Here is a 57234-nt window from a genome sequence, read left to right as displayed (position 1 = left end):
GGTTCCGGCAATCCCTCCTCCACCTTGCGGCCGGCATACATGACCATCACCCGGTCTGCCCATTGCGCCACGATGCCGAGATCGTGGGTGATGAGGATGACCGCCATGTTGAGATCGCGGCGCAGATTGTCGAGCAGTTGCAGGATCTGCGCCTGTATCGTCACGTCAAGAGCCGTCGTCGCCTCGTCGGCGATCAGGAGTTTCGGATTGCAGGCAACGCCGATGGCGATCATCACACGCTGGCGCATGCCGCCGGAAAGCTGGTGCGGATAATCATCCACCCGGCGGCCGGCATCGGGAATGTTGACGAGGTCCAGCAGTTCGATGGCGCGTTTGCGCGCCTGATGCCGGTCGATCTTCTCATGGATGCGCAGCACCTCGATGATCTGTTCGCCGACCGTCAGCACGGGGTTGAGCGAGGTCATCGGCTCCTGAAAGATCATGCCGATATCCCGGCCGCGAATGCCGCGCCATTGCCGCTCGGAAAGCGGCAGCAGATCGCGGCCCTCGAGCAGAACCCGGCCGCCGGTCTTGGCGTGGGAGGGCAGGAGGCCGATCAGGCCAAGCGCCGTCAGGGATTTGCCGGAGCCGCTTTCGCCGACGATCGCCAGCATTTCGCCGGGGCTGACATCGAAACTGACGCCTTTGACCGGCTGGGTTGAACCGAAGCTGACGGAGAGATCATGGACTTCGATCAGTTTGCTCATCGGCGTTCCTCCGAAAAACGGGGGTTGAGCGCATCGTTGAGGCCATCGCTGATGAGGTTCAGCGAAATGACGGTGAAGACGATGGCAAGGCCGGGAAGGGCGGTCAGATACCACGCCGTGCGGATGACATCACGGCCGGAACCGATCATCGAACCCCAGGAGACACGGTTGGGATCGCCAAGCCCCATGAAGGACAGCGCTGCCTCCATGAGGATCGCCCCCGCCACCATGACGGATGAGGTGACGATGATCGGTGGCAGCGCATTGGGCAGGATTTCCTGAAACACGATGCGGGCATGACCATAACCCAGGCTGCGGGCGGCGAGCACATAATCCTTTTCGCGGATGGCGCGGAATTCCGCACGGGTAAGACGCGCAACGAGCGGCCAGGTGATGATGCCGATGGCTGACGTGACCGTGGTGACAGACGGCTGGGCGATGGCGACCAGCACCACCAAGAGCACGAAATTCGGCAAGGTCTGGAAGATTTCGATCAGCTTGACGAGGATATCATCAATGACGCCACCAAAATAACCGGCGAAGGCGCCAACCGCGATGCCGATGGTGAGGCCGATCAGCGTTGCCACGACACCGACGGTGAGCGAAATGCGCGCGCCATGCACGATGCCGGCCAGAACATCCCGGCCCATGGAGTCAGTGCCGAGCGGATAGGCCGCGTTCTGGCCCGGCCACAGGAACGGGCGGGCCACCATTTCCAGGGGATCGCCGGGATAGATCAACGGGGCGATCAGTGCGGTGACGATGACGGTGGCGAGAAACAGCAACCCGACGATGGCATTGGGATTGGTGAGGAAGATTTTCAGTTCGCGCCGCAGTCCACGTCGCGGCACGGAGACGGAGCGGGCCGAAAGCGCATCCGGCGCATGAATATAGGGCCAGGCCTTTTCTTCCGGCTTTTTCGGTTTGGGATTGGTCTCTTCAGCGCCAAGTTCGGCCGTGTTGAGAACCGCTGTCGTGTGGGAGGAATTCATCGGCTTTCTCCGATGCGGGGGTCAAGCCATGCCTGCAACAGGTCTACGGCTGCATTGACGATGATGACGACGAGGGAGGAGAGAAGCAGAATGCCGAGCAGCACGCTGAAGTCCCGCGCCATGACGGCTTCGAAGGCGAGGCGGCCAAGGCCCGGCCAGCTGAAGACGGTTTCAACCACGACGGCGCCGCCGAGCAGGCCACCAATATGCATGCCGGCCATGGTGGTGATGGGGATGAGCGCGTTGCGCAGGATGTGGCGTGTGGTGAGCCTGATCGGCGAAACGCCTTTGGCACGCGCCGTGCGCACATAGTCCTGGGATTTCACCTCCAGCATCGCCGCGCGGGTGAGGCGGGCATATATGGCCAGAAAATAGAGAGCCAGCGACAGGGCAGGGAGCACGATGTAGCGCAGCCTGTCGAGAAAGGCTGAAAAGCCGGTAAGGCTGCTGCCGATAGTGCTGTCACCGCCGGACGGAAGCCAGCCGAGCTTGACCGAAAAGGTCAGGATCAGCATCAGGCCGATCCAGAAACCCGGTACGGAATAAAAGATCAGTGAGCCAATCGAAATGATCCGGTCCGGCAGCTTGCCGGAGAAAAGCGCCATGATGGAGCCGAGGAACACGCCGACGAAGATCGCGATACCAAGGGCTGCGCCCATCAGCGCAAGCGTGCCGGGCAGGCGCTGGCCGATAAGGTCTGCCACCGGCATGCCGTATCGCGGCGAAAAACCAAGGCTGAACTGGGCCAGATTGCCGAGATAGTTCATCAGCTGATGCAGAACCGGCAAATCCAGTCCAAAGCGGGAGCGGATTTCCGCCATGGTCTCGACGGTTGCCGAACCCGCTTCCGCTGCCAGGACATCGGCGGCATCGCCGGGCGCCAGCTGCAGCAGGAAGAAGTTCAGGATGACGATACCGAGAACCGTCGGAATGGCCTGAATGGCCACCCGTCTTGCCTGCGATAAAATCCGTTTCGAATTCGACATCGGCTCCAGTCCGTAAGCGTGGGAAACATAAAATCAGCCTCGAATGGCGTGAGCATTAGTTGACTAATTTTATGGAATTTGTCAAAGAGTAATAGAATTATTTTCTGAAATTTACGGAAATATGCGCAATAAAGAAAAGATAATTCCTAATTATGAGAATGGTTGGTTCTTCATGCCAAACTCACTCTCCTCTGCGGAACAAACTTCTTCCTAAGCGCGACCGTTCAGTTTGCCGGTTTTTTGCCGGTTCAATCAAGGAGAGGGTATCGCATGACTATTTTCAACCAGACGACGCGGCGAAGTTTCCTGCTGGCCTCGGTGGCGCTTGGCGTGGTGTCTTTGCCGGGGCTGAAGCTCCGCGCGGCGGAGCCGGCAAGTGGCGGCACGGCCACCCTGCTCATCTCATCGGAACCGCCGGTGCTGACGACGATCGCGCATACGGCCTATAATTCCGTCTATATATCGCCAAAGGTGACCGAAGGTCTGCTGACCTATGATTTCGATCTCAATCCCAAGCCGCTGTTGGCCAAATCATGGGATGTGAGCGCAGATGGCCTGCGCTACACCTTCAAGCTGAGGCCTGGCGTAAAGTGGCATGACGGCAAGCCGTTTACATCAGCCGATGTGGCTTTCTCCATCAATACCATCAAGGAAGTGCATCCGCGCGGCCGTAATACATTCCTGAACCTCACAAGCGTCGAGACGCCTGATGAGTTGACGGCGGTTCTGGTTCTTTCCAAACCAGCGCCATACCTGATAACGGCGCTCGCCGCCGCCGAAACACCCATCGTGCCGAAACATCTCTATGAAGGCACGAAAGTCACCGAAAACCCGGTCAATCTCGCCCCCATCGGAACCGGCCCGTTCAAGTTCAAGGAGTGGGTGCGCGGCAGCCATATCGTTTTCGAGCGCAATGCCGATTATTGGGATGCGCCGCGCCCCTATCTCGACAAGCTGATCGTCCGCTTCATTCCTGACGCTTCCGCCCGCGCGATTGCCATCGAAACCGGCGAGATCGATCTCGCCCCCAGCACGCCGGTCGCCTATAGCGATCTCGACCGGCTGAAAGAGCTTCCGAGCCTCGGTTTTGAGACAAACGGCTATCAATATTCGAATTCCGTCAGCCGCGTGGAGTTCAATCTCGAAAAGGATGTGTTCAAGGATGTGCGCGTCCGTCGCGCCTTTGCGCATGTGATCGACCGCAACGTCATCTTCAACACCGTTAATTACGGTTACGGCGCAACCATCACCGGGCCGATCAATCCCAAGCTGACGAAATGGTTCGTGGATGATCTGAAGACCTACCCGATCGATCTGAAGGCCGCCGAAGCGCTTCTCGATGAGGCCGGATACAAGCGCGGTGCGGATGGCATCCGTTTCAAGCTCAATCTGGATTATGTGCCGAGCACCGAAGCCTATCCGCGCGGTGCGGATTATATTCGCCAGGCGCTGGCGAAAGTCGGCGTCGATGTGACAGTGCGCACGCAGGATTTCGCCACCTATACCAAGCGCATCTACACGGATCGCGATTTCGATTTTGCCTATGAGGGCATGAGCAATCTCTTCGATCCGACCGTCGGCGTGCAGCGGCTTTATTGGTCGAAGAACTTCAAGAAGGGCGTGCCTTTCTCCAATGGCGCGGCCTACAGCAATCCGAAGGTGGATGCGCTTCTCGAAGCCGCCGCCGTCGAGATCGATCCGGACAAGCGCGTCGCGCAATGGAAGGAAATCCAGCAGATTCTCGTTGAAGACGTGCCTGCAATCGACATCGTCGCAGCACCAGAAATTACCATCTTCAACAAGCGTATCGCCGATCACACCATCGGCGCCGAAGGTGTGGCGGGAAGCCTCGCCTTCGCGCATATCGCCGCATCCTGATCGTTTCACCAGACCCGGCCCCCTTTGCTGCGGGCCGGGACTTTTCCCTTTCATCGAGGACAAAGCCATGAGCACGTCACTTTCTGAAATCTGGTACACACGCTGCCCGGTGCCCACGCCCGTGGGACTGGCGGCCCAGCTCGGTTATCTCGGGCAGACCTTCGAGGAGGTCGGCATATCGCTGAAATCCATCATCGATTCGCCTGACCGTTCCGTGCGTCAGAGTCATTTCAACCACACGCTGGAATGGTCCTTCCGTCACGGCGGCAATGTGCCGCCCATCCGCGCCCGTTCGGAAGGGCGCAATACACGCCTTGTCGGCATTACCTGGACGGATGAGTTTCAGGCAATCATCACCCTGCCGGAGACCGGTATCCGCTCTGTTGCCGATCTTGCCGGTCGCCGTTTCGGCGTGCCGCGCAGGCCGGAAGGCATTGTCGATTTCATGCGGGCGACGGCGCTGAAGGGGATCGTCTCGGCGCTTTCGCTGGAAGGGCTGACGGTAGAGGATGTCGAACTGACGGATATCGTCATCACGGATTCGGTGCTGGCCTCGCAGGAAGGACCGTCGCTTTTCGGGCTGAAGCGCCGGCAGTCTTTCGGTGGGGAGATCATCGCGCTGCTGCGGGGTGAGGTCGACGCGATCTTCGTCAAGGGAACGGCGGGTATTGCTGCCGCCAATCTGATCGGTGCGGTGCAGGTGGTGGAATTCGGTTTTCACGCCGATCCGAAGATACGCATCAATTCCGGTTCGCCCCGGGTGCTAACGGTTGATGGGCGGCTTGCCGATGAGCGCCCCGATCTGGTGGAGCGGCTGGTTGCCGCCATCGGCAAAGCCTCGCTCTGGGCGGAGCAGCATCCGGAAGAAACGCGTCGTTTTATTGCCCGTGAGGCCGGCGCGACGGAAGAACAGGTTCTGGTCGCCAACGGGCCGGAGGTCCACCGCCATCTCGGCCTTGGCCTTGATGCGGACCTTGTCGCCGCTGTCGGTCACTACAAGGATTTCCTGCATCAATGGGGTTTTCTTGAAAACGACTTCGATCTCGGCGAATGGATTGACGATCGTTTCGTGACGGCAAGTGAAAGGGCGGTGGCATGAGTGGTGCGTTATCCGCCGTTCCGCGCCCGCCGGAACAGCAATCCAGCCCCGTTGCCGTCGCAACTGCGCTGGCCGACGATTTCAGCCTGACGGCGGCGGACCATGACAAAAGCGGCGAATTCGCCGCCGGCAATTTCGAGGCGCTTTTCAAGTCCGGCCTGCTGGGTCTCGTCACGGCTGAAAAGGATGGCGGCTGGGGCGAGGGCATGGAGACGGCCCATGCCGTCATTGCGACCATTGCCAGGGGCGATCCGTCCACCGCCCTCATTCTCGCCATGCATTACAGCGTTCATGCCGCGATACGGCGCGGCAAGTGGCCGCTAGCACTTGCTTCAAGGGTGCTGGCCGCCAATAGCAGGGAACCGGCGCTTTTGAACAATGCGCAGGCGGAGCCGGGGGTCGGTTCGCCGGCCCATGGCGGCCTGCCGGAAACGACGGCGCGGATCGAGGGCGATGTCTGGATTGTCAATGGTCGCAAGAGTTTCGTCACCGGCCTGCCGGGTCTGAAATGGGCGATCGTGCTTGCGGTAACGACGGAAGAGGCGCCGCGCCTGATCCAGCTTCTGGTACCACTGGATGCGCCGGGCATCACCCAGGAAAAGGCATGGGAAGCGACCGGCATGTATGCCACCGCAAGCCATGACCTGGTGCTGAAGGAGGTAAGGGTGACGCTTGCCGATATCGTTGCCGAACAGCCGGCGGATGAGCCCTTGCGGCGCGATGAGGCAGACGGCTATAATTTCTTCGCGCTGCTGGCTTCCGTCTATCACGGTGTTGCGCTTTCGGCGCGTGACGATCTCCTGCGCCATCTGAATGGCCATGTCCCGGCAAGCCTTGGTGCGCCGCTCTCCTCCATTCCCCGTATTCAGGAAGGTCTCGGCCAGATCGAAGTGCTTCTTGCTGCAAACCGGCGTCTACTTCTCTCCGTCGCCCGCGATATCGACGCTGGCGAAAGGGTAGGAACCGATGCGCTCGCCGTTCGCCATGTGGTGATCGACAATGCGGTGGCGGTGACGGATCTGGCGCTGGAACTTGGCGGTAATCGCGGCCTGCGCCGGGATTATAATCTCGAACGCCATCATCGCGATGCCATCACGGCAAGGGCGCATGCGCCACAAAGCCACATGATCCGCACAATTCTCGGCCGTCAGAGCATCAAGGCGGCGGGCGGCTGATCGATGAAAACGCCGGGCGGCCTTGCCTTTGCAGGATCGCCCGGCATCGTCTCGGCATCAATCCCGCAACAGCGGCAACAGCCTGTCGCCCTGCCGCTCGATCTCCTGCAGATAGGGCGTGTCGGAAAGCACGAAATGGGTGATGCCAAGCGCGCGGTATTTACGCAGTGACGCCGCGACATCTTCCGCCGAACCCACCAGCCATGTGGTTGCCGCACCGCCGCCGCCGAACTTGCCCGGTGCGGTGTAAAGATTATCGTCCAGAACATCGCCCTGACGGTGCAGATCCAGCAGCCTGCGTTGGCCGATTGCCACGCCTTGCAGATGATCGTTCCAGCGCGCTCCGTTGTTCGCCGCCATCTCGGCAACCTTCGCTTCCGCGTCGCGCCATGCTTCTGCCGTCGTTTCACGTACCAGCGTGGTGATCCGCAGGCCGAATTGCAGCGGTGGTAAGTCACGGCCAAGCGTTTCACTGAAATGCCTGAGCCTTTCTATCCGTTCGCCCACACCGGCGAGTGGCTCGCCCCAGAACAATTGTACATCGGCCTCGGTTGCGGCGACCTGCTCGGCCGCTTCGGATGCGCCGCCGAAATAAAGTTTGGGATGCGGCCGGCCGTCGCGTGCGGCGATACGCGGCAGGACAGTCGAATTCTTGACGCGGAAATGATCCCCGTCGAAGGTGACATTTTCTTCCGTCCAGAGCCGCCGCACCAGCCGCATGAACTCTTTCGTGCGCGCATAACGCTGCGCCTGATCACCTTCTTCATCGCCATAGGCGGCAAGCTCGTCGCGACCCGAGACGACATTGATCCGTACCCGGCCACCCGAGAGTTGATCGAGCGTGGCGGCGGCGGATGCGAGATTGGCCGGTTTCCAGTAGCCGGGGCGGATGGCGATCAGCGGCTCGAAGGTGGTGGTGCGCGCCGCAAGGGCGGCCGCCACCGTGAATGTGTCGGGCCGGCCCCAGCCGGTGCCGATCAGCGCGCCTTTCCAGCCATGATTTTCCAGCGCCTTTGCGTGGCTGCTCAACGTATCGAGGCTGTTATGGTTGTCGCTGACGGCATCGCCCCTGTGGCCGGGTTTGACGTCATTGGGGATGTACCAGAGAAATTCGCTCGTGCTGCTCACATTATCCGCCTGAATTTTCGATTCATGTCGCGGTGCGAGAATGACAAAGCGACGGCGGATGGGCCAAGCAGCGGTGTCTCATTTGATGTGCGTCGGAGGAAAAGCTTTCCGCAGGAAGGGAATATATTGCACATATTTTCTATGTAAAAAATGTGAGTAAATGATTCCGCCCGAACAGGGATTTATCGGCGGTTGAGAACGCATTTTCTTCTGTATCGAATTTCTTCAGATCGATTTTTTCTTTGATCCAGAAAGGTGAGCAAGCGAGCATTCGACTGGAATCGTAAAAATCATCATGCTTTGCACGGACCACCCGCAACCACGGAGCAGGCATGTGTACCACCTTGATTGTTCCCGGACTGAACGGTTCGGATGAGGGGCATTGGCAGCGGCACTGGCTGCTGGATGATCCCGCAGCGCAACTGGTAGATCAGGATGACTGGCAATGCCCGGTTCTCGAGGACTGGCTCGGCCGTCTTGAAGCAGCGCTTGCCTCTGTCGACAGCGCCTATATCGTCGCGCACAGCCTCGGTTGCGTGCTAGTCGCGAATATGGCCTCCCGGCCGGCGGCGGCAAAAATCAGAGGTGCGCTTCTTGTCGCACCGGCTCATCTGGACAGGGTGGAAGCGATGCATCCCTGTATCGTTCGGTTCGGAGCCTTTCCTCTGGCGCCGCTTGCTTTCCCCAGTCTCGTCGTCGGCAGTATGAACGACCCCTATATGAGCCCGGAAGACCTGGCATATACGGCTGCCAGCTGGGGAAGCGATCTCGTCAATCTTGGCCCGGCAGGGCATATCAATATCGCTGCCGGTTTTGGAAGGTGGGCGGAGGGATATGACCTGCTGGCACGCCTGAAAACGGGTGCGGGCTCCCAATCGCCTGCGGCCAGATCGAGAATACGGGGATTGCCCGTGGTTCGCGGCGGGCATCTTCAGGGGGACGCCAGCGCACCATAATCTGTCGGCTCATGAAGGGATGTGTTCCAGTTCAGTCCTGCTTTCAGCGGTATACAACTTTTGAGAGTTTTATGGCGGTTTTATCCGAAGAAAATTTCGAATCTCATCTTTTGATTGTTTTGAGTGACTGCATTTATTTTCTACAGAAAATATGAAAAACAGTTTCTTCGCTCCGGACGATTTTGTTGCGACCTTTCAATGGTCATCAAATCAGGAAGGGGTAAGGGAATGTCCAGGATCAAGTCTGTAGCGTCGGCTCTCGGCGGATTGTTGTTGTCGACGGTATCGCTGTCTGCTGCCGGCGCATCGGACGCGCTGGTGACGGCCGATTGGCTGAAGGAAAATCTCGACAATCCGAAGGTTCGGGTTTTCGAAGTCAGCGTCGATACGGGCGTCTACGAGCGCGGGCATATTCCCGGCGCGGTGAACCTCAACTGGCATACGGATCTCGTTGACAAGGAACGGCGCGACATTGCCGCGCGGGAAAATTTCCAGTCCCTGCTGCAAAAGGCCGGTGTCAGTGACGATACGACGATCGTTCTTTATGGCGACAACAATAACTGGTTCGCCGCCTGGGGCGCGTGGATTTTTGAAACCTATGGCCTTGGCGACCGGGTGAAGCTGCTGGATGGTGGCCGTAAGCTCTGGGAAGCGCAGGGCCTGCCTTTCGACACATCGGCACCCGCAACGGCCGAAACGAAACTGAAACTTGGCGAACCGGACACCTCGGTGCGGGCGCGGTTTGTTGACGTGGTCGCCGTGGCCGAAGGCAAACATAATATCAAGCTGGTCGATATTCGCTCGGCGGATGAATATTCCGGCAAGATTTTCGCACCCGATGGCGTCAAGGAATTGTCAGTGCGCGCGGGCCATATTCCCGGCGCTGTCAACGTGCCGTGGGGCACCATCGTCAACAAGGACGGCACCTTCAAATCCGCAGACGAGATCAAGGCGATCTATGCGGAAAAGGGCATCGACGGCTCCGCCCCGGTCATCACCTATTGCCGTATCGGCGAGCGCTCCAGCCACACCTGGTTCGCCTTGAAGAAGATACTCGGTTACGACGTCCGCAACTATGACGGTTCCTGGACCGAATATGGCAATGCGGTCGGCGTTCCCATCAGCAACCCGACCGGTACGGTCTGGACGGGCAAATAAGCCGCAGCCTTCCTTTTTGAAGCCGGTGCGCCAGTGCGGCGCACCGGCGTTTTCTCCTGCCATATCCGGTATTTCATGCATCTTACCTTTCGCCGCTTCGCGGCCTTGGCCATTTTATGCACGCTGACTGTTGCTGCTCACCAACTGGGGACGCTTGAGAACGGCAGGCAGCTTGCATTTTCACTGTTGGCCGGTATCGCTTTTGGCATCGTGATGCAGCGCGGGCGGTTCTGCTTCCTCTGCAATTTCCGGGATTTCATCGACGACAGGCGCTCGGATGGCGTCCTTGCGATTCTCGTCGCACTTCTTGCGGGCGTGGTGTTTTATCAGATCATCACCATCGCGTGGATGCCGGTTCCACAGCTTGGTCGTCTGCCGCCCAATGCGCATATCGGCCCGGTCGGCTGGGTCCTGGCGTTGGCGTCGACGGTTTTTGGTGTAGGCGCTGCACTTTCCGGCTCCTGCCTGTCGGGGCATTTTTACCGGTTGGGGGAAGGAGCCTTTGGCTCCGTTCTTGCCATTGCCGGTGCGGCGCTCGGTTTTCTGCTGGCGTTCCTCAGCTGGAATTTTCTTTATAGGCTCAGCGTATTCAACGATCCGCCGGTCTGGCTGCCGCACCATCTGGGATACGGCTTGGCGCTGCTGATAGTCGGTTTTGTTTTGGCCGGGCTGATCTTCATTGTTCTTTTTTTCGATAAGTCAGCGTCTGTTCCATCGGGCGTACCGGAAAACCGGCTGCAACAGGCCCTGCGAAGCGTTTTTGTCGAACGCTGGCCGCCGGTCGTCACCGGGGTTCTGGTTGCAGCCATCAGCGCCTTTTCCTATTTCCGCGTTGCGCCGCTTGGGGTGACCGCCGAACTCGGCAGCGTCGTCAGAACGGCCGGCGCATCCGCGGCATGGGTGCCGGAAACGCTTGCGGGCCTCGATACGGTGCGCGGCTGCATCAGCGCGGTGAAAACCACGCTTCTGTCGCCTAACGGCGTCTTCGTGCTGGGGCTGATCTTTGCAAGCTTCGCAGCCGCGCTTTCGGCGGGAAAATTCCAGCCATCCTGGCCATCTGCCGGCGGGTTGGCAACCCGTTTTGCCGGCGGTGTGTTGATGGGCTGGGGCGGCATGACCGCGCTTGGCTGCACCGTCGGCGTGCTGCTGTCGGGCATTCATGCGGGTGCGGTGTCGGGCTGGGTATTTCTTGTTTTCTGTAGTCTTGGCGCCTTTGCGGGCCTCATTATCAAACGCAGGCTTTCCTGGCCGTGATACCCCCATGCTGAAATACGGCCAATTCCGCTGTCCGAAATGGAATTTTCCTCGCCTTGGCAACCTTAGTCCGCATTTGCGGGCTGCTGGTCAATTATAGAATAGTAATTTTATGGAAAATATTGACGATTTTGGATTGCCGCCGGAGGATAGGGGATGTTGAGCAAAGGAGGCGCACATGCCGCAGGGACTTCATGCGTTTACTTTCGATCTGTTCGGTCTGACCCGGCGCCAGCCGCGGGGAGATGAACAGGGCACTCTTCATCCGCTGGATCACTCCGGGCGTATCAGGCAGGAGAAAAGCGATCTTGAACTTGAGCGGGAAGAGATCTGCGAAATGAACTTCGCCATGCTCGGTCTTTATCCGGTCTTCTGAGGGGATGGGCCGTCCCGGTCCGCGTGCCATTGCGGGGAGATAAACTCTCCCCGCCTCGGAAAAATTGGAACGAAATTTCTTATATATGTGGCGGAATTGGCTACCCTTTTTACCGCCGGGCCTCGTGTCGGCCGGGCTGAATATTCGAGGGTTTGCCAGATAGAACATTATTTCCATAGAATATAAATATTATGGAAAACGATGTCTATTTAATCCCCTGCCGCCGCTGCTAGCTATTGAACAATTCAGCTGTTTTCAGGAGCGATCGATGACACTGCAATATGCGGCCAAGGATCAACAATTCATCAATCTTCGCGATCCAGTCTCGGGCAGGGCTGCGGATGCCGACAGCCTCAAGGCGGCGCTGAGAACGCTCGGCGGTGGCGTCAGCGTCATCACCGCCGGAGAAGGCGAGGCACGCACCGGTGCGACCGTGACCTCGGCCACGGCCCTGTCGGTCGATCCGCCGAGAATTCTGGTGGCGCTCAACCGGTCGTCGTCCACATGGCCGGTGGTGCAGCGTTTCGGTCACCTCGCTGTCAACATCATCGGCGCGAACCACCAGTTCATCGCCAACCAGTTTGCCGGCATCGGCGGCCTGAAGGGTGCGGATCGTTATCGCGGCGCGGAGTGGACCCGGCTGGCGAGCGGCGCTCCCATTCTCGAAGATGCCGTTGCGGCGATCGACTGCACCATCGAGGAGGCGATCGAGCGACACAGCCACGTCATCGTCATCGGCAAGGTGGAGGCGATCCGCATCGGCTCCGGTCATTCGCTGGTCTATCAGAACGGGCGTTATCATTCGCTGGACTGAGCGCCGGCCGCTGCGGCGCTTTCAACGGGTTATTCTTTGAGGGAGTTGAGCATGGGATCTGTCACGCCGCTCGGCGAAAGAATTCGTTTCGTTCCTCCACGTCTCGGCGCGGATGGCGATGTGCTGACCGTGGCCCGGGCGATTGCCGAACAATGTCCCTTTGAAAATGCCGGACAGGTCCATGCGCGGATCGCCCGTTCGGGCCTTCTCGCCCTCTCTGTTCCGAATGAATTGGGTGGGGCGGATATCACCAATGACATTCTCGCACAGGCGCTTTCGATTATTGCCGTGGCCAGTGCGGGGGCAGCGCGTGATCTGATCGAACATTTCACCGCGCTTGAATTCATCCGCAATGCCGGCAGCGAAGAGCAGCGCGCGGCCCTTTTTGCCCGCCTTGATCTTGGCGAGACCTTTGCGCTTGTGTCTTCCCACGCGGGTGTGGAGCAGCCGGTTCCGATGATCGACGATGATTATGCCTTGCGGCTTCCCGATGATGTCGCGCGTTCGGTCACGACCGATGCCGACTGGATCGTCGTTCCAGCCGTCAATGCAGCGGGAAAAGCCCTGCTCGTGGTGCTGCGCAACCGGCCGGATACATCATGGGATGGCCTGCTGCGGGCCGATCAGGTCACCTTTCTTGCGCAGGGGGCAGGAAATCTTGCCGCTTCCGTTGCCACCTTGCTGAAAGCGGCGGTGGCCCTGGGTGAAAAACAGCGTGAACTTTCGGCGCTGCTGATCGACAGATTGGCCGACGAAGGCGCGGCACAGCCAGCCATTGGCGAGGTTTTTCTCGCCATCGAACTGCTGAAGGCACAAATCTCCGGCCTTGCCGCGCATATCGATGCGGCGCAGGTGGGTTCGGAGAACGTGACGTTTCGGTCGGTCAGGAACAGCGCGATCACGCTTGAAATCCTGATGGCGCGTCTTGGCCTAATCGATGGCGCGGGGGAATCCGGGCTGCTTGCATCCCTGGGGGATGATCTGCGCCGGCAATAGGCGGTGCTATTTGCCAGCGGGAATGGAGCGCGCTTTCTGCCCGTCCCTGGCGACGAACTGTGCGAGCGTCATGTTGTCCAGGATTGTTGCGATGGCGTCGCGCACGTCCGTCATCGAAACCCTGACCTGACAGGTCTCGGGATCGTCACAGTCGTCACAGGCTTCAAAGGCGGTGCGGCTTGCGCAGCGGATGGGCGCCAGAGGGCCGTCCAGTGTGCGGATGACCTGGCCGATCATGATTTCGGATGGTGTTTTCGAGAGTGAATAACCGCCATTTGGTCCCTTCTTGGAGCGCAGGATACCGCTGTTGCGCAGTTCGAGAAGGATGGTGTCGAGGAACTTTTTCGGAATATTGTTGCGTGTGGCAATCTCTGTCACGAAGGCAGTCTCGCCTTGGGGCAGCTGCGCCAGATCGACCAGAGCCTTTAATCCGTATTTGCCTTTTTTGGTCAACATCGCCTGATCCGCAAAAAGGGCCGGCACATTCCGCGACGCCGGGCCATATTATTCCTAACTTACTAAGTAGTTTTTAGCGAATTCCGGCGCAAGCCCGTTTCGCAGGCATGTGCCGCTGAAAACGGCTTATTGCCCGTCATTCTCATACCCATGTTTCGGCGTGACGGATGATCTTGCCGGAGTTGATTTCTCAAAGCCTGGCGGAAAACAATATTTTCTCTGATCGCATCGCAACGTGGAACGAACGTTCTTTATTAGAATATAAAATCGGTAGACAAAGTATGCATCAAAAGACGTGCGAGGTGATGATGTATACTCTCAGTTTGCTGGACAAGAGCCCCGTTTCGGCGGGTGAGGATGCGGCCGGCGCATTCCGCGACACGATCAATCTCGCCAGGCGTGCCGACGATCTGGGTTATCGTCGGTTCTGGGTGGCCGAACATCACAATTCGCCGGAGCTTGCCGGCTCCGCGCCCGAGGCGCTTGTGGCGTGGATACTGGCGAAGACATCCCGTATCCGCGTCGGCTCGGGTGGCGTCATGCTGCAGCATTACAGCCCCTACAAGGTCGCCGAGGTTTTCAATGTCCTCTCTTCGCTGGCGCCCGGCCGGGTCGATCTCGGCATCGGCAAGACGCCGGGTGGCCTGCCATTGGCGACGTCCGCCTTGCAGCAGGCCTATGATCCTGCCCGCAAGCCGGATTTCGAGACGGCCTTCGGGGAACTCACCACATTTTTATCGGGGGCCGCGCCGCTGGATCATGCGCAGGCCGGATTGCAGGCAACGCCTGCGCCGCCGGTCGCGGCAGAGAGATTCCTGCTCGGCGCCAGCCCGGAAAGTGCAAGGCTTGCGGCTTCAAAAGGATGGAGTTTCGTCTTTGCCGGTCATCTCAATGGCGATCCGGACGTTCTTCGTCGCAGCCTGTCGGCTTTCCGTGCAGAAAGCGGCGGAAATGCCCCGATCCTCGCCTTGTCGGCCTTTGCCGCCAGTGATCCCGACCATGCCGCAAGGCAGGTCGAGGGCCAGCGCATCTACCGGGTGTTCCTCAGCGATGGCAGGGCTTTCAATCTCGGTCGCCGCGAGCAGGCGGAAGAATTTGCCCGCCAGTCCGGCGATAGCGATTATCGCATCGAGGAGCGCAAGCCCAACGTGCTGCATGGTGCACCGGAGGATATTCACCGGGCGTTGCGCGCTCTTTCCGAAGAGCACGGCATTGAGGAATTCATCATCGAACCGCCGCATGTGGGGGCCGATCAGCGGCTTGCCTCGGTTGAACTCTTGGCCACGCATCGCCTTTCCCGGGCGGCGTGATTTTGTCCTCAGGAGGAAATGACATGACGAGAAAGAAAATCCGTTTCGGCATCATGCTTCAGGGCCCCGGCGGGCATATGAACGCCTGGCGGCACCCCAAAAGCCCGGTCGATGCCAGCGTCAATTTCGACTTTTTCAGGAAGACCGCTCTGAAGGCGGAAGCGGCGGGCATCGCCTTCGCTTTCGTGGCGGACGGGCTCTACATCAATGACAAGTCGATCCCGCATTTCCTCAACCGGTTCGAGCCGCTGACGATCCTGTCGGCGCTCGCCTCCGTGACCTCGAAGATCGGTCTCGCCGGTACGGTTTCGACTTCCTATAGCGATCCCTTCACCATTGCCCGCCAGTTCGCCTCGCTCGATCTGCTGAGCGGCGGTCGCGCCGGATGGAATGCGGTCACGACGCCGCTTGAAGGCACGGCGAAGAATTACAGCCGCAACCATCCCGAACATGCGCTGCGTTACGAGATCGCCGACGAATATCTCGAAGTGATCAAGGGCCTGTGGGATAGCTGGGACGATGACGCTTTCCTGCGCAACCGCGAGACGGGACAGTTCTTCGACCGGGCCAAACTCCATACGCTCGGCCATAAGGGCCGTTTCTTCCAGGTGGAAGGCCCGCTCAATATCCAGCGTTCGCCGCAGGGGCAGCCGGTCGTATTCCAGGCCGGCTCCTCCGATGCCGGTATCGGCCTTGCGGGCAAACATGCCGATGCCGTCTTCACCAATTCCGCTTCGCTGGAGGAAAACCAGACTTTCCTCAAGCGTGTGAAACAGAGCGCCGTCGCACAGGGCCGCTCCGCTGCCGATGTGAAGATTTTCCCCGGCATCGGCCCGATTGTCGGCGAGACGCAGGAGGAAGCGGAGGCGAAATACGACGTCATCCGCAACCTCATCACGACAGAGGATGCGCTCGCCTATCTCGGCCGTTTCTTCGATCATCATGATTTCAGCGCCTATCCGCTGGATGAGCCTTTCCCCGAACTCGGCGAGATCGGCAAGAACAGTTTCCGCTCCACGACCGACCGCATCAAGCGCCGCGCCAAGGAAAAGAACCAGACGCTGCGCGAGGCGGCGCTTGAGGCCGCGACCCCGCGTGAAGGTTTTATCGGCACCCCGGACAAGGTGGCTGACGAAATCATCCGCTGGGTGGAGCACGATGCGGCCGATGGCTTCATTCTGGGCTTTCCGGTGATTGCCGAGGGACTGGACGATTTCATCCGTCTCGTCATCCCGGTGCTGCAACGGCGCGGTTATTTCGATCCGCATCTGGAAGGGGCGACGCTGCGCGACCATCTCGGCCTGCCTTTCAGGGAAAGCGTCTATTCCAGCGGCGAGAGCAACGCGGACAAGGCCATCGCCTGAGCTTGCGGCCGGGCGGCGTTGATTGCTGCCCGGCACATATTTCAAGACGCGGCGTGTAAAGGCCGCGCAGGAGACAGAACCATGAATATCCGCATTGACGGCGCGCGTCCGCAGGACGACGCCGAACGGGGAATCCTTGCCTTCATCGACGAGAGCATCGCCATCCGGCATGATCTCCACCGGCATCCCGAGCTTTCGCTCAAGGAAAAACGCACGTCGGCGCTCATTGCCCGTTATCTGCTGTCATTCGGATATGAGGTGACGGAAGGTGTCGGCGGCCACGGCGTCGTCGCGACATTGAAACGCGGTCATGGTGAAAAACGTCTCGGAATCCGCGCCGATATCGACGCCCTGCCGATTATCGAGGAAACCGGCCTTGCCTATGCCAGCCAGACGCAGGGTGTCATGCATGCCTGCGGTCATGATGGTCATACGACGATCCTGCTCGCCGCCGCCCGCTATCTTGCGGAAACATCGAGTTTTTCCGGCACGCTGACGCTGATCTTCCAGCCGGCCGAGGAGATCGGCGCGGGTGCTAGGGCAATGATAAAGGACCGGCTGTTCGAGCGGTTTCCGGTCGATGCCGTCTTCGGACTGCATAATTGGCCGGGTGTCGACACCGGACAGTTCGGCTTCGTCGAAGGCCCCGCCATGGCCTCCGTCGACAAGGCGAAGGTGCGGATTGTCGGCAAGGGCGGGCATGGCGCCGCGCCGCATGAGACGGTCGATCCGGTTCTCGCCTCGGCCAGTTTCGTCACCGCCTTGCAGAGCATCGTTTCGCGCAATGTCGATCCGCGCGAGATGGCGGTACTGACGGTCGGTTCCATCCATGGCGGAACCGCCTCCAACGTCATTCCCGAGAGCGTCGAACTTCAGATCACCGCCCGGGCTTTTTCGCCTGCCGTGCGTGACAGGCTGGAGGAGCGACTTCCGGCGCTGGCGAAAGCGCAGGCCGAGAGCTTCGGCGCCAAGGCCGAGGTTGCCTATTCCCGTGGTTTCCCGCCCGTCATCAACCACGTCCCTCAGACGGCGTTCGCCCGCGATGTCGCCAAACGGCATTTCGCCGCCGGGCAGATCGCCGAAGCGTTCCAGCCGCGCACGGCGAGCGAGGATTTCGCCTTCATGCTGCAGGAACGGCCCGGCTCCTATCTGTTCGTCGGTAATGGCGACAGCGCGCCGCTGCACAGCCCTCACTACGATTTCAACGACGCGATCATCGCGCCGGCAGCACGCTTCTGGGTGCGGCTGGCGGAAGCCTATCTCTCCTGACGCGAAAATTAGGACAAGGACATGAGCGACAGTTTTTTCTACACATCGGTCAAGGATCCGCTCGCAACCCCGCTTCTTGAGGAGTTGCTGTTCGAATATGACAGCCGTTACGGCACGTTCTTCAATGCGGAAGGGGCCAAGGCGGAGCTGAACAAATATCCGCCGGAAGCCTTCAGCCCGCCATCGGGCAATTTCCTGCTGCTGCTGCGTGACGGCAAAGCGATCGCCGGCGGCGCCTTCATGCGCTACGACGACGAAACGGCGGAATTCAAGCGGGTCTGGACCCATTCCGCCCATCGCCGGCAAGGGCTTGCGAAAATCGTGCTGCGGGAACTGGAGCAGCAGGCGATCCGGCAGGGTTATGCCCGGGTTTATCTGACCACCGGCTTCCGCCAGCCGGAAGCGGTCGGCCTTTATCTCACCAATGGTTATCGCGCTTTGTTCGATACCGCGGCCGATCCCGAGACGATCCGGTCCTTGCCCTTCGAAAAATTTCTTTCCGACACGGCCACCTCCATCCCGGACGGTGCGCCAATACAGGCCGCCCGGCCGCAACTCTCTCCGGTTCATCCCTGAAAGGCTTTCTCCGATGACAATAGCCTCCGATTTTCCGCATGTTGCGGTGAGCGAACAGAAAGATGAGCCGGCCAGGCACGGCTATGCGCATTTTCGCGTCGTCCCCGCCCGTTATCCGCTGCGCACGGCGGGCACCGTTCTCGCGGTTCTCATCATTGTCGCCATCCTGCACTCCGTCTTCGGCAACCCCCGCTGGGGCTGGAACGTGTTTGCGGAATGGTTCTTTGCAGAGCCGGTGCTTGTGGGGCTCGGCCGGACGTTGCTGCTGACCGTGCTCGGGGCTTTTCTGGGGTTCGTGCTCGGCACGGTTCTGGCGCTCGCCCGTGTTTCGGGTTCGCCCCTGCTTGTCGCGATCTCCTGGACCTATATCTGGATATTCCGTTCCATTCCGCTGATCGTGCTTTTGCTGATCCTCAACAATCTCGGCTATCTCTACGAGACCGTGACGATCGGCGTGCCCTATACCGGCATCAATTTCTTCAGCTGGAACACGACGCAGCTGATGACACCCTTTGCCGCAGCGGTTCTGGGGCTGACATTGCATGCCGCGGCTTTCTCATCGGAAATCGTGCGTGGCGGTATACTCTCGGTGGAACAGGGCCAGCTTGAAGCGGCCGCTTCCCTCGGCCTGCCGCGTCGCCGGCAGTTTTCGCGGATCGTGCTGCCGCAGGCGATGCGGACCATTTTACCCAATGGTTTCAACGAGATAATTCTGCTCGCAAAGGGCACGTCGCAGGTCTATATCCTCGCGCTGCCGGAACTGTTCTATACGATCCAGATCATCTATCGCCGCAATCTGGAAGTGATCCCGCTGCTGATGGTCGCCACCGTCTGGTATCTGGTGATCCTGACCGCGCTTTCCATCGTTCAGCATCATATTGAACGGCACTTCTCGCGCGGCGCGCTGCGTAATCCGCCGCCCTCGCTGTTTGCCACGCTCTATCGCACCGTCCTGCCGCGCAAGCCTTTGCCGGAAGCGGTGGAGACGCCAGCGCCCGCCATTGAAAGACCTGAACGACCGGCTGCCACCAGGACAGGAAGTTTCCAGCTCGGCAATCGTGGCGGCTCGGTCAATATCCACGGCGTTTCCAAGTCCTTCGGAACACTGAAGGTGCTGGACGATGTCACGCTCTCCATTCCGGCAGGCAGCGTCACCACCATTCTCGGCCAGTCCGGCTCCGGCAAATCCACCTTGCTGCGCTCCATCAACCATCTGGAGCGTGTCGACGACGGCTTCATCGCCATCGACGGTGAACTGGTCGGATATCGTCAGAAAGGCGACACGCTTTACGAGTTGAAGGAAAAGGACATTCTGAAACGCCGCGTCGAAGTGGGCATGGTGTTCCAGAGCTTCAACCTGTTCCCGCATCTGACGGCGCTTGAAAACATCGCCGAAGCGCCGGTCGTGGTTCGCGGCATATCGAAAGAACAGGCGGAAGCCGAGGCGCGCGATCTTCTGGCCCGTGTCGGGCTGGCCGAAAAGGCAAGCGCCTATCCGCGCCAGCTTTCCGGTGGGCAGCAGCAGCGCGTGGCGATTGCCCGGGCCTTAGCGCTGCGGCCGAAGGTGCTGCTCTTTGACGAGCCGACATCCGCGCTCGACCCGGAGCTGGTCAATGAGGTGCTCGACGTCATCAAGGAGCTGTCCCGCTCCGGCGTCACGCTCATCATCGTCACCCACGAAATCGGCTTTGCCCGCGAAGTCTCCGACAGGGTCGTCTTCATGGAACAGGGCCGCATTCTCGAAACGGGCACGCCGGAGAAGGTGTTCAACAAGCCGGATCACCCGCGCACGGCCGAATTTCTCGCAAAAGTTCTCTAATCAACAACAAAGGAAACACTCACATGGCATTTTCATCGAAATTATTGTCTCTGCTCGCCGGCGGTTTTTTCACCGCCACCGCCGCGCTCATCCCGGTCGCGCATGCGCAGGAGGTTGATCTGTCGCCCGAGCAGAAGGGGCGGGTGCGCGCCGAAAAGGTGGAAGAGGCGATCAAGCTTCTGCCCGCCGGCCACAAATTCATCGCCGACGGAAAGCTGACGGTCGCGACCGTTCCCTTCCGCCTGCCGCTGGTGGATTATGCGAGCGACACGAAAACACCGATCGGCGTGGAGCCGGATATCGCCCAGCTGGTCGCCGACAGCCTCGGCCTTGAGCTGCAGCTTGTGCCCATCGCCTGGGCCGACTGGCCGCTCGGTCTTGCTTCCGGCAAATATGACGCCGTCGCCTCCAACATCACGGTGACGGAAGCCCGCAAGGAAAAGTTCGATTTTTCCAGCTATCGCAACGATCTGCTCGGCTTTTACGTCGGCAATAACAGCAAGGTCACATCAATCGGCAAGCCGGAGGATGTCGCAGGGCTGAAGGTCATCGTCGGGGCCGCCACCAATCAGGAGCAGATCCTGCTGAAATGGATCAAGGACAACAAGGCCAAGGGGCTGGCCGATACCGAGGTGCAATATTACGACGATCAGGCCGTGCTTGACGTCGCCCTGCAATCCGGCCGTGCGGATGCCTATCTCGGCCCCAACGCGACCTCTGCCTTTCAGGCGGCAAGCCAGAAGAAGACCAAGCTCGTCGGCACCTTCTCCGGCGGCTGGCCGGAAGCGGCCGAGATTGCCGTCGCTTCGAAAAAGGACGCAGGCATAGCCGAGGCCATCACCGCCGCGCTGAACGCCCAGATCAAGAACGGCAATTACGGCAAGGTTCTCGCCCGCTGGAATCTCGGTTCCGAAGCCATCACCGAATCCCGCACCAATCCGCCCGGCCTGCCCAAGAGCTGAGCGTGAAAGTTGAGTAGCCAAAAGCTGAGTTGAAGGTGGGACATCACTCAGCCGGTGGCGTGGGCATCCTCCCGCCCGCGCCACCTCCGTCCCGCAATCATCCTATCGGGAAACCACAATGACCTTCACCTCTCGTCTCGCCACGGCCACGCTCGGTGCCTTTCTCTCTGTCGCCGGTTTAGACTCGGCTTTGGCAACGGATGTTTTCAATCTGTCGCCGGATCAGCCCGGTCGTATCAGGGTCGAAAAAGACCCCGCCGCCATTGCCGCCGTGCCAAAGGATTTCAAGTTCGTCACGCCGGGCAAACTCACCGTCGCTGTTTCTCCCGGCGGGCCGCCATTGGCCACCTATGCGACGGATGCGAAGACCGTGGTGGGCGCAGACCCCGATTACGCGCTCGCTGTGGCCGACAGCCTCGGGTTGGAGCTGGAACTGGTGGCCGTGGCCTGGGCCGACTGGCCGCTCGGCCTTGCCTCGGGCAAATATGATGCCGTCATCTCCAATGTCGGCGTGACCGAACAGCGCAAGGAGAAGTTTGACTTCTCCACCTATCGGCAGGGTCTGCACGGCTTTTTCGTCAAATCCGACAGCGGCATAACTTCCATCCGCGAGCCGAAGGATGCGGCTGGTCTGAGGATCATTGTCGGCGCCGGTACCAATCAGGAGCGTATTCTGCTGAAATGGAGCGACGAGAATGTCGCCGCCGGTTTGAAACCGATCGAGCTGCAATATTACGATGACGAAGCCACTCGTCTCGTCGCCCTTTCGGCGGGCCGGGCGGATGTGATTGTCCAGCCGCATGCGCAGCTGGTTTTCATCGCCGCGCGCGATAATACCATCAAGCGGGTGGGAACGCTCTCCGCTGGCTGGCCGGAGCGCTCGGATGTCGCCATCACCACCCGCAAGGGTTCGGGACTGGCCGACGCGCTGACGCTTGCCACCAACGATCTGATCAAGAGCGGCGCCTATGCGAAGATCCTGGACCGCTGGCAGCTTTCAGAGGAGGCGCTGCCGGAATCGCGCACCAACCCGCCCGGCCTGCCGAAAAGCTGATTGCTTGAACGAATGCGGCGGACGACAATATCCGTGGGTTCGCCTGCGGATATTGTTGTGTTGTCGTGGCGTCAGAAATCCGCGACCTTGCCCCATGACGAATCAAGGAAACGGCTGGGGTGATAGGGCGCGGCATCGACGAGCGGGGTCGACCCCGTGACGATATCGGCGATCAGATGGCCAGCCCCCGGTCCGATGCCGAAACCATGACCGCTGAAGCCGGCGGCGAGGATAAAGCCGGGCAATTCGCTGGTTTCGCCAATGGCTGGAACGCCATCCGGCGTGCTGTCGATGAAGCCGGCCCAGGCGGCGGAAATCCGCGTTTTGCTGAGAGCGGGCAGAAGTTCCAGCGCCCTTTTGTGGGTTTCGCGAATGGCGGCGGCATTGGGTTTCGGATCGAGAATGCGAACCCGTTCCATCGGTGTCGGTGCATCCAGCCGCCAGCGTTTCAGCGTCTCATGGCCGCCGCGAATGCCTTCCAGTCCGCCCGGACGGAGACTGCGCCAGCGCTTGAGGAACATCGGAATAAATTCGCGGGCAAAACGCATCTGCTGCGCCGTCGGGTCAATGCGCCCCAGCCCGCTGATGGCGAGCGTGTAACCGCCATCGTGCCGTTTCGTTGCGGAGACGGCGGCGGTGTGCAGCGCATCCGGCAGGCCTTCCGCACCTGGCGTGACCGATAGGATGGAGGAGCGGACGGAGGCCTGCGGGAAACGAATGCCCAGCTGGCGGCAGAAGGAGGACGCCCAGGCTCCACCGGACATGATGGCGGTCTTGGTGCGGATCGTACCTTTTTCGGTGACGACGGCGCTGACCCGGCCGCCCTCGGTCTCAAGCCCGCGTGCGGCGCAATTCTGATGCACCGTGCCGCCCAGTTTGATGATGGCGCGCGCCACGGCGGGTGCCGCCATGGAAGGATCGGCCGTGCCGTCGGTGGGTGAGAAGACGCCGCCCTTCCAGCGTTTGCCGGTGGCGCGGCCGCGCTCACTTGCCTCATCGGCGCTCAGCATATGGGTCGTCACGCCGGCGGTGAGGGCAAAGTCGCGCCAGCGCGCCCAGCCGGCAAGTTCCGCCTCGTTGTCGCTCAGATAAAACAATCCGCAGCGGCGAAAGCCGGTGTCTTCGCCGCTTTCACTGGCAAATTGCTCCCACAATGCAAGGCTCTGCGTCGAAATCGGCAGTTCCCTTGCGTCCCGGTTCTGCTGCCGGCACCAGCCCCAGTTGCGGCTGGATTGCTCCGCGCCAACAAGGCCCTTTTCCACCAGAGCCACTTTCAGGCCACGCCGGGCGAGGTAATAGGCGGCGAAAACGCCGACGATGCCGCCGCCGATAATGACGGCGTCTGCGGCTTTCGGCAGTTCCGGCGATGTCGTGATCTGTTGCAGCGGGGCGGGCATGGTCGGACTCCTTATATTCGTCCTAATTTACCTTGGCTGACGTGTAAACGCTGCCAGACTGGGCCTCCTGCTGGAATATCCTGCTGTTCGGCGGCATCTCTGCAACTCTTTATGCTGAATGAAAAAAACAACGCCGCGTCGACATGGGGCATCCATGTGCTAAGATTTTACCTGCCGCGCCAGAATTTTATGCCGCGTGCCTGAAAAAACAAAAAAGGGGTTCCGCACGTGATGAAACTTGACCGGATCGATATCAAGATCCTCTACGAACTGCAGAAAAACGGTCGCATCACCAATGTCGAACTGGCGGAACTCGTCAATCTGTCGCCCAGCCCCTGCCTGATGCGGGTGAAGAAGCTTCAGTCGGAAGGTTATATCGAAGGCTATTCGGCGCAGATCAACATCAACAAGCTTGGCCAGACACTGACGGTCTTCACCGAAATCACGCTCAAGAACCACCGCCAGATCGATTTCGCCCGCTTTCTCGGCGTCGTCGAAAAGATCGACCAGGTGGTGGAATGCCACCTCGTTTCCGGCGGCTACGACTACCTGCTGAAATTCGTCACCTCGGGCATCGTCGAATATCAGTCGATCATGGAGCGATTGACGGATATGGATGTCGGCATCGACAAATATTTCAGCTTCGTGGTGCTGAAATCGCCGATCACCAAATCGCATATGCCGCTGACCAGCCTGTTTCCGCTTTGAGGTGAGAGGGGTGCATCAGACGTCCGCAGAAGCGATGGGTTTGACAGGGTGTTGCACTTACACTCCATCACCCCGGACTTGATCCGGGGTCCAGCGTGATCAAGTCCTTGATCGCAAGAGACTCTTCTCACGGCGCAGACGCGCCTTGGCTGGATGCCGGATCAAGTCCGGCATGACGGAGGAGAGGTTGTCATACCTGTTTGGCATTCGTTGAGCTCACCGTTTGGAAAACGCCCGCACCAGCTCCGCATCCTGCTGGAGATTATCAAGCCATGTCGGGTCGAGTTTCGGCACTGAGGAGAAGAGCAGCTTCGAATAGGGATGGGTGGGCGATTTGATTGCTTCGGTTTCCAGATGCTCCACTTTCTGGCCGCCATACATCACGACTATTTCGTCGCAGATTGTCTCAACCACCGAAAGATCGTGGCTGATGAAGATGTAGGAGAGGTTCAGTTCCCGCTGCAATTCTCCGAGCAGATCAATGATCGCTGCCGCGACCACGGTATCGAGCGCCGAGGTGATTTCATCGCAGATGATGAGCGACGGTTCGGCCGCGAGCGCACGGGCAAAGTTGATGCGCTGTTTCTGTCCGCCGGAAAGGCCGGAAGGATGGCGGTGGCGGACCGAGCGTGGCAACTTCACCATATCAAGCAGCTCATCGATCCGCGCATCCCGGACCTTGCCCTTCATGCCGTGGTAGAAAGTCAGTGGCCGGCCGAGAATATCCTCGATGGCTTTCGACGGGTTGAGCGCGGTATCGGCATACTGGAAAACGATCTGCATGCGGCGCAGCTGGTCGCTGGTGCGCCGGCGGGCATCGGCATCGAGTTCCCGGCCTTCGAAGATGACATGGCCGCTTGCGGCCGGCAGGATGCCGGCAATGGCCCGCGCCAGTGTCGATTTTCCGCAGCCGGATTCGCCGATGATGCCGAGATTGCGGCCGGGATAGACGGCAAGGCTGACGGAATCCACCGCACGCACCAATGGCATGCGGTCATCGCCTTTTGTGCCATAACCGGCGATCAGCTGGTCGATGTCGAGGAGCGGTGTCGCCTCACTTTGTTTGAGCGGTGTCACGACACGCACCTTGTCGTTAAAGGCGGTCAACAATTCGCGGGTATAGGGGTGTTGGGCGTTCTCCAGAATATCCTTGGTCGTGCCGGTTTCCTGAACCTCGCCGCCTTTCAGCACCACAATCCGGTCGGCAATCTGGGCGACGACGGCAAGGTCGTGCGAAACATAGACGCCGCCAATGCCGCCCTTGCGCATCGCCGATTTGAAGGCACGCAGAACCTCGATCTGGGTCGTCACATCAAGTGCGGTCGTCGGTTCGTCGAAAATCACCAGTTGAGGATTGCCGATCAGCGCCATGGCGGCCGAGAGACGCTGCAGCTGGCCGCCGGACACCTGATGCGGGTAACGCTCGCCGATGGTTTCCGGATTGGGCAGTGACAATGCCTTGAAAAGCTCAACCGCTTTTTTACGCGCCTCCTGGGGCGGCATAAGGTGGTGTATGCGGGTGACTTCGATGACCTGATCGATGATTTTCTGCGCCGGGTTGAATGCGGCGGCCGCACTCTGCGGCACGTAGGATATTTTCGTGCCGCGCACCCTGGCGCGCTCGGCTTCGGAAAGCTGCACCATGTCCCGGCCTGCCACCGTGACGCTGCCGCCGGAAATGCGGCATCCCGGCCGTGCATACCCCATCAGGGTCAGTGCGATGGTGGTCTTGCCAGAACCGCTTTCGCCGATCAGCGCGACGATCTCGCCCTCCGCGATATCGATGTCGATACCCTTGATGATATCGATGCGGCGGCCGGAATCGGTGGTGGCTTCGACCTTCAGTCCACGGATTTCAACGAGATTGCTCATTATTCGCTCCTGTCGCGGATTTTCTGCGGCAGATTGTCGATCAGCAGGTTGACGCTGATCGTCAGGCTGGCAATCGCCAGCGATGGGAAGATGACCGCCGGTGCGGCAAAGGGCAGGCCGCCGATGTTTTCACGCACCAGCGCGCCCCAGTCGGCGTTTGGCGGCTGCAGGCCGAGACCGAGGAAGGACAGGCCGGACAGAAGCAGCACGATGAAGACGAAACGCACGCCGAGATCGGCAAGCACGGGCCGGATGATGTTGGGCAGGATTTCGGAACTGATGAGATAAAGCAGGCTCTCGCCGCGCACCCGCGCGACGGTTACGAAATCCATGGTGTTGACATTGACGGCCAGCGCCCGCGCGAAACGATAGGCGCCGGGCGTATAGATGACCGACAACGTGACGATGAGCACCGGAATGGACGAGCCGACGGCCGCCACGACCACGAGGCCGAACAGCTTGCTTGGAATGGAGTTCACCGCGTCGAGGAAACGGCTGAGTGCCGCATCGAACCAGCCGCCGATGACGGCGGCGCACATGCCAAGCACGACGCCACAGGTGCAGGCGATGGTGACGGCCGCCAGCGAAATGCCGACCGTGAAACGCGCGCCCATCAGGATACGGGAGAACACGTCGCGACCGAGATAATCGGAACCGAGCCAGAGATCTGCCGTCATAGGCCCGAAATAATCGAGATCGACGATTTCACCCACCGGATGGGGAATGAGATAGGGCGCGAAGATCGCAACCATGGCCCAGAGGAAGATGACGAGAAAGCCGAAAACGCCGACTGCGTTGATCTTGTAACCCAAACGCGAGGTCCCCTGATATGTCTTGATATGATCGGCCATCAGCGCAGCCTCGGATTGGACATGATGGCGATGATGTCAGCCGTCGTGATGAGGAGGAGATAACCGACGCAGAAGATCATCGCGCAGGTCTGGATCAGCGGCAGATCGCGGGTGGCGACGCCATCGACCATCAGCTTGGCGATACCGGGATAGTTGAAGATCGTCTCGACGATGATGACGCCACCGACAAGGTACGAAAGCGACAGTGCCACCGCATTGACGATGGGGCCGAGCGCATTGGGAAGCGCGTGACGCAGCACGATGCGCATGCGCGGCGCGCCCTTCAGGAGCGCCATTTCGACATAGGGTGTATCCAGCGTCTCGATCACGGCGGCGCGGCTCATGCGGATCATCTGGGCCGAGACGACGAAGGTCAGCGTTATGACCGGCATGGCGTAAACGCGCAGCACATCGAACAGCGTGTGAACCTCGCTGACCAGCGACAGCGCCGGCAGCCATTTCAGATAAACCGCGAAAAGCAGGACGGCGAGCGTGGCGATCATGAATTCCGGCACGGAAATGACGCCGATGGTCAGCACCGTAACGATGCGGTCGTAAAGCGTTCCGCGCAGCATGGCGGAGCTGATGCCGAGTGTGAGCGCCAGTGGCACGGCGATGAGCGTGGTGATGCCGGCCAGCTTCATGGAGTTGACGAAGCGCGGGCCGATGAGATCGGCAATCGCCATGTTGTTGGCATAGGAGGTGCCGAGTTCGCCATGCAGCAGGCCGAAAAGCCAGCGAACGAAGCGCAGCAGGGCGGGATCGTCGAGATGCATGGCGGTGCGCAGGCCGGCTACGGCCTCCGGCGTTGCCGCCTGACCGAGAAGGATCGTCGCCGTATCGCCGGGCAGCAGGCTGGTGGCGGAAAAGACGATAAATGACACGATCAGCAGCGTCGTCAGCATGACGACCAGCCGCCGGGCGACAAGGGACAATATCCGGCTGTTCATTCACATGCTCCTGCGACCTGCCTGATTGTGGAGGCTTTCCGCATCGGCGGAAAACTTGGCCGGGCGCAGCTTTTTTGCGCCCGGCTCCATGGTCTATCAGGCTTCGAGCCAGACGTATTCCGCAAAGGCGTAACCCATCATGCCGCCGAGCGGATTGGCTTCCAGGCCCTTCAGCTTGGAACTGATGGCATCCACATTGGTAAGATAGGCGGGAATGATGGTGCCGGCTTCGTCGGCGATCATCGTCTGCATCTCGAAGTAGATCTGCTTGCGCTTCTCCATATCGAGCAGGCCGCGCGCCTCGAGCATCAGCTTGTCGAACTTCTCCGACTTGTACTGGCTCTCGTTCCAGGGAGCGTCGGATGCATAAAGCAGCGAGAACAGGATGTCCGGTGTCGGGCGCGGGTTGATGTTGCCGAAATGGATCGGCGCTTTCAGCCAGTAATTGCTCCAGTAGCCGTCAGCGGGAACGCGCTGCACATCCAGCTTGAGGCCGATTTCGGCAGCGGAGGCCTGGATGATCATTGCCATGTCGATGGCCGAATTTGCCGCATCCGAGGTGATGACCGGGATGGACTGGCCGAGGAGGCCGGCCTTCTCGAAGTGGAACTTGGCCTTCTCGGGATCGAAGGCCTTCGGCTTCAGGTCCGGATTATGATAGGGGCTCATGGGCGGAACCGGCTGGTCGTTGCCGACTTCGCCAAGACCGCGCAAGGCCGCCTTGACGATCTGCTCACGGTTGACGATCGATTTCATGCCGGCAATGAAATCGGCCTTGTTGCCCGGAGCCTGATCGAGGCGCATGTTGAGATTGGTGTAGTTGCCGGAAGTTCCCTTCGACAGGACGACACCCTCCTGCTTGTCGAGCAGGCGAAGCGCGCGCGGATTGATGGCGGCCGCGAGCTGGATGTCGCCGGAGAGAAGCGCATTGACGCGGGCATTATCGTCCGAGATCGCGAAGAACTCGAAGCTGTCGACGTGCGGGCCGCCGGATTTCCAGTAATTGCTGTTCTTGGACATGATCGAGCGCACACCCGGCTCGAATGTTTCTAGCTTGAAGGCGCCGGTGCCGTTGCCCTTGGAGAAGTCGGTCGCGCCGTCGGCGACGATCATGAAGTGGTGCATGGCAAGGATCGTCGGCAGGTCGGCATTGGCGCTGGCAAGCGTGATCTCGACCGTACTCTTGTCGAGCGCCTTGAAGCCGGTCATCTGGGCGGCGATCTTGGCGACCTTGGAGCCGACAGCCGGATCGAGATGGCGCTTCAGCGAATAGACCACGTCATCGGCCGTCAGCGCCTTGCCGTCGTGGAAGGTAACGCCGGAACGCAGTTTTACCGTCCAGGTCTTGGCATCCTTGGATTCGATGGATTCGGCCAGCTCCATCTGCGGCGTGCCGGAAGCATCGAGGAAGCTCAGCCGGTTATAAAGCGCGCAGCAACGGACATAATCCGTGGAAAGCGAGGCTTTTGCGGGGTCGAGCGTATCGGCTGTGGAAGAGGACCAGCCGGCAGCCTTCAGCGTGCCGCCGGAAACCGGGGTGGCCGCGAGCGCCTGCGAGGCGCGGCCGAGAATGGCCGAACCGGCGGAAAGGGCGACGCCGCCGGCCAGCATCATGTGAAGCAGCTCACGCCGCGTCGCGCCGCGACGGATCGCCTGTTCAACGGCGGCATCGTCGGAGCGGGTCCAGTTTGTAATCCTGTCACTCATGGTCTTCCCCTTTTGTATGATTTGTTGAAATGTGTCTGCAGAAATTCCCGGCGGTCCGCGTCCCAGTTCGCGCCACGCCCCTGGTGGAAGGCGGTTCAGCCGCCCGCCTGTCTCGTGGCTTCGGCAAGGCCGGCCATCGAGGTGAAGTGATAATCCGGCTCGGTAAAGTTTTCCGGCTCGATCGTGCCGCCATATCCCTTCTGGTCGTGGCGGCGCTCAATCCAGCAATTGGTCATGCCCAACTTCCGGGAAATGCCGATATCGTGGTACTGGCTTTGCGCGACATGCAGGATGTCGTCCTTCGAGGCGCCCTCGCTCTCAACAAACGCAAAGACCTTCTCGAAAAAGGCCGGGTCCGGTTTTTCGGTGCCGGTATCATCCGCCGTGAAAGCGGCGTGGAAGGGATTGCCGAGTTCTTTCGAGAAATGTTCGAAGGCCCAGCGCTGGGCATTGGTCATGGCGATGAGGCGGTGTGTCTTTGCAAGCTGCGCCATGGCGGCACGGCTGTCTTCGAACCCCTTCCAGTTCTTGGCGGCGTCGCGCAGGCGTTCGCCAAGAGCACGTTCTGCCGGCAAGCCAAGTTGCGGAGCGATGATGAGATACACGCGGACGAGATCGTCCGGAAAAAGGTCTGTCGCGTCTGAATAACGGGCCGCGCGGTAAAGGCCGAGCGCCTTTTCACCATCGACTTCGACGCCATTCTCAGCGCCGATCTGCGTCAGGGTCGATTTCAGACCCCCTTCGAAATCGATGAGAGTTCCCACCACATCGAAGCTCATATATTTGAAGTCGCTCAATTTTTTGGGCAATGTCGGTCTCCGCTCTGCCGCCTCGTCCTCTTGGGGGAGGTTGCGGCATTTTATTTTGTTCCCGGACGAGATCCTTGTCCCGTTCCTATTTTTGAAAACGCCGGTTTTCATGGCGCTTTGTGCTTTTTCTAAGGATAGTTTGGCACTTCCAGCACACCGGATTCGCCGAAATGGATCGGCTCTTCGGCAGAATATTGCGAATATGTGGTGTGTTGCGACATTTCGAGGTGGTGTCGCGATGCCGCCGTGCCGGTGCTTCAGGCCATTGCCGCCCGCACCGCCGGGTCCTCGAGCGTCTGGTTCAGGGTTTTCAACGTCCGCTCGATGATCGCATCGATTTCACTGTCGGTGCAGCAGAGTGGCGGCGCATAACCGAGAATACCGTTCGCGAAGGCCCTGACGATGAGGCCGTTTTCCCAGGCACGGTCGAAAACCTTGCGGGCCGGTGCGGCGGCGGCCGGCAGCGGGGTCTTTTTTTCCTTGTCGGTCACGAGCTCGACAGCGGCGAGCATGCCACGGCCACGAACATCGCCCACCAGCGGGTGGCTTCTCAGGCCCTCCAGCCCGGCCATCAGCCGCGCCCCGGCGCGGCGGCCATTTTCCAGCAGTCCGCCTTCATAAAGCTTCAGCACTTCCAGCCCGACGGCGGCGCTGACGGGGTGGGCGGAATAGGTGTAACCATGCCCGATCGCCGCTTCGCCGGCGAAGTCGGCTATTGTATCATAGACATGATCGGCCATGAACACCGCGCCCATCGGCACATAGCCGGAGGTGAGGCCCTTCGCGGCGGTGATGAAGTCCGGCACGATGTCCTCGTCGGTGCAGGCGAAGAGGGGCCCGGTGCGGCCAAAACCGGTAATCACCTCGTCGGCGATGAAGAGGATGCCATAGGATCGGCAGAGTTCGCGCATGGCCTTGATCCAGCCCGGCGGCGGCACGAGAACGCCACCCGAGCCCTGAATGGGTTCCGCGTAAAAGGCGGCGACGCGGTCCGGCCCGATGGCCTCGATCTTGTCCTTCAGGATTTGCAGCGAAGAGGCGATGATGGCGGCCGGGTCGCTTCCGACCGGGTTACGGTAGGCATAATGCGACGGGATTTTATGCTGCCAGTCGTAAGGCACGCCAAAACCGGCATGGAAGGCGGGCAGGGCGGTGAGGCCCGAACCGGCCGTGGTGGAGCCGTGATAACCCTGTTCGATGGAAATGAACTGGTCGCGCTGCGGCTCACCCTTGGCGTGCCAGTAATAACGGATGAAGCGAATGGTGCTGTCCACCGCATCGGAACCGCCAAGCGTGAAATAGACGTGGTTGAGGTCGCCCGGCGCGCGGTCGGCAAGTTCGGAGGCAAGGCGGATCGCCGGTTCGCTGCCAATGTCGAAATAGGCGGTGGCATAGGGCAATTCCCGCATCTGTTTTGTCGCGGCCTCGACGATGCTCTCATGCCCGTAACCTGCATTGACGCACCATAGGCCGGCAAAACCGTCGATGAGCTGGTGGCCGGTCATGTCGGTGACGGTGGCGCCGTTTGCTGATTGCAGCACCCGCACGCCGAGCTTCTCATGGCCGCGGAAAGACGAGACGGGGTGGACAAGGTGGGCGCGGTCCAGTTCGATCAGGGAATTGCTTAACATGAGGTCTCTCCGGATTCAGCCAAGTGCCTGGCTGGTCAATGCGAATGTTTTCAGTTTTCTGTCGGGGGCGATGTCGGCCTTCGGCCGGCGCATGGCGATGCCGCCACCGACATGGCCAAGACCTTTTTCAGCGAGCCAGGGTGCAAGGCCCGTATCGGCGGTGGTATCGACGCGCAGGAAGGCGCCGGGGCGCTCGGACAGGATGAACGCGATCAAATCTCTAGCGATTTCAGCATTTTCCGCCACAACTGGGCCGATGACTTCGCCGCGTCCGAAGGCGCGGAGCGCGGCAAATCCCTTGATGACACCCTGTTCCTTTACCAGCGCGAAACGCGCCCTCTCCGCAAGGGCTGCAAAAAGCGCCGTGCGATCCGCGCCGAAAGCCTGCGCATCAAGTGCTGCAAGCGTGGCCGGAGCGACGGTTTCTGCCCATGCCACATCGGCCGGCCTTTCCGTTGCGGCCGGAGTGCCCTGATGCTGAAGCACCTCGCCGAAAGCGGCAAAGCCCAGCTTTTCGTAAAGCGGCAGGCCATCAGCCGTTGCGACCAGACGGCACTCGCGATTTTCCGCTGCATCCATTGCCGCCCGCATCAGCTGGCGCCCGAGGCCGCGGCCGCGCATCGTTTCATCCACGATCACCATATTGACGGTGGCGCAGTCATTTCCAAGAAGTGTCGCCATCGCGGTTCCCACGACGCGACCGTTTTCCAGCGCGACGAAACCCTTGCTCAGCGAAAGGACGAGCGCCCAGTCTTCCCTGCGGTGCGGCCATCCTGCCTGACGTGACAATTCGACGGCGGCATCGAGATGCTCGGGTTGAAAAGACTGGATTGCGATGGGGCTGGCCTGCATGCCGGAACTCCGTTTGCTCTTGTTATTCATTGATAGACTGACGTCTGAAGAAGATTGTCCCGACAAATGGGAAGGTTCGATATGTTTCGCTGTTGCTTTTATCCGCCGCCGCATCTTATGCCGCCTGTTGTCCACATCCGGACTCAAACCGGGCATGGGCGACGGCTTTCGGTTTCTCCATACGCAACTCTCTGCCAAACTGGCGGCTGCATACGCAACAATCTGCTTTCGCGACCGGCAATTGCGGTGCGCCGACCGGACAAAGGCTTTCTATGATCTCATTATTCCGGCCACGCCCGATCCCCAAGCAAGGATGACGACGACATGACCATCTTCCGCCCGAAATACATTTCCTTCGATTGCTACGGCACGCTGATCAATTTCCAGATGGCCGAAGCGGCCCGCGATCTCTATGGCGATCGTCTGGACGAAGCGCAGATGCAGCAGTTCATCAAGAATTTTTCGGCTTATCGTCTGGATGAGATCATGGGCGACTGGAAGCCCTATGCCCAGGTGGTTCATAATTCGCTCTCGCGTACCTGCAAGCGCAATGGCGTTGCTTTCAAGGATGAGGACGCGACCTTCGTTTACGAGCGTGTTCCGACCTGGGGTCCGCATGCCGATGTGCCGGCCGGTCTTGCAAAGGTGGCGAAAGAGATTCCGCTGGTTATCTTGTCCAACGCCATGAATTCGCAGATCATGTCGAATGTCGAAAAGCTCGGCGCGCCTTTCCATGCGGTCTATACGGCTGAGCAGGCGCAGGCCTACAAGCCGCGCTTCAAGGCTTTCGAATATATGTTCGACATGCTCGGCTGCGGCCCCGAAGACATGCTGCATGTCTCCTCCTCCTTCCGTTACGACCTGATGTCGGCCCACGATCTCGGCATCAAGAACAAGGTCTGGGTCAACCGCGGTCACGAGCCGGCCAACCCCTATTACGGTTATGTCGAGATATCGGATATTTCCGGCCTGGCAGGCGTGGTTGGATTGTAAGGAAAGGTCGGGACCATGAAGTTCGTTTCCTATTGGCACGACACGGCGCCCCTGTTTGCGGGGGCGGCGCAAGGTCCCGTCGAAGGCCATTATGATGTCGCCGTCATCGGCGGTGGTTTCACCGGTCTCGGTGCCGCGCGCCAGCTTGCCAGGGCTGGCGCGCGCGTGGTGGTTCTGGAGGGCGAACGTGTCGGCTGGGGTGCCTCCGGCCGCAATGGTGGGCACCTCAACAATGGTCTTGCCCATTCCTATCTCTCCGCCAAGGCGGAACTTGGCAAGGAGCGCGCCATCGCCCTTTACCAGGCGCTGGATGATTCAGTCGATACGCTGGAGGCACTGATTGCCGAAGAGGGGATCGACTGCAATTTTCGCCGTTCGGGCAAGCTGAAACTCGCCTCCAAGCCGCAGCATTTCGAAGGTCTGGCGAAGAATTTCGAGGCATTGCATGGCGAGGTCGATCCCGACACGGCACTTCTGTCCGTCGCCGATCTCAAGGCGGAAATCGGCTCACCCTTTTATGGCGGCATGCTGTCGAAGAAGAGCGCCATGATGCATATGGGGCGCTATGTGGCCGGCCTTGCCGAGGCCGCCAGCCGTCACGGCGCGGTGATCTTCGAAAATGCGGCGGTGACGAAGCACATCCAGAACGGCAGGACCCACGAACTGGAAACCCCGCGCGGCAAGGTGACGGCCGACAATGTTCTGGTGGCGACCGGCGCTTATACGCCCTCCGGCTTCGGTTATTTCCGCCGCCGCATCATCGCTGTCGGCAGTTTCATCATCGCCACACGGCCGCTGACGGATGCTGAGGTTCAGGCCTCGGTTCCGGGCAACCGCACCTATGTCAACTCGATGAATATCGGCAATTATTTCCGGCTTGCCCCGGATAATCGGCTGATCTTCGGTGGCCGTGCGCGTTTTTCCGCCACATCCGACCAGCGTTCGGATGCCAAGAGCGGCGCGATCCTGACGGAAGCCCTGCACCGCATCTTCCCGCAGCTCTCTCATGTGCCGATCGATTATTGCTGGGGCGGTCTGGTGGATATGACCAAGGACCGTTATCCGCGCGCGGGTTTTCATGACGGCCTCTGGTACGCCATGGGTTATTCCGGCCACGGCGCCCAGCTCTCCACCCATCTTGGCATGATCATGGCCGATGCCATTCTGGGCCGGCCGGACAACAACCCGCTGAAGGGGCTGGACTGGCCGGCGGTGCCGGGCCATTTCGGCAAACCGTGGTTTCTGCCGCTGGTGGGCTATTATTACAAGATGCTGGACAAGTTTCAGTAACAGGGCTTTTTGTTCTTCCGTCATGCCGGACTTGATCCGGCATCCAGCCACCGCGCGTCTGCGCGGTGAAAGAGTCTTCTGCGATCAAGGACTTGATCGTACTGGACCCCGGATCAAGTCCGGGGTGACGGAGTGTAAATGCTGCGGCTTTTTCAGTTCCACACGCACAAAAAGAAGGGCCGCTTAGCGGCCCTTGAGGCGGGGAGAAAGGCCGAAGGCTCAGGCGAGCCCGCCGATGTGGAACGTCTTGATTTCCAGATATTCCTCGATACCGACCTGCGCGCCTTCACGGCCGAGGCCGGATTGTTTGACGCCGCCGAAGGGTGCCACTTCGGTGGAGATCGCGCCGGTGTTGAGGCCGACCATGCCGAATTCCAGCGCTTCGCCCACGCGCCAGGCGCGTTTGAGGCTCTCGGTGTAGAAATAGGCGGCAAGGCCAAAGGGCGTGCCGTTGGCGATGGCGAGCGCTTCCTCTTCCGTCTCGAAACGGAAAAGCGGCGCCACCGGACCGAAGGTCTCTTCGCTTGCCAGCCGCATGGCGGTGGTCGCGCCGGTCAGCACCACCGGAGCGGTATATTGCGGACCATCCGGCAGATCATGCGGCTTGGTGATGATCGTCGCACCCTTGGAGATGGCGTCATCGACATGGGCGCGGATCTTGGCGATGGCCGGTTCGTTGATCATCGGGCCGATGGCAACGCCCGGCTCCGTTCCGGGTCCGACGCGCATGGCATCGACACGGTCAGCCAGTTTTTTCGCAAAAGCATCGTAGACGCCCGACTGAACCAGAATGCGATTGGCGCAGACACAGGTCTGGCCGCCATTGCGAAATTTCGAGATGAGTGCGCCTTCGATGGCCAAATCCAGATCGGCATCGTCGAACACGATGAAGGGCGCGTTGCCGCCAAGTTCCAGCGATAGCCGCTTGATGCTGTCGGCCGCGCCGCGCATCAAAAGGGAGCCGACGCGGGTGGAGCCGGTGAAGGAAATTTTCCGCACCGTCTCATTGGCCATGATTTCGTTGCCGATATCAGTCGGCATGCCGGTGACGATGTTGATGACGCCTGCGGGAATGCCGGCCCGCTCGGCAAGAACGCCAAGCGCCAGCGCCGAATAGGGCGTGAATTCCGATGGCTTGATGACCACGGTGCAGCCGGCGGCAAGGGCCGGCGCAACCTTGCGGGTGATCATCGCATTCGGGAAATTCCACGGCGTGATGATGCCGCAGACACCGACCGGTTCTTTCAGCACCACAATGCGCCGATCCGGCGTCGGCGAGGGGATTGTGCCGCCGCTGATGCGCCGGGCTTCTTCCGCAAACCATTTGACGAAGGATGCGCCGTAACGGATTTCTCCCTTCGCCTCTTCAAGAGGCTTGCCCTGTTCGGTGGTGAGGATCAGGCCGAGATCATCGATATGTTCGATCATCAGTGCGAACCATTTTTCGAGAAGCGCTGCGCGCTCCGCATGGGTTTTCTTCTTCCATGGTCCGAAAGCGGCGTTGGCGGCTTCGATCGCCGCGCGGGTTTCCGTCCCGCCCATGTCAGGCACGGTGCCGATCACCGCCTGTGTGGCGGGATCAATCACGTCGACCACCTTGCCCGATGCCGCAGCCTTCCATGCGTCGCCGATCAAACCTGTCTGGCGGAAGAGGTCCTTGTCCTTCAATCCCTGCATCATCTGTCTCCGAAATCAGTCGAGTGCCGCGAGAACCGCAGCCGTTATGGCGTCCGTCTTGTCCTTGCCCGGCACGGTGCCAACGCCCCGGCCGGTCGCCGTTTCCAGCGCCGTCATGATCTTCGCCGAGGCATCCTTTTCGCCGAGATGCTCCAGCATCATCGCACCGGACCAGATGGCGGCGATGGGATTGGCAATGCCGAGATGAGCTATGTCAGGAGCCGAACCGTGCACCGGCTCGAACATGGACGGCGCGTTACGATCAGGGTTGATATTGGCGGAGGCCGCAAAACCGAGGCCGCCCTGAATCGCGGCACCCAGATCGGTCAAGATATCGCCGAAGAGATTAGAGGCGACCACGACATCGAGGCTTTCCGGGGCCATCACCATACGCGCCGCCATGGCGTCGATGTGATAGCTCGAAACCTCGACGTCAGGATATTCTGCCGCAAGCTTGTGGGTCACCTCGTCCCAGAACACCATCGAATATTTCTGGGCGTTCGACTTGGTGACGGAGGCAAGCTTGCCACGCCGCTTTTGTGCCTGTTCGAAGCCGAAGCGCAAAATGCGCTCGACGCCCTTGCGGGTGAAGATCGAGGTTTCGACGGCCACCTCGTCGTCCGTGCCCTGATGCACACGCCCGCCGGCGCCGGAATATTCGCCTTCTGTGTTTTCACGGATGCAGAGAATGTCGAAGCCATCGGCCTTCAAAGGTCCCTGCACCCCGGGCAGAAGCCGGTGCGGGCGGATATTGGCATATTGCACGAAGGCCTTGCGGATCGGCAGCAGCAGGCCGTGCAGCGACACCGAATCCGGCACCTGCGCCGGCCAGCCGACGGCGCCGAGCAGAATGGCGTCGAAACCGCGCAGGGTCTCGATGCCGTCCTTGGGCATCATCGCGCCGGTTTCCTTGTAGAAGGCGCAGGACCAGGGGAACTCGGTGCCTTCAAGCGCAAAACCGGAGGTTTTGGCGGCGGCGTTGAGCACCTGCCACGCGGCGTCCGTCACGCTTTTGCCGATGCCGTCTCCGGGAATAAGTGCGATGCGATGCGTTTTCAAAAGATTTCCCCTGTTACAGTCCAATCAGGACGCTTTTGCTCTTGCGGTTGGCGAGATAGGCCTCCCGCCCGAGGTCCTTACCGATGCCGGAGCGTTTGTACCCGCCGGTTGGCAATATGTGGTCGCGCGAACGGCCATAACGGTTGACCCAGATCGTTCCCGCCTGAATGGCGCGCGACAGGCGCATGACGCGCGAAATATCCCGGCTGAAAAGGCCTGCCGCCAGACCGTAGGTCGGATGATCGGAAAGCGCCAGAGCCTCCTCTTCCGTGCGGAAGGTTTGCAACGTCAGCACCGGCCCGAAGATTTCCTCGGTTACGGCGGGCGAGGTCTGGTCGACATTGGCGATCAGCGTCGGCTGGTAGAAATAACCGGGCCCGTCCATGATCGCGCCGCCCGTCAGGCACTCGCCACCATGGGCGACAGCTGCCTGCACGATGCCATCGATACGCTTGCGCTGTACCTCGGAAATGATCGGCGAATATTGTGTCGTCTCGTCCCATGTCGGGCCGGGCTTTACCGCCTTCATGCGGGCGATGATGGCGGCGGAAAGGGCATCTGCCGCCGCTTCCTCGACGATGATCCGTGAGCCGGCAACACAGGCCTGCCCGGCATTGGAAAGAATATTGCCGGCAATCGCTGCCGCCGCTTTTTCGATGTCGGCATCGGCAAAGACCAGCTGCGGGCTCTTGCCACCGAGTTCCAGCGTCATGGGTTTGATGCCGGTGCGGGCGATATTGGCCATGATGGCGGCGCCCGCAGCGGTGGAGCCGGTGAAACTGACCTTGGAGATATCAGGGTGCCCGGTGATGGCATTGCCGGTCACCGGCCCGTCACCCAGCACGATATTGATGAGGCCGGCGGGCAGCCCTGCCTTGATCGCCAGCTGCGCCATGAAAATGCTGGAGAAGGGGGTGATTTCCGAGGGTTTCAGCACCACGGCATTACCGGCCGCCAGCGCAGGGCCGAGCTTCCAGCCGGCCATGGAGACGGGGAAATTCCAGGGCGTGATCGCGCCGACAACGCCATAGGGCTCGGTCATGATCATGCCGAGGCTGCTGTCGTCGGTCGGCACCAGATCGCCGCCTTCCTTGTCGGCGAATTCGGCGAAGAAACGGATCTGCTCGGCGGTGACGGCGATGTCGCCGGCAATCAGCTGGCCCACCGGCCGTGTCGAGGACAGTGCCTCGATTTTCGCCAAGGTCTCGGCTTCCGCTTCGATCAGGTCGGCCCAGCGCTGCAAGACCCTGGTGCGCTCGCGCGGGCGAACGCCGCCCCAGTTGCTGCTCTTCAGCGCCGCCTTTGCGGTTTGCACCGCCTCGTCCACCAGCGTCGCATCCGCCTTCGGGCAGCCGGCATATTCCATGCCGTCCGATGGGCGGTGCATGTCGATGCCGTCTTTAGCCGGGATCAGCCGGTCGCCGATGAAATGGCCAATTGGCAAAGACAGGCTGTCTGGATCGAAGCTGAGCGTCATGGGAAATCCTCTGTGGATATGCCCTTAAAGCTAATCCCTGCCGCCAAGCGAAATCGACCGACTGTGGCGCGGGCGATGAATGAAAATCCCGTTTTGTTGCCGACAGACAGCGCAATCTTTTGCGGCGCGCTGCCCGTCGTGTGTTTCTGGCTGCTACCGTGAGCGACCTCAAAAAAACGCGGGTTTTACCTCATCCATTCACGGTGACGTAGATCTTGCGCACTGTTTCTATGGTCTTCCAGACGCCAACGAAACCGGGCTTCATGACGAAGCTGTCGCCAGCCGTATAACGCTGCGGTTCGCCGCCATCAGGGGTGATTTCGATGACGCCGGCCAGAATATGGCAAAACTCGAAGGTCTCGCCCTTGATGGAACGGCTTTCGCCCGGGGTCGCTTCCCAGATGCCGGTCTTTACGGTTCCATCGCGGGCTTCGTCCAGCGCCCAGGTCTTGAATGAAGGGTCGCCGGCAATCAGGCGTTCCGGCAGGGCCTTGGAGGCCTTCGGCTCGAAATCGGGATTGGTGTCGATGGGCTTGAGAAGCGGCATGGATTTTCCTTTCTGAGATGGGGGATGATCAATATCCGCGGCTGCGGTCAACGAGCCCGAGCGGCTCAAGGCCGGATTCGTATCGTTTGATATTGTCGACGACGGTGCGGGCGGCGGAGTGGGGCTGGGTGACGCTGGCAATATGTGGCGTCAGCAGGATTTTCGGATGGATCCAGAAACGATGGCCCTCAGGCAACGGCTCGGGATCTGTGACGTCGATCACAGCGCCGGAAAGCCTGCCGCTGTCGAGTGCATCTAGGAGTGCGTCATGGTCGAGCTGCCTGCCGCGCCCGGCGTGGACGAGAGTCGCGCCATCCGGCAGCAGGCCGAGGCGCCCGGCATTCAAAAGCCCAGCGGTCTCGTCCGTCAGCGGCAACAGGCAGACGAGGATATCGCTGGTGGAAAGAATGGCTTTCAGCCCATCATCGCCATGGTGGCAGGTGACGCCATCGATCTGGCGCGGAGAACGGCTCCAGCCGGCAAGCGGAAAACCGAAAGGTTTCAGTCGGTCCAGTGCCGCAACGCCCAGCATGCCGAGGCCGAGAACGCCGACCCGGCATTCCTCCGCCTGCCGCTGGCCCGGCAGGGCTTTCCATAGGTGCTGGCGCTGCTGTTCCAGATAGGCCAGCAGGTTGCGGTGAAGGGCAAGCACGCCGAGGCAGACATATTCCTGCATCATGCGAATGATGCCTTCATCCACCATGCGCACGACCTTCACCGTTTCCGGGATTGCATCGATGTGAAACTGGTCGACACCCGCGCCTATCGAAAACAGGATTTCGAGATTGCGGTAACGCGCGATATCCTCTGGCACCGTCCATGTAATGAGGTAACGCACCGCATCGGGATCGACAGTGGCGGCATCCATCGAAAACGGCAGGTCCGGCAGTTCGGTGGCGAGAGCCTGCCGGAAGATTTCGCCGCGCTTTGCGTCGGAATTGAAGAGAAACGTCATCTGAAACCCGTCGTTCGGTTAAGCGGCGCAGCGGCGGCCGAGTGTTTCCAGCATCGACTGGCTGGCAAAAAGTTCGCTCGCGGTTATGAATTCGTCCGGCTTGTGGGCGCGGCCGATATCGCCCGGGCCGCAAATGATGGCATCTATGCCCGCCGCCTGGAAAAGCCCGGCCTCCGTTCCGTAGCTTACGGCTGCGAGGTTGGCGGTGCCGGTCAGTTCCTCCAGAAGCAAAGCAAGCGGCGCATCGGCTGGAAGCGACAGGGCCGGGTAAGCGCTCATCGGTGTCCATTCGATATCGACGCCCGTTGCGGCGAGCGCTTCCACAGCGCTTTTTACCGGCTCCAGCAGGGCGAGCGGGGAGACGCCCGAAATTGCCCGCGCTTCCAGTTCGATTGCGCAATGATCGGGGATGATGTTGATTGCCTGCCCGCCTTTGACCGTGCCGATCTGCAAGGAGGAGTAGGGCGGCTCGAAGGTCGCTTCGAACGGTCCCCGCGTCAGCGTATCGGCGGTTTCGACTGCTTTTGACATGATGCCGGTCATCAGGTGAATGGCGTTTATCCCCTGATCCGGCCGTGAGGAATGGCCGGACCGGCCGTGCAGGGTGATGCGCGCTGCGGCCTTGCCCTTGTGGGCGCGAACGGCGCGCATATTGCTGGGTTCGCCGATGATGGCGCCCGCCGGCGGGGCACACAGTTCCGGCAGCTTGGCGATGAGATGGGGAACGCCACGGCAGCCCGCCTCCTCGTCATAGGAAAAGGCGATGTGTATCGGTCGTTCAAGCATCATGCGCGAAAATGCCGGCGCTGCGGCGAGCACAGTGGCGAGAAACCCTTTCATGTCGGTGGTTCCGCGCCCGTAAAGCCGGTCGTTTTCGGTTCTCAGCGTGAAAGGGTCGGAAGACCATTCCGGCTCTCCGGCCGGCACCACATCCATGTGGCCGGACAGGATATAACCGGCCCGATCGGCCGGGCCGAACGTGGCGAAGAGATTGGCGCGGTCACCCTCCGGTCCGGGCAGCAGCGAGACTTTCGCGCCCTGGCTTTCCAGATAATCGGCAATCCATCCGGCAATATCGCCATTGGCGGTGCCGACAACGGACGGGAAGGCGACGAGACGCTCAAGGATTTCGATTGCGTTCATGGTCGTCCCCGCTGGTCGTTCCCATTGGCCGCTGGCCGGATTATTCACCGCAGAAGCTTAGAGTGGCCGGCGGCGTTTATCTGCTGAAATGCCGATGATTTCGGTAGATTGTTGTGTCCTTCCAGTGCTTTCAGAAAATTCCTGCGGGCAGGGCCGGTTATCTTCGGATCTCGTGGGCTGGGCTGCGGGGACCTTAAGGTTCCGCACCGGAGGGAATGAGAGCCGTTTGCTATGGAGCTGCTCAAAGTCGATAGTTTCGAATTGCGAACCGTGGATATCGCCGAGGTGGAGGCCGATCATCTGCATGTCCTCTCCATGGCTGTCGGATGGCGGTATCACGCCAATGAATGGTGTTTCCTGCGCCAGTGCGGTGTGGGCCTTGCGGCGCTGGACGAGATTGACCGGGTTGTCGCAACCGCCATGCTTTTTCCCTATGATCAGGCTTTTGCGACGTTAGGCATGGTCATTGTCTCCCCACGCCTGCAGGGGCAGGGCGTAGCACCCTGGCTGGTCCGGCAGCTTGTGGCGAGATATCCTGCCGCCGCCTTGCGGCTGAATGCAACGGAGGTGTCCCGGCGGCTATTTGCCGGGCTCGGTTTTACCGGGGATACGGAAAGGGTGCATCTTCTGCGCGGCAAGGCCCGTTGCACCGCCGAGGCGCCGCAGCTTGGCAAGAAACAGAGGATCGAGCCAGTTTCGGAGCACCATCTCCCAGCCGTGGAATATCTGGACCGGACGGCTTTCGGCGTTTCACGCCGGGGCGTGTTGCAGCGTCTCCTGCGGGAAAACACCGGCTACGGCCTGTTCGAGGCGGATCGTCTGGCCGCATTCGCGCTGCGGCGGGCGGCAGGGCGGGGCCACATCATCGGACCGGTGGTTGCGGAGGGGGAAGCGGAGGCAGTCGCGCTGGTCAGGCGGCATTTTGCCGATCTCGATGGGCAGCTTGTCCGGCTCGATGCCGTGCGTGATGACGGTGTTCTCACCGATTTTCTGGCGCAATCCGGGCTGGTGGTGATTGAAACACTGACGACCATGTCAAAAAATGCGCCGCAGCCGGCAGGTTCCGGCTCGGCTGGGATTTTTGCTCTGGCAGGCCCATCCCTGTGCTGAACACCTCGTTTCCCATCGACTTCATGTTACCCACTTTGGGTCCCTGCTGTGTGCGTGTCTTTGTCGCAGAAACGTTTCCATACCCTTGTGAGACATGCTTTGGCGATTGACGCTCCGGCTCTCGCCCCTTATGTGAGAAAGCGACGGTTCCTGCAGCCGAAAGGCGAAGGGATTAATAGGGAACATGGTGCGGGTGATGATGATCGCCCAATGCCGTGGCTGCCCCCGCAACTGTAAGCGGATTGCCGCTCATCCCCGTGACGCCTCAAGGCGTCATGCCACTGCATTCTGCGGAATGCGGGAAGGCAGATGAACGGCGCAAATCCGTGAGCCAGGAGACCTGCCGTCAAAATATGAACCATCGTTACGGGCGGGGAAGCCCGGAGGAGGAAATTGTAATGTTATTTCATAACATTTGGTTTGCGTCCCGTCGTTGTTCTCCGTACAAGACGTTCCGCTGTTGCTGCGCGTTCTAACGCCTGCGGCTCTGGAACAAGCGATTTAATTTCGACTGGAGAACACATGTTTAATCCTGGACGCCTGCCGGCCTATGCCGGCCTTCTGGCCGCGGCGCTTACGGCTTTGCCCGCCGTTTCCGCCCATGCTGCCGAAACGGTCTATCCCCTGACGATCAACAGCTGCGGTCAGGACATCACCTTCAAACAGGCACCGGCGCGCACGGTATCCGTCGGCCAGAGCACGACCGAGGTTCTTTATCTCCTCGGCGTTGCCGACAGGGTGGTGGGCACGGCGCTGTGGATCGGCCCGGTTCTGAAGGGTTACGAGGAAGCCAACGACAAGGTGGAGCGTCTGGCCGACAATGATCCTAGTTTCGAGGCCGTCGTCGGCAAGAGGCCGGACCTGGTAACGACGCAGTTCCAGTGGCAGATCGGCCCTGAAGGTGTTGTCGGCACGCCGGCGCAATTCGCCGAACTCGGTATTCCCGTTTACACCTCGCCGGCCGATTGCGTCGGCAAGGATAATTCCGGCGGCGGCGACGGCGTGCGCGAGACCGGCTTCACCATGGAGCTGATCTATCAGGAAATCCGCGATCTCGCCAAAATCTTCAACGTGCAGGACCGCGGCGAAGAGGTTGTCGCCGATCTGAAAAAACGTGAGGAAGCGGCCCGCGCCAAGATCGCTTCGGCGAATGGCAAGATTTCCGCCGTCTTCTGGTTCTCTAGCGCCGAACTGGATATCGACCCTTACGTGGCTGGCCGCCATGGCGCCCCCGGCTACATCATGTCGGCGCTGGGGCTGACGAATATCATCGAAAGCGATGAAGAATGGCCGACGGTCGGCTGGGAAACCATCGCCAAGGCCAATCCGTCCGTCATCGTCGCCGGTAAAATGGACCGCCGCCGTTTCCCGGCCGATGATGTTGCGGTCAAGCATAAGTTCCTCGCAACCGACCCCGTCGCCAGCATCATGCCCGCCGTCAAGCAAGGTCATGTATTCGATATGGATGCGCAGGCGATGAACCCGACCATCCGCACCATCGAAGGCATTGAAACGCTGGCCGAGGCGATTTCGGCTGCCGGCCTCGCCAAGTGAACGGTTTTTCCGTCCATCTCGGCAGGGCGGGTCTGGCTTTTGCCGCGCTCGCCCTGCTGCTCGTCGCGCTGATGGCCGGAGCGGCCATCGGCGAGACTGCCATTCCCTTCGATGTGGTGGCGAAAACCATCGCCAACCGGGTCTTCCATGCGGGTTATCCGCTGGAGCCGCTGGATGAGGGTATCGTCTGGAGCTACCGCCTCAGCCGCGCCGTTGTCGCCGCCTGTTGTGGTGCTTCGCTGGCGCTTGCCGGCGCGGTGCTGCAATCGCTTCTGCGCAACCCGCTGGCCGATCCCTATATTCTCGGCATTTCCGCAGGCGCCTCCACCGGGGCGGTCGCGGTCGCGCTTCTGGGTTTCGGGGCAGGGTTCCTGACCATGCCGGCGGGGGCGCTGATCGGCGCTTTCGTTGCATTCTCGCTGGTCAGCCTTCTGGCGGTGCGGGCTGGTCACGGCAATAGCGCCATCATTCTGGCCGGGGTGGCCGGCTCGCAGCTGTTCAATGCCATGACCTCGTTCATCGTCACCAAATCCGCCAATGCCGAACAGGCGCGCGGCATTATGTTCTGGCTTCTCGGCAATCTTTCCGGCGTGCGCTGGCCCGATGTCTGGCTGGCTTTGCCGGTCAGCATTGCCGGTCTTGCGGTATGCCTCTGGTATTCCCGGGCGCTGGATGCCTTCGCTTTCGGCGGTCAGGCCGCCGCCTCGCTCGGTATTCCGGTGCGCCGGACCTATGCGGTGCTGATCTCGGTTTCGGCGATCATGACGGCGGTGATGGTGTCGCTGGTTGGCTCCATCGGTTTTGTCGGTCTCGTCATTCCGCATGCGGCGCGCATCTTCGTCGGCGTTCGCCACGGGTTATTGCTGCCGGTCACGGCGCTGACCGGTGCTGTTTTCATGATCGTTGCCGATATTCTCTCGCGCATCGTCATTCCCGGTCAGGTGCTGCCGATCGGGGTCATCACCGCGCTCGTCGGTGCGCCCGCCTTCGCCTTCATTCTCGGGCAGAAAAGGGGGCGGTCATGAAATTATCTGCCCATGACCTGCATTTCCATGCCGGCAATGTCGATATTGTCCGTGGCGTGTCTCTCGATGTCGGTTCCGGCGAGTTTCTGGGCATTATCGGCCCGAATGGTTCCGGCAAAAGCACGCTGCTTTCCATGTTGGCAGGCATCCGCAAGCCGCGCCGTGGCCACGTCACGCTTGGTGACGATGCCCTTGCCTCTTTCGGACGGCGTGATCTTGCCCGTCGATTGGCCTTTGTGGAGCAGCAGGCAGAAACCACCGAGCGAATTACGGCGCGACAGGCGGTGGAGCTTGGTCGCACGCCCTATCTCGGTCCGCTCTCCGCCTGGTCGGCCAATGACGACGCCATCGTCGATGCAGCACTCGACAATGTCGATATGGCGGACAAGGCAGAACGAAGCTGGCACCACCTTTCCGGCGGCGAACGCCAGCGCCTGCATATTGCCCGCGCGCTGGCGCAGCAGCCGCATATTCTGCTGCTGGACGAACCTACAAATCACCTCGATATCGGCCACCAGATCGGCCTGCTCGATCTGGTCCGCCGGCAGGGGCTGACGGTCGTTGCGGCACTGCATGATCTCAATCACGCCGCCATGTTCTGCGACCGCGTCGCCATCATGCATCAGGGGCGGATGATTGCGGCCGGTCCGCCGCGCGAGGTCCTCACATCGGCGACAATTGCCGATGTTTTCGGGGTGCAGTCCGTCGTCACCACGGATGAGGGCGGCTTTTCCCATATTCGTTTTCTGCCGGCCCATGGAATAGCCGCTCAGACACAGAAAGCACTGGTACGATGATGAAATTGAAAAAGCTTCGCCTTGGTGTGCAGCCGCGTAACGCTCTGGCTGGAGTTGCATTGGCGCTCGTCACGGGCCTTCCCTTGCATGCCATGGCCGAAACCTTCGAGGTGAAAATGCTGAACCGGGGCGAAAAAGGCCCGATGGTGTTCGAACCCGATTTTCTGGAAATCGCCCCCGGCGACCGTGTGCGTTTCGTGCCGACCCACAAGAGCCACAATGCCGCGACCATCGACGGCCTGGTTCCCGAAGGTGCCGAAGGGTTCAAAAGCCGGATCAACGACGAATTCGAGACTGCTTTCGACAAGCCAGGCTTTTACGGTATCAAATGCTCGCCGCATTACGGCATGGGCATGGTCATGCTGATCAAGGTGGGTGAGGCGACCTTGCCGCAGAGCTACAGGACGGTCGACGTGCCCGGACGCGCCAAGCCCCGGCTGGACGATCTCTTCGAGCAAGCGGAAAAATGAGGCTTCTGCGCCGAGTTTCCCTCATCCGTCATGCCGGACTTGATCCGGCATCCAGCCCCGGCGCGTCTGCGCCGGGAAAGTGTCTTTCGCGATCAAGGACTTGATCGCACTAGACCCCGGATCAGGTCCGGGGTGACGGCGTGCGGATGATATGGATTTACCAAATCCATCACTTCCAAGGACTTGGCCAGAAACTGTAGTTCTTTGACTGCCCTCAGCCTTCCGCGGACATATCCGGCTTCACGGCGCAGACGGCATAACGGTGCTGCAGGCCGCGCAGGATGCCCTTCAGCAGGCTGAAATTTTTGGACTGGGCGCGATGGATGGCCTGAAGTTCCTGATCGACCGCGACGGGTTCGAAGCCCGTTGCGCGGAGCAACGCCGCGACATCATCCGCCCGCGCACCGCCGGAAAAATAGACCCGTGAAAGAATGCTGTTGAAGGTATTGCCCGGATCCGCCGGCTTGTGCGGCTGGTCCGGTTTCACGAGGCCGATGCTTTCCAGACCCGCGGCCAGTTTCTTGACGAGTTTTTCGCGCCAGCCGACATTGACGAAGTCACCGTCGACGATCAGCAGTCGTCCACCCGGTTTCAGCACGCGGAACCATTCGGCAAAGCTTGCCTGTGGGTCTACCAGTGTCCAGACTAAATGGCGGGTGATGATGACATCGGCGCTTTCATCCGGCTCCATGGTGTTTTCAGCGTCGCCGACAAAAAAACGGATGGTGCGCCCGCGGCTTTTCGCTTTCTCCCGGGCGAGCGCCAGCATGGTCTCCGACCAGTCCATGCCCGTGACCTGAAAGCCGAGATCGTCCATCAGATGCGAGATGACACCGGTCCCGCTGGCGAGATCGAGCGCCTTGCGGCCCTCTCCGGCACCCAGATGCTTCAGGATAAGCGCGTGCCAGGCGTCGCGTTCCTCTTCCGAAAAAATTTCGTGCCCGGGAGAAAGGTCGAAGGTCGCGGCGCGGCCCGACCAATAGGCTTTGATTTCGTCTCTCAGGCTGTCGTTCTTACCATATTGAATAGTGTCGATCATTGGTCTTCAGCTCATGCACCGGTCAGTTGAGAATGGCTCTAAAACATAAATGTTGACTAGTACAGTCAGAAAATAATACAGCCCCGCCAGTCAACACTGGAGAGCAATATCCGATGCGCATCTCAGCCAAATCTGCGGCACTTGCCCTTGGCCTTCTCGTATCCGCCGCCTGGCCGGCACTGGCCGAAAAGGTCACCGTCAAGGATGTGACGGGCAGGGATGTGGAAGTCAATGTTCCCGTTTCGCACATCATTTTGGGCGAAGGCCGGCAGATTTATTTCCTCGCGGCGCTCGACAAGGAAAACCCTTTCCAGCACGTGGTCGGCTGGCGCGACGATCTGGCGAAGGCCGACCCGGAAACCTATGACGCCTATCTGGCCAAATATCCTGAGATTGCCAAGCTGCCGACTTTTGGCGGCATGAAGGACGGCACTTTCGACGTTGAGCAGGCCGTTGCGCTGAAGCCCGACGTGATCCTGATGAATATCGACGCCAAGACGGCGACCGAAGAGGCCGGCTACATCGAAAAGCTCGCCAAGGTCGGCATTCCGTTGGTCTATGTCGATTTCCGCGAAAAGCCGATGGAAAATACCGAGCCGAGCATGCGCCTGATGGGCAAGCTGACCGGCAAGGAAAAGATCGCCGAGGACTTCATCAAGTTCCGTGCTGACTCCATCGCCAAGGTCACCGATACGCTTGAAAAGGCCAATCCGAAGAAGCCCGTCGTCTTCGTCGAGCGCGCCGGCGGTTATTCCGACGATTGCTGCATGTCCTTCGGCGATGAAAACTTCGGCAAGATGGTCGAACTTGCCGGCGGCATCAACATGGCGAAAGACATCATTCCCGGCACCTTTGGCACCGTCAATCCGGAACAGATCATCGCTTCCAACCCGGAACAGATCATCATCACCGGCGGCAACTGGAACGGTTACGTTCCCGGCGGCAACTGGGTCGGCGTCGGTTATGGCGCGGATGTGAAGGAAGCCCATCGCAAGCTGGAAAACCTGACCAAGCGTCCGGCCTTTACCGGCGTGCAGGCGGTGAAGGATGGCAATGTCCACGCCATCTGGCACCAGTTCTACAACAACCCGTACCAGTTCGTGGCCATTCAGGAAATTGCCAAGTGGCTGCATCCTGATCTCTTTGGGGATCTCGATCCCGAGGCGACCTTCAAGGAATTGCATGCCCGCTTCCTGCCGCTTGACTACAAGCCTGGCTACTTCGTGTCGCTGAAGGACGCAAAATAAGACAGGGACGGTGAAGAGGAGCGCCGTCCGTTCGATGGGTGAGACCGCAGTGATGCGGTTTCATCATTTCTTTTGGAACTCAATGAGGACTTCTCATGCGGCTCAATGCTCTGAGGCATCTTGCGGTGCTGGCCTTCTCTCTTCTCGCCATGGCGGCCCATGCAGGCGAGATCACCGATGTCACCGGCCGCAAGGTCGAACTGGACCTGCCTGCCAAGCGTGTCATCGTTGGCGAAGCCCGCCAGATCCACGTCATTGCGGCGCTGAAGGGCGACAAGACCTTCGAAAACATCGTCGGCTGGCGTGACGATCTGCTCAAGAAAGACCCCGACAGCTACACGGCCTATGTCGAGCGTTTTCCGCAGATCGAGAAACTGCCGCCCTTCGGTTATCTGCCGCAGGGTGACTTCAGCCTGGAAACGGCGATCACCCTTTCTCCTGATGTGATCACCCTCAATCTGGAAACGGAAAAAACCGCCAAGGAAAGTGGTTTCGAAGAGAAGGCTGCCGCTGCCGGCATCAAGATTGTTTATCTCGATTTCCGCATCGATCCCGATAAGAACAGCGAAGCTTCGATCGAAATTCTTGGAAAACTGTTCGGTGCGGAAGAGCGCGCCCAGGAATTCATCGCCTATCGCCGGGCTGAAATCGCCCGCGTGACCGACCGGCTCGCCAGCGTCAAGGACCTGAAGCGCCCGAATGTCTTTATCGAGCGTTCGCCCGGCATTTCCGGCGAGAACAATTGCTGCCGCACCTTTGGGCCCGCCAATTTCGGCGCGATGGTCGATCTGGCCGGTGGTCACAATATTGCCGACGGCATCATCAAGACGACCTTCGGTGATCTCAATCCCGAGCAGCTGGTCGTCGCTGATCCTGACCATGTCATCGTCACCGGCTCGAACTGGGCGGCGGAATCCGACATCAACCAGTTCGTTCCCCTTGGACTTGGCGCAGACACGGCGCTTTCGCGCGAGCGGCTGGCCAATCTGATGACACGTACGCCGTTTCCGGAACTGAAGGCGGTCAAGCAGGGCAATGTCCATGCCGTCTGGCACCAGTTCTATGGCGCTCCTTATGAGTTTTTGCCGATCCAGCGATTTGCCAAGTGGTTCCATCCGGACCTCTTCGCTGATCTCGATCCGGAAAAAAACGCTGAGGAATTTTACCGGAAGTTCCTCCCCGTTACCTACAAGCCGGGCTATTTCGCCTCGCTCGAAAAAGGTCTGAACCAATGAGTTCGCTGAATGAAAGCGCCGTTGGCGTCAGTGGGCGCGATCAATATCGCGCCCTTGCCGCGCGCAGGATCGTTATTCTTGTCGGGCTTTTCATCGCCCTGTGTTTCAGCCTGGCCGCGGATATGGCGCTCGGCCCGGCGCGCTACACAATTTCCGAAGTTCTGGCGACCATTGCCGATCCGGCCGCTGCTGCAAACCAGCTGCGGGTGGTGATCTGGGATATCCGTATGCCGATTGCGCTGATGGCGGTCACTGTCGGCGCATCGCTGTCGGTTGCGGGCGCGCAGATGCAGACCATCCTGTCCAACCCGCTCGCCAGCCCCTTCACACTCGGCATTTCCGCCGCTGCAAGTTTTGGCGCGGCGCTGGCGCTCGTCGGCGGCGTGGCGATCTTTCCGGGCGCCGTGCATTATATGGTGCCGATCAATGCCTTCATCATGGCCATGATTGCGGCGCTGTTCATCCATTTCGCCTCGACGCTGCGGGGTGTGACGGTCGAAACCATCGTGCTCCTCGGCATCGCGCTGGTCTTCACCTTCAATGCGGCCCTGTCGCTGCTTGAATATCTCGCTTCCGAACAGGCGCTTGCCGCCGTGGTTTTCTGGACCATGGGCAGCCTGACGAAGGCGACGTGGGACAAGGTTTATATCACTGCCGCCATCCTTCTCGTTACCGTGCCGATATTCATGCGCAATGCCTGGGCGCTGACGGCGCTGCGGCTGGGTGACGACAAGGCGGCCAGCATGGGCATCAATGTCCGGCGGCTGCGGTTGACGACCATGCTGACGGTCAGCCTTCTGGCGGCCATTCCGGTTTCCTTCGTCGGCACCATCGGCTTTGTCGGGCTGGTCGGTCCGCATATCGCCCGCATGGTGGTGGGTGAGGACCAGCGTTTCTTCCTGCCGGGTTCTGTGATCTGCGGCGCGCTGCTTCTGTCGGCAACCTCGGTCATCAGCAAGATCCTCATTCCCGGCGCCGTTCTGCCGATCGGGGTCATCACGGCGCTGGTTGGCGTACCGTTCTTTTTCGCGCTTATTTTCGGCAACAGGAGACGCGCATGGTAGCGCTCGCACTGAAGGATGTCGGTGCTGCCTACGGGCGCACCACGGTTCTCTCCAAGGTCGGCATCGATACGCTCGAAAGCGGCAGCGTGACGGCCGTTATCGGCCCGAATGCCGCTGGCAAATCCACGCTTTTCAAGCGCATCGCCAGCCTCATTTCCGGCCCCGGACTGGTGGAACTCTCCGATACGGCACGCGGCAATCGCGCCATCTGCTACATGCCGCAGGATACCGGCGCCAACGCGGTCCTGACGGTCTATGAATCCGTGCTGCTTTCCGCCAAGCAGGGGGGTGGCTGGCGCGTTCAGGACCATGAGCTGTTCGAGATCGATGCCATTCTCAAGGCACTGAAAATCCAGGATCTTGCCTTCCGCGGTCTCGGTGAACTGTCCGGCGGCCAGCGACAGCTGGTGTCGCTGGCGCAGGCGCTGGCGCGCAAGCCGGAAGTGCTGCTGATGGACGAGCCGACATCGGCGCTCGACCTTCACCGGCAGATCGAGGTTTTAGGTTTCGTCACCGAACTGGCCCAGAAAACAGGCATGATCGTGCTGATCGCCCTGCATGACCTCAATCATGCGCTGCGTTATTGCGAGAACACCATGGTGATCGCGCGTGGTGAAATGGTGGTGAGCGGCAGCACGGAAACGGTAATAACCTCCGATATGCTGCGCGATATCTATCGTATCGATGCGCGCATCGAACCCTGTTCGCAGGGCAGGCCCATGGTCATCGTCGACGGGGCTATCTGACAGCCGCCGGATCCGGCCGCATCCGCCTGCGGCCGCACAAATTCTTGATGATAATAGTCATGAAATATCTGTTCGACCGGCGGTTTGAATGTTAGAGATCGTGTGGAAAACCGCGACGCCATGCGGGCGGCCTGCAGTTTCGCTGATCCTTGAAATTTCTCTCGGTTGAGACATGGGCATACGGGAAGATGACAAGCGTTATAACGCTTACGTCGCGCATAGGGTCGACCTGATCAAATACGCCACCCTCATTTTGGGATCGCGGGCGGATGCGGAGGACGTGGTTCAGGAAGCGTTCCTGAAATTCGTTCCGGAAGCTTCCGGCAACCCTTCCAATCTCAAATCCTATCTCTTCCGCATCGTTCGCAATCTCGCCCTCGACAATCGCCGGCGCAGCCGGCAGGACCTCCGTGAACGGCCGGACGATACCCCGTTCTGGGGCGTGCCGCAGGATAATGGCACGCCGGAGGAACATGCCCTGTTCTGTGATGAAGTCCGGCAGATGCAGACTATTTTGGCGGCCTTGCCGGTTCAGGCGCGTGTGGCATTGGAAATGCATAGATTCGGTGGTTACAATATGGAAGAAATCGCGCGTCACCTCGGCGTGTCCGTGGCCAGCGCCCATCGGCTGATCAAGGGCGGCATTGCCGCAATTACCAAGGAAATGAAGTAAAGTTGTCCTGATTGCCGCATCCCGTGAAAAAAATCTCTCTCTCAAACGTCTTTATAGAAACGCGGAAGACGAGGCGGCTCCTCCGCCTAGCCAAAGGAACTGGCCGGGTTCAATGACCATTGATCCAGACAAGAAAATAGAATTGCCGAACGGGAAAGCGGAAGAGGCGGCCGATTGGCTGCTGCGTCTGCAGGCAGGTTCAGTGGAGCCGCGGCTGAAGGCTGAATTCGATCGATGGCTGGCATCGTCCCCGGCGAACCGTCTTGCGTGGGACCGGACGTGCAGGACCTGGCGAAACCTCGGTCTGGTCGAGCCGGCCTTCAGAAATCTCTGGGAAGACGCGCCGCACCTGCCGGAAAAGGCTGCAGGACACGTATCTTCGCGGCGGCGCTGGTCCGTGCGGCACTATGCCGGAGCGGCGATGGCTGCTGCGGCCCTCTGTCTTGCGGTGCTGTTCGCCCCCGCATTTTTCGTCCATATCAAGGCTGATTACCAGACCAGCACCGCTGAAAGCCGCACGATCGTGCTGGAAGATGGCAGCAGGGTGCAGCTTGCCGCAGCGAGCGCGCTTTCGGCGGATTTTACCGATGGCCGCCGCACTGTGAAGGTGCTGAAGGGGGAAGCCTTTTTTGACGTGGTGCCGGACACAACACGTCCCTTTGTCGTGGAAGCGAAGAACGTCACCGTCCAGGTGCTGGGCACGGCTTTCGATGTCGACCTGACGGATGGGGTGACCCAGGTTGCGCTTGCCCATGGTTCCGTGGAAGCCTCCTTCCACAACGCGCCACCAACCCGGCTCGTGCCGGGTGAAATGCTGATTGTCGACGCTTCCGGCGCGATCCGCAAAGAGAATGTTCCCGTCGAGGATATTGGTGGCTGGCGCAATGGCGAGCTTTACGTGGTGGATGCGACGATAGGCTCCGTCGTGGAGCAGATCCAGCGCTACCATCCGGCCTGGCTGACCATGGCCGACAAACGGCTCGCAGAGCAGCGGGTGACGGGTTTTTATGATCTGCGCGATCCGGATCGTGCACTGGAAGCACTGGTGGAACCCTATAGGGGCAAGGTGCATGCGATTGGCGGCAGCGCTCGCATCATCACCCGCTTCTGAAACTTTTCGAAACAAAAATAATATTTATTTTTCAGTAATTTATCAAATTTTCTCCAAAAGCCTGAAAAAAAACGCCGAGGCAATCGTCTTTTTGTTGAGTAATCCGGTCAAGATATGTCCGGAGCGAAAGACAGGAAGACAAAAGCAATATGCGCCTCCACAAATGTATGACGGGCCAGGGGAAAAAAGCGGGAAAGCAGACGCGCAGGGCTGTGTTGCTGGCGACGACTGCGCTCGTCGTTTCAATCTCGACGACGGTTTTTGCGCAGACAGGACCCAATGCCGCAAATGGCCAACGTGCCGGTGGCGAGCAGGGTGCGACGCGGCCGTTCAATATTCCCGCCCAGTCGCTGTCATCCGTCGTCGGCGCTTTCGGGCGGCAATCCGGTCTTCAGGTCACGCTTGCCACACCATCGGCCGGCAATGTGCGCACCAATGCCGTCACCGGCAGTTTTACGGTGCGGGAAGCCCTGTCACGGCTTCTGGCCGGTACCGGCGTCAATTTCCGCATCGCCGGAAATGGCAGAACGGTCATCATCGGCACGGGGCAGGCGGCGGCTGATCTCTCCGGGGCGGAAGGAACGACGGTTCTCGAGGAAATCACCGTGACGGGCAAGACCGGGCGCAATTCCATTGCCGGTACCGGGTATCAGGGAACGCCGGACTGGGTTTACGAAACCCCCGCCAGTGTGAGTGTCGTCAGCCGCGAGGCGATCCAGTCCGCCGGCGTGCGCAACACGCGCGATGTTTTCAACCGGGTTTCCGGCGTTTATGCCGGCGAGGGCAATGGCAGCTTCCCGACCGTTTCGCCGAATGTGCGCGGTTTGCAGGAAAGCGGCCGCGTGGTCGTCTCCATTGACGGTGCGCGGCAGAATGCGCAGCGTGGCGCGGCCTTCGGCGGAGCCACGAGTTACACCGCAAGTGCCGGGCAGGGTTACGTGGATGTCGCTTTCATCCGTGCCGTCGAGATCGATAAAATAACCAATGCGCGGTCGGGTAACGCCGGCTCCCTGGGCGGCAGGGTGGAATTCCGTACCGTCAGCGCCGATGACCTGATTGCTGCGGGTGAAAACAGGGGCGGGGAAGTGAATGTGTCCCGCGGTACCAATGGCTACGATTTTCAGGGTTCGGTTCTTGGCGCCGTTCGCTCGCCTGAGGGCCCGTTCTCCTTCGTTGCGGGTTACAGCCGCACGATCATGGATGAATACGAAATCGGGACCAGGGGAGAGGCCAGAAGCACCGCCACGACGATGAAGGATCTGCTTGGCCGCGATGGCTGGTCGAGCTTTTTCAAGGGCGAAGGCGATTTTGGTGATGTGCAGGCCTCGCTGTCGTGGATGCATCAGGAGAATGATTTCGTTCAGGGCGCGTCCGAGGTGATCGACCGGGAGAGCGTGCGCAATGACAGCGTCGTCGCGAAGCTGGACTGGGACCCCGAGAGCGAACTGATCGACTTCAAATCGTCGCTGTGGCTCAACGATAATATGACGCATGAACTGCGTGCGGCGCGTACTTATGCGGTCGAGACGAATCTTGACATGGGCCTGCGCAGTTTCGGCGGCAGCTTGGAGAATACCAGCCGCTTCGACACCAGTGTCGGTGCACTCAGCCTGAATTATGGGGCCGAAGCCTTTCGCGACATAGCGACGTCCGTCGCGACAAGTGCCAAAATCACGGAAAATCCGTCCTTTGCCAGCAGCTATACGTCTTTCAGCCCTGCCGGGCGACGAGATGTCGCCAGCCTGTTTTTGAATGGCGAACTGGAGCCGGCCGAATGGATCACGCTGAGTGGGGGCGTGCGTTACGACTGGTCACGCCTGAAGGGATCGGCGACCTATTATAGCGTCAAGGACACAACGGTAACGACAAGTGTGCCCTGTGAACTGGTGAGTAATCGTTATACGCCTTTGGAGTATTTCAATCAGGTCTTCCTGCCCGTAAATCCGCCCGTATGGGCGTCGCGTTATAACGTCTTTCTCGCCAGCGTCTGGCCGCGCGCATCGGCCAACTGCATGCCGGGTACGGGGATAACCACCAATACATCCGTCATCGAATATCCCTCGCATGAAGTTGACATCGATCGCACCTACAGCGCCTGGCTGCCCTCCGCCACCATCGAGCTGAAACCCGTCGACTGGTTCCGTCCCTACGTAAGCTACTCCCAGAGCCTGCGTCCGCCGACAATCCTCGAGGCATTTTTTGCCGGTGCGCGTCCGGGCGATAGCCCCGGATATGAATATGCTCCGAACCAATCTCTGCGTGCGGAAAAAGCCACGACCTACGAAATCGGCGCGAATATGAGCTTCGACGGCGTGCTGCTGGACAACGATTCCATCCGCATCAAGATGGCCGCCTTTCGTCGCGAGGTGAAGGACTACATCGCGCTCGGTCATCTCGTCACGGATCAGGTTCCCGACCGCACCTATACCAGCTTCGTCAATCTGGATGGCACGACCTATATGCGCGGGCTTGAATTCGAGGGCAATTACGATGCCCGCAGTTTCTGGATCGGCGGATCGGCGACGCTCCTGAAGACCGAATGGCCTGAGAAGACACAGGTTTTTTCCAACGGCACGACCACGACAACGGGCGAGATCGTCGCCTGGCCGGGCGATGTCGCGCCGAAGGTGAAGCTGACGCTGGATGGCGGCATGCGGTTCTTCGATGAAAAATTCTCGCTGGGCGCAAGGCTTAACCATGTCACCCCGACCCAGTCGCGGACGCTCGATACGGAGGGCAATCTGCGTGAGGTGACCGACCCTTACACGACGGTGGACCTCTACGGATCTTACGCTTTCAACGAGAAGGCAACGCTTCGCTTCGCTGTCAACAACCTGACGGATCGCAAATATATCCCGGCCGCCAGCGCCTATACGGCCCCGGGCCGCACCTTTATCGCGACGATGAACGTGAAGT

52 protein-coding genes and 1 riboswitch (2 of these 53 only partly in view) are annotated in these 57234 nt (G+C 60.1%); of the genes, 32 read left to right on the top strand and 20 right to left on the bottom strand.

Annotation, left to right across the window (positions count from 1 at the left end):
- The 3 genes in view from JZX88_RS11795 to JZX88_RS11785 are tightly spaced (each overlapping or abutting the next) and all read right to left on the bottom strand, a layout consistent with a single transcriptional unit that may run on beyond the window.
- Window positions 1-707: the 5' portion of an ABC transporter ATP-binding protein gene (locus JZX88_RS11795; RefSeq protein WP_065117476.1), read on the bottom strand. 292 nt of this gene lie to the left of the window's left edge; 707 of the gene's 999 nt are visible here — the first part of the coding sequence; it begins with the start codon at window positions 705-707; the stop codon falls past the left edge of the window.
- On the bottom strand, window positions 704-1699 hold the full coding sequence (locus JZX88_RS11790) for an ABC transporter permease (protein ID WP_065117477.1): 996 nt from the start codon (window positions 1697-1699) through the stop codon (window positions 704-706). Before JZX88_RS11790 ends, JZX88_RS11795 begins: the two co-directional genes overlap by 4 nt.
- On the bottom strand, window positions 1696-2685 hold the full coding sequence (locus tag JZX88_RS11785) for an ABC transporter permease (protein ID WP_065117478.1): 990 nt from the start codon (window positions 2683-2685) through the stop codon (window positions 1696-1698). The genes JZX88_RS11790 and JZX88_RS11785 overlap by 4 nt, the downstream gene beginning before the upstream one ends.
- Window positions 2686-2955: 270 nt before the next feature.
- Between JZX88_RS11785 and JZX88_RS11780 the strand changes: the two genes are divergently transcribed.
- The 3 genes from JZX88_RS11780 to JZX88_RS11770 all read left to right on the top strand — a co-directional run bounded on the left by JZX88_RS11780 (window position 2956) and on the right by JZX88_RS11770 (window position 6837).
- Window positions 2956-4563 (top strand): ABC transporter substrate-binding protein, encoded by a 1608-nt coding sequence (locus JZX88_RS11780; RefSeq protein ID WP_206913690.1) that lies wholly within the window; start codon window positions 2956-2958, stop codon window positions 4561-4563.
- 67 nt (window positions 4564-4630) lie between these two features.
- Complete coding sequence (locus tag JZX88_RS11775) at window positions 4631-5662, top strand: ABC transporter substrate-binding protein (RefSeq protein ID WP_206913688.1); 1032 nt, start codon at window positions 4631-4633, stop codon at window positions 5660-5662.
- Entirely contained in the window at window positions 5659-6837 is a 1179-nt protein-coding gene (locus JZX88_RS11770) for an acyl-CoA dehydrogenase family protein (protein WP_206913687.1), read from the top strand. Before JZX88_RS11775 ends, JZX88_RS11770 begins: the two co-directional genes overlap by 4 nt.
- Before the next feature lie 57 nt (window positions 6838-6894).
- Here JZX88_RS11770 and JZX88_RS11765 read toward each other — a convergent pair whose 3' ends face one another.
- A complete protein-coding gene (locus tag JZX88_RS11765; protein WP_206913686.1) occupies window positions 6895-7965 on the bottom strand; it encodes an LLM class flavin-dependent oxidoreductase in 1071 nt (356 codons plus the stop codon).
- 332 nt (window positions 7966-8297) lie between these two features.
- Between JZX88_RS11765 and JZX88_RS11760 the strand changes: the two genes are divergently transcribed.
- The 6 genes from JZX88_RS11760 (at window position 8298) to JZX88_RS11735 (ending at window position 13519) form a co-directional block, all read left to right on the top strand.
- Window positions 8298-8921 (top strand): alpha/beta hydrolase, encoded by a 624-nt coding sequence (locus JZX88_RS11760; RefSeq protein ID WP_206913685.1) that lies wholly within the window; start codon window positions 8298-8300, stop codon window positions 8919-8921.
- 228 nt (window positions 8922-9149) lie between these two features.
- The gene (locus JZX88_RS11755; protein ID WP_206913684.1) at window positions 9150-10079 is read left to right on the top strand and encodes a sulfurtransferase; all 930 of its coding nucleotides are present in this window, start codon (window positions 9150-9152) and stop codon (window positions 10077-10079) included.
- 186 nt (window positions 10080-10265) lie between these two features.
- Window positions 10266-11333 (top strand): YeeE/YedE family protein, encoded by a 1068-nt coding sequence (locus JZX88_RS11750; protein WP_236773994.1) that lies wholly within the window; start codon window positions 10266-10268, stop codon window positions 11331-11333.
- Window positions 11334-11511: 178 nt separating this feature from the next.
- On the top strand, window positions 11512-11709 hold the full coding sequence (locus tag JZX88_RS11745) for a hypothetical protein (RefSeq protein ID WP_142855961.1): 198 nt from the start codon (window positions 11512-11514) through the stop codon (window positions 11707-11709).
- Window positions 11710-11977: 268 nt separating this feature from the next.
- Window positions 11978-12523 (top strand): flavin reductase family protein, encoded by a 546-nt coding sequence (locus JZX88_RS11740; RefSeq protein WP_065117486.1) that lies wholly within the window; start codon window positions 11978-11980, stop codon window positions 12521-12523.
- A gap of 51 nt (window positions 12524-12574) precedes the next feature.
- Entirely contained in the window at window positions 12575-13519 is a 945-nt protein-coding gene (locus JZX88_RS11735) for an acyl-CoA dehydrogenase family protein (protein WP_206913682.1), read from the top strand.
- Between the two features lie 6 nt (window positions 13520-13525).
- Here the strand turns inward: JZX88_RS11735 and JZX88_RS11730 are convergent, their stop codons facing one another.
- On the bottom strand, window positions 13526-13975 hold the full coding sequence (locus JZX88_RS11730; protein ID WP_206913680.1) for an Rrf2 family transcriptional regulator: 450 nt from the start codon (window positions 13973-13975) through the stop codon (window positions 13526-13528).
- A 305-nt stretch (window positions 13976-14280) separates the two neighbouring features.
- On the opposite strand from JZX88_RS11730, the gene JZX88_RS11725 reads away from it, so the two are divergent.
- The 7 genes from JZX88_RS11725 (at window position 14281) to JZX88_RS11695 (ending at window position 22329) form a co-directional block, all read left to right on the top strand.
- Window positions 14281-15285: an LLM class flavin-dependent oxidoreductase gene (locus tag JZX88_RS11725; protein ID WP_065117488.1), complete on the top strand. Its 1005-nt coding sequence runs from the start codon at window positions 14281-14283 to the stop codon at window positions 15283-15285.
- Window positions 15286-15308: 23 nt separating this feature from the next.
- Window positions 15309-16649 carry an LLM class flavin-dependent oxidoreductase gene (locus JZX88_RS11720; RefSeq protein ID WP_206913679.1) on the top strand — a complete coding sequence of 447 codons (1341 nt, stop codon included), beginning with the start codon at window positions 15309-15311 and terminating at the stop codon, window positions 16647-16649.
- An 81-nt stretch (window positions 16650-16730) separates the two neighbouring features.
- Window positions 16731-17918, top strand: a complete 1188-nt coding sequence (locus tag JZX88_RS11715; protein ID WP_206913677.1) for a M20 aminoacylase family protein — start codon at window positions 16731-16733, stop codon at window positions 17916-17918.
- Window positions 17919-17939: 21 nt separating this feature from the next.
- Complete coding sequence (locus JZX88_RS11710) at window positions 17940-18494, top strand: GNAT family N-acetyltransferase (RefSeq protein WP_142855954.1); 555 nt, start codon at window positions 17940-17942, stop codon at window positions 18492-18494.
- Window positions 18495-18507: 13 nt separating this feature from the next.
- The gene (locus tag JZX88_RS26370; RefSeq protein ID WP_206913675.1) at window positions 18508-20313 is read left to right on the top strand and encodes an amino acid ABC transporter permease/ATP-binding protein; all 1806 of its coding nucleotides are present in this window, start codon (window positions 18508-18510) and stop codon (window positions 20311-20313) included.
- 23 nt (window positions 20314-20336) lie between these two features.
- Window positions 20337-21275, top strand: coding sequence for an ABC transporter substrate-binding protein (locus JZX88_RS11700; RefSeq protein WP_174031288.1), 939 nt, complete (start codon window positions 20337-20339; stop codon window positions 21273-21275).
- 118 nt (window positions 21276-21393) lie between these two features.
- Window positions 21394-22329, top strand: coding sequence for an ABC transporter substrate-binding protein (locus JZX88_RS11695; RefSeq protein ID WP_206913673.1), 936 nt, complete (start codon window positions 21394-21396; stop codon window positions 22327-22329).
- A 71-nt stretch (window positions 22330-22400) separates the two neighbouring features.
- Here JZX88_RS11695 and JZX88_RS11690 read toward each other — a convergent pair whose 3' ends face one another.
- Complete coding sequence (locus JZX88_RS11690; RefSeq protein WP_174031284.1) at window positions 22401-23726, bottom strand: FAD-binding oxidoreductase; 1326 nt, start codon at window positions 23724-23726, stop codon at window positions 22401-22403.
- A gap of 231 nt (window positions 23727-23957) precedes the next feature.
- Between JZX88_RS11690 and JZX88_RS11685 the strand changes: the two genes are divergently transcribed.
- On the top strand, window positions 23958-24434 hold the full coding sequence (locus tag JZX88_RS11685; RefSeq protein ID WP_046801438.1) for an Lrp/AsnC family transcriptional regulator: 477 nt from the start codon (window positions 23958-23960) through the stop codon (window positions 24432-24434).
- Window positions 24435-24650: 216 nt separating this feature from the next.
- Here the strand turns inward: JZX88_RS11685 and JZX88_RS11680 are convergent, their stop codons facing one another.
- From JZX88_RS11680 to JZX88_RS11650, 7 genes are all read right to left on the bottom strand, one after another.
- Window positions 24651-26306: an ABC transporter ATP-binding protein gene (locus JZX88_RS11680; RefSeq protein WP_206913671.1), complete on the bottom strand. Its 1656-nt coding sequence runs from the start codon at window positions 26304-26306 to the stop codon at window positions 24651-24653.
- Window positions 26306-27157, bottom strand: a complete 852-nt coding sequence (locus JZX88_RS11675; protein WP_206913670.1) for an ABC transporter permease — start codon at window positions 27155-27157, stop codon at window positions 26306-26308. Before JZX88_RS11675 ends, JZX88_RS11680 begins: the two co-directional genes overlap by 1 nt.
- Window positions 27157-28107, bottom strand: a complete 951-nt coding sequence (locus JZX88_RS11670; protein WP_065117497.1) for an ABC transporter permease — start codon at window positions 28105-28107, stop codon at window positions 27157-27159. The genes JZX88_RS11675 and JZX88_RS11670 overlap by 1 nt, the downstream gene beginning before the upstream one ends.
- Before the next feature lie 96 nt (window positions 28108-28203).
- On the bottom strand, window positions 28204-29814 hold the full coding sequence (locus tag JZX88_RS11665; protein WP_052818935.1) for an ABC transporter substrate-binding protein: 1611 nt from the start codon (window positions 29812-29814) through the stop codon (window positions 28204-28206).
- 95 nt (window positions 29815-29909) lie between these two features.
- Entirely contained in the window at window positions 29910-30623 is a 714-nt protein-coding gene (locus tag JZX88_RS11660; RefSeq protein WP_065117498.1) for an HAD-IA family hydrolase, read from the bottom strand.
- A 257-nt stretch (window positions 30624-30880) separates the two neighbouring features.
- Window positions 30881-32254, bottom strand: a complete 1374-nt coding sequence (locus tag JZX88_RS11655; RefSeq protein WP_110757875.1) for an aspartate aminotransferase family protein — start codon at window positions 32252-32254, stop codon at window positions 30881-30883.
- 15 nt (window positions 32255-32269) lie between these two features.
- The gene (locus tag JZX88_RS11650) at window positions 32270-33106 is read right to left on the bottom strand and encodes a GNAT family N-acetyltransferase (RefSeq protein WP_206913668.1); all 837 of its coding nucleotides are present in this window, start codon (window positions 33104-33106) and stop codon (window positions 32270-32272) included.
- Here JZX88_RS11650 and JZX88_RS11645 point away from each other — a divergent pair.
- From JZX88_RS11645 to JZX88_RS11635, 3 genes are read left to right on the top strand one after another with little or no spacing between them, the layout of a single operon-like run.
- On the top strand, window positions 33105-33434 hold the full coding sequence (locus tag JZX88_RS11645) for a hypothetical protein (RefSeq protein WP_206913667.1): 330 nt from the start codon (window positions 33105-33107) through the stop codon (window positions 33432-33434). The genes JZX88_RS11650 and JZX88_RS11645 overlap by 2 nt on opposite strands.
- Entirely contained in the window at window positions 33431-34099 is a 669-nt protein-coding gene (locus JZX88_RS11640; RefSeq protein WP_206913666.1) for a haloacid dehalogenase type II, read from the top strand. Before JZX88_RS11645 ends, JZX88_RS11640 begins: the two co-directional genes overlap by 4 nt.
- A gap of 15 nt (window positions 34100-34114) precedes the next feature.
- Window positions 34115-35389: an FAD-binding oxidoreductase gene (locus JZX88_RS11635; RefSeq protein WP_206913662.1), complete on the top strand. Its 1275-nt coding sequence runs from the start codon at window positions 34115-34117 to the stop codon at window positions 35387-35389.
- Window positions 35390-35608: 219 nt separating this feature from the next.
- Here the strand turns inward: JZX88_RS11635 and JZX88_RS11630 are convergent, their stop codons facing one another.
- The 6 genes from JZX88_RS11630 to argE form a co-directional block, all read right to left on the bottom strand.
- On the bottom strand, window positions 35609-37066 hold the full coding sequence (locus tag JZX88_RS11630; RefSeq protein WP_206913661.1) for an NAD-dependent succinate-semialdehyde dehydrogenase: 1458 nt from the start codon (window positions 37064-37066) through the stop codon (window positions 35609-35611).
- 15 nt (window positions 37067-37081) lie between these two features.
- Entirely contained in the window at window positions 37082-38125 is a 1044-nt protein-coding gene (locus tag JZX88_RS11625) for a tartrate dehydrogenase (protein WP_206913659.1), read from the bottom strand.
- Between the two features lie 13 nt (window positions 38126-38138).
- Window positions 38139-39602, bottom strand: a complete 1464-nt coding sequence (locus tag JZX88_RS11620) for an aldehyde dehydrogenase (RefSeq protein ID WP_206913657.1) — start codon at window positions 39600-39602, stop codon at window positions 38139-38141.
- Window positions 39603-39792: 190 nt separating this feature from the next.
- On the bottom strand, window positions 39793-40149 hold the full coding sequence (locus JZX88_RS11615; RefSeq protein WP_004438300.1) for a cupin domain-containing protein: 357 nt from the start codon (window positions 40147-40149) through the stop codon (window positions 39793-39795).
- 28 nt (window positions 40150-40177) lie between these two features.
- Window positions 40178-41104 (bottom strand): glyoxylate/hydroxypyruvate reductase A, encoded by a 927-nt coding sequence (locus JZX88_RS11610; protein ID WP_206913655.1) that lies wholly within the window; start codon window positions 41102-41104, stop codon window positions 40178-40180.
- A gap of 18 nt (window positions 41105-41122) precedes the next feature.
- On the bottom strand, window positions 41123-42247 hold the full coding sequence (gene argE / locus JZX88_RS11605; protein ID WP_206913654.1) for an acetylornithine deacetylase: 1125 nt from the start codon (window positions 42245-42247) through the stop codon (window positions 41123-41125).
- Between the two features lie 231 nt (window positions 42248-42478).
- On the opposite strand from argE, the gene JZX88_RS11600 reads away from it, so the two are divergent.
- The 5 genes from JZX88_RS11600 to JZX88_RS11580 all read left to right on the top strand — a co-directional run bounded on the left by JZX88_RS11600 (window position 42479) and on the right by JZX88_RS11580 (window position 47203).
- On the top strand, window positions 42479-43357 hold the full coding sequence (locus JZX88_RS11600; RefSeq protein ID WP_206913652.1) for a GNAT family N-acetyltransferase: 879 nt from the start codon (window positions 42479-42481) through the stop codon (window positions 43355-43357).
- 127 nt (window positions 43358-43484) lie between these two features.
- Window positions 43485-43720, top strand: a riboswitch (cobalamin riboswitch).
- A 159-nt stretch (window positions 43721-43879) separates the two neighbouring features.
- Entirely contained in the window at window positions 43880-44911 is a 1032-nt protein-coding gene (locus tag JZX88_RS11595) for an ABC transporter substrate-binding protein (protein ID WP_206913650.1), read from the top strand.
- Entirely contained in the window at window positions 44908-45936 is a 1029-nt protein-coding gene (locus JZX88_RS11590) for an iron ABC transporter permease (RefSeq protein WP_110757893.1), read from the top strand. The genes JZX88_RS11595 and JZX88_RS11590 overlap by 4 nt, the downstream gene beginning before the upstream one ends.
- Complete coding sequence (locus tag JZX88_RS11585; RefSeq protein ID WP_206913649.1) at window positions 45933-46733, top strand: ABC transporter ATP-binding protein; 801 nt, start codon at window positions 45933-45935, stop codon at window positions 46731-46733. Before JZX88_RS11590 ends, JZX88_RS11585 begins: the two co-directional genes overlap by 4 nt.
- Window positions 46730-47203: a pseudoazurin gene (locus JZX88_RS11580; protein WP_206913647.1), complete on the top strand. Its 474-nt coding sequence runs from the start codon at window positions 46730-46732 to the stop codon at window positions 47201-47203. Before JZX88_RS11585 ends, JZX88_RS11580 begins: the two co-directional genes overlap by 4 nt.
- A 214-nt stretch (window positions 47204-47417) precedes the next feature.
- Here the strand turns inward: JZX88_RS11580 and JZX88_RS11575 are convergent, their stop codons facing one another.
- Window positions 47418-48242, bottom strand: coding sequence for a class I SAM-dependent methyltransferase (locus JZX88_RS11575; RefSeq protein ID WP_206913646.1), 825 nt, complete (start codon window positions 48240-48242; stop codon window positions 47418-47420).
- A gap of 113 nt (window positions 48243-48355) precedes the next feature.
- On the opposite strand from JZX88_RS11575, the gene JZX88_RS11570 reads away from it, so the two are divergent.
- The 7 genes from JZX88_RS11570 to JZX88_RS11540 all read left to right on the top strand — a co-directional run.
- Entirely contained in the window at window positions 48356-49489 is a 1134-nt protein-coding gene (locus tag JZX88_RS11570) for an ABC transporter substrate-binding protein (RefSeq protein ID WP_065117515.1), read from the top strand.
- A gap of 95 nt (window positions 49490-49584) precedes the next feature.
- Complete coding sequence (locus tag JZX88_RS11565) at window positions 49585-50724, top strand: ABC transporter substrate-binding protein (RefSeq protein WP_206913644.1); 1140 nt, start codon at window positions 49585-49587, stop codon at window positions 50722-50724.
- Window positions 50721-51788, top strand: a complete 1068-nt coding sequence (locus JZX88_RS11560) for an iron ABC transporter permease (protein ID WP_206913643.1) — start codon at window positions 50721-50723, stop codon at window positions 51786-51788. Before JZX88_RS11565 ends, JZX88_RS11560 begins: the two co-directional genes overlap by 4 nt.
- Window positions 51782-52534 (top strand): ABC transporter ATP-binding protein, encoded by a 753-nt coding sequence (locus JZX88_RS11555; RefSeq protein ID WP_110757902.1) that lies wholly within the window; start codon window positions 51782-51784, stop codon window positions 52532-52534. Before JZX88_RS11560 ends, JZX88_RS11555 begins: the two co-directional genes overlap by 7 nt.
- A 172-nt stretch (window positions 52535-52706) precedes the next feature.
- The gene (locus JZX88_RS11550) at window positions 52707-53207 is read left to right on the top strand and encodes an RNA polymerase sigma factor (RefSeq protein WP_110757904.1); all 501 of its coding nucleotides are present in this window, start codon (window positions 52707-52709) and stop codon (window positions 53205-53207) included.
- A gap of 112 nt (window positions 53208-53319) precedes the next feature.
- On the top strand, window positions 53320-54318 hold the full coding sequence (locus tag JZX88_RS11545; RefSeq protein ID WP_206913641.1) for a FecR family protein: 999 nt from the start codon (window positions 53320-53322) through the stop codon (window positions 54316-54318).
- Between the two features lie 149 nt (window positions 54319-54467).
- Window positions 54468-57234, top strand: partial view of a TonB-dependent receptor gene (locus tag JZX88_RS11540; RefSeq protein WP_206913639.1) — the 5' portion only. Its footprint extends 5 nt past the window's final position; the window shows 2767 of its 2772 coding nt (coding positions 1-2767); the start codon lies at window positions 54468-54470; its stop codon lies beyond the right edge, outside the window.

The organism is Agrobacterium sp. OT33, assembly GCF_017313365.1.
GTDB classification, from domain to species: Bacteria; Pseudomonadota; Alphaproteobacteria; order Rhizobiales; family Rhizobiaceae; genus Agrobacterium; species Agrobacterium rhizogenes_A.
This window is presented reverse-complemented; position numbering and strand designations above follow the sequence as displayed.

Coding starts and splice junctions, on each gene's coding strand:
- JZX88_RS11790 (WP_065117477.1), bottom strand. CDS start 1,699: ATGAATTCCTCCCACACGACAGCGGTTCTCAACACGGCCGAACTTGGC.
- JZX88_RS11785 (WP_065117478.1), bottom strand. CDS start 2,685: ATGTCGAATTCGAAACGGATTTTATCGCAGGCAAGACGGGTGGCCATT.
- JZX88_RS11780 (WP_206913690.1), top strand. CDS start 2,956: ATGACTATTTTCAACCAGACGACGCGGCGAAGTTTCCTGCTGGCCTCG.
- JZX88_RS11775 (WP_206913688.1), top strand. CDS start 4,631: ATGAGCACGTCACTTTCTGAAATCTGGTACACACGCTGCCCGGTGCCC.
- JZX88_RS11770 (WP_206913687.1), top strand. CDS start 5,659: ATGAGTGGTGCGTTATCCGCCGTTCCGCGCCCGCCGGAACAGCAATCC.
- JZX88_RS11760 (WP_206913685.1), top strand. CDS start 8,298: ATGTGTACCACCTTGATTGTTCCCGGACTGAACGGTTCGGATGAGGGG.
- JZX88_RS11755 (WP_206913684.1), top strand. CDS start 9,150: ATGTCCAGGATCAAGTCTGTAGCGTCGGCTCTCGGCGGATTGTTGTTG.
- JZX88_RS11745 (WP_142855961.1), top strand. CDS start 11,512: ATGCCGCAGGGACTTCATGCGTTTACTTTCGATCTGTTCGGTCTGACC.
- JZX88_RS11740 (WP_065117486.1), top strand. CDS start 11,978: ATGACACTGCAATATGCGGCCAAGGATCAACAATTCATCAATCTTCGC.
- JZX88_RS11735 (WP_206913682.1), top strand. CDS start 12,575: ATGGGATCTGTCACGCCGCTCGGCGAAAGAATTCGTTTCGTTCCTCCA.
- JZX88_RS11730 (WP_206913680.1), bottom strand. CDS start 13,975: ATGTTGACCAAAAAAGGCAAATACGGATTAAAGGCTCTGGTCGATCTG.
- JZX88_RS11725 (WP_065117488.1), top strand. CDS start 14,281: ATGATGTATACTCTCAGTTTGCTGGACAAGAGCCCCGTTTCGGCGGGT.
- JZX88_RS11720 (WP_206913679.1), top strand. CDS start 15,309: ATGACGAGAAAGAAAATCCGTTTCGGCATCATGCTTCAGGGCCCCGGC.
- JZX88_RS11715 (WP_206913677.1), top strand. CDS start 16,731: ATGAATATCCGCATTGACGGCGCGCGTCCGCAGGACGACGCCGAACGG.
- JZX88_RS11710 (WP_142855954.1), top strand. CDS start 17,940: ATGAGCGACAGTTTTTTCTACACATCGGTCAAGGATCCGCTCGCAACC.
- JZX88_RS26370 (WP_206913675.1), top strand. CDS start 18,508: ATGACAATAGCCTCCGATTTTCCGCATGTTGCGGTGAGCGAACAGAAA.
- JZX88_RS11700 (WP_174031288.1), top strand. CDS start 20,337: ATGGCATTTTCATCGAAATTATTGTCTCTGCTCGCCGGCGGTTTTTTC.
- JZX88_RS11695 (WP_206913673.1), top strand. CDS start 21,394: ATGACCTTCACCTCTCGTCTCGCCACGGCCACGCTCGGTGCCTTTCTC.
- JZX88_RS11690 (WP_174031284.1), bottom strand. CDS start 23,726: ATGCCCGCCCCGCTGCAACAGATCACGACATCGCCGGAACTGCCGAAA.
- JZX88_RS11685 (WP_046801438.1), top strand. CDS start 23,958: ATGAAACTTGACCGGATCGATATCAAGATCCTCTACGAACTGCAGAAA.
- JZX88_RS11680 (WP_206913671.1), bottom strand. CDS start 26,306: ATGAGCAATCTCGTTGAAATCCGTGGACTGAAGGTCGAAGCCACCACC.
- JZX88_RS11675 (WP_206913670.1), bottom strand. CDS start 27,157: ATGGCCGATCATATCAAGACATATCAGGGGACCTCGCGTTTGGGTTAC.
- JZX88_RS11670 (WP_065117497.1), bottom strand. CDS start 28,107: ATGAACAGCCGGATATTGTCCCTTGTCGCCCGGCGGCTGGTCGTCATG.
- JZX88_RS11665 (WP_052818935.1), bottom strand. CDS start 29,814: ATGAGTGACAGGATTACAAACTGGACCCGCTCCGACGATGCCGCCGTT.
- JZX88_RS11655 (WP_110757875.1), bottom strand. CDS start 32,254: ATGTTAAGCAATTCCCTGATCGAACTGGACCGCGCCCACCTTGTCCAC.
- JZX88_RS11645 (WP_206913667.1), top strand. CDS start 33,105: ATGCCGGAACTCCGTTTGCTCTTGTTATTCATTGATAGACTGACGTCT.
- JZX88_RS11650 (WP_206913668.1), bottom strand. CDS start 33,106: ATGCAGGCCAGCCCCATCGCAATCCAGTCTTTTCAACCCGAGCATCTC.
- JZX88_RS11640 (WP_206913666.1), top strand. CDS start 33,431: ATGACCATCTTCCGCCCGAAATACATTTCCTTCGATTGCTACGGCACG.
- JZX88_RS11635 (WP_206913662.1), top strand. CDS start 34,115: ATGAAGTTCGTTTCCTATTGGCACGACACGGCGCCCCTGTTTGCGGGG.
- JZX88_RS11630 (WP_206913661.1), bottom strand. CDS start 37,066: ATGCAGGGATTGAAGGACAAGGACCTCTTCCGCCAGACAGGTTTGATC.
- JZX88_RS11620 (WP_206913657.1), bottom strand. CDS start 39,602: ATGACGCTCAGCTTCGATCCAGACAGCCTGTCTTTGCCAATTGGCCAT.
- JZX88_RS11615 (WP_004438300.1), bottom strand. CDS start 40,149: ATGCCGCTTCTCAAGCCCATCGACACCAATCCCGATTTCGAGCCGAAG.
- JZX88_RS11610 (WP_206913655.1), bottom strand. CDS start 41,104: ATGACGTTTCTCTTCAATTCCGACGCAAAGCGCGGCGAAATCTTCCGG.
- argE (WP_206913654.1), bottom strand. CDS start 42,247: ATGAACGCAATCGAAATCCTTGAGCGTCTCGTCGCCTTCCCGTCCGTT.
- JZX88_RS11600 (WP_206913652.1), top strand. CDS start 42,479: ATGGAGCTGCTCAAAGTCGATAGTTTCGAATTGCGAACCGTGGATATC.
- JZX88_RS11595 (WP_206913650.1), top strand. CDS start 43,880: ATGTTTAATCCTGGACGCCTGCCGGCCTATGCCGGCCTTCTGGCCGCG.
- JZX88_RS11585 (WP_206913649.1), top strand. CDS start 45,933: ATGAAATTATCTGCCCATGACCTGCATTTCCATGCCGGCAATGTCGAT.
- JZX88_RS11580 (WP_206913647.1), top strand. CDS start 46,730: ATGATGAAATTGAAAAAGCTTCGCCTTGGTGTGCAGCCGCGTAACGCT.
- JZX88_RS11575 (WP_206913646.1), bottom strand. CDS start 48,242: ATGATCGACACTATTCAATATGGTAAGAACGACAGCCTGAGAGACGAA.
- JZX88_RS11570 (WP_065117515.1), top strand. CDS start 48,356: ATGCGCATCTCAGCCAAATCTGCGGCACTTGCCCTTGGCCTTCTCGTA.
- JZX88_RS11565 (WP_206913644.1), top strand. CDS start 49,585: ATGCGGCTCAATGCTCTGAGGCATCTTGCGGTGCTGGCCTTCTCTCTT.
- JZX88_RS11560 (WP_206913643.1), top strand. CDS start 50,721: ATGAGTTCGCTGAATGAAAGCGCCGTTGGCGTCAGTGGGCGCGATCAA.
- JZX88_RS11555 (WP_110757902.1), top strand. CDS start 51,782: ATGGTAGCGCTCGCACTGAAGGATGTCGGTGCTGCCTACGGGCGCACC.
- JZX88_RS11550 (WP_110757904.1), top strand. CDS start 52,707: ATGGGCATACGGGAAGATGACAAGCGTTATAACGCTTACGTCGCGCAT.
- JZX88_RS11545 (WP_206913641.1), top strand. CDS start 53,320: ATGACCATTGATCCAGACAAGAAAATAGAATTGCCGAACGGGAAAGCG.